This is a genomic window from uncultured Mailhella sp., assembly GCF_944324995.1.
Taxonomy (GTDB): domain Bacteria; phylum Desulfobacterota; class Desulfovibrionia; order Desulfovibrionales; family Desulfovibrionaceae; genus Mailhella.
In genome coordinates this window covers 1-57671 of record NZ_CALUYL010000009.1, presented here as the reverse complement: position 1 = coordinate 57671, position 57671 = coordinate 1, and the positions used below count along the sequence as shown (strand labels likewise).

General features: G+C 56.3%; 48 protein-coding genes, 6 tRNA genes and 1 pseudogene. 36 read left to right on the top strand and 19 right to left on the bottom strand.

Going from position 1 to position 57671, the window contains the following annotated elements; all coding sequences use genetic code 11:
- Positions 1–18: 18 nt before the first annotated feature.
- From pstB to Q0K02_RS05535, 3 genes are read right to left on the bottom strand one after another with little or no spacing between them, the layout of a single operon-like run.
- Entirely contained in the window at positions 19–777 is a 759-nt protein-coding gene (pstB, locus tag Q0K02_RS05545) for a phosphate ABC transporter ATP-binding protein PstB (protein ID WP_294485826.1), read from the bottom strand.
- 37 nt (positions 778–814) lie between these two features.
- A complete protein-coding gene (locus Q0K02_RS05540) occupies positions 815–2590 on the bottom strand; it encodes an ATP-binding protein (protein WP_294485823.1) in 1776 nt (591 codons plus the stop codon).
- 2 nt (positions 2591–2592) lie between these two features.
- The gene (locus tag Q0K02_RS05535; protein WP_294485821.1) at positions 2593–3282 is read right to left on the bottom strand and encodes a response regulator transcription factor; all 690 of its coding nucleotides are present in this window, start codon (positions 3280–3282) and stop codon (positions 2593–2595) included.
- Between the two features lie 201 nt (positions 3283–3483).
- On the opposite strand from Q0K02_RS05535, the gene Q0K02_RS05530 reads away from it, so the two are divergent.
- From Q0K02_RS05530 to Q0K02_RS05510, 5 genes are all read left to right on the top strand, one after another.
- Positions 3484–4302: a phosphate ABC transporter substrate-binding protein gene (locus Q0K02_RS05530; protein ID WP_294485818.1), complete on the top strand. Its 819-nt coding sequence runs from the start codon at positions 3484–3486 to the stop codon at positions 4300–4302.
- Between the two features lie 177 nt (positions 4303–4479).
- The gene (gene pstC / locus Q0K02_RS05525) at positions 4480–5358 is read left to right on the top strand and encodes a phosphate ABC transporter permease subunit PstC (protein ID WP_294485813.1); all 879 of its coding nucleotides are present in this window, start codon (positions 4480–4482) and stop codon (positions 5356–5358) included.
- Positions 5359–5515: 157 nt separating this feature from the next.
- Entirely contained in the window at positions 5516–6388 is an 873-nt protein-coding gene (gene pstA, locus Q0K02_RS05520; RefSeq protein WP_294485811.1) for a phosphate ABC transporter permease PstA, read from the top strand.
- Between the two features lie 153 nt (positions 6389–6541).
- The gene (locus tag Q0K02_RS05515; RefSeq protein ID WP_294485809.1) at positions 6542–6961 is read left to right on the top strand and encodes a MarR family transcriptional regulator; all 420 of its coding nucleotides are present in this window, start codon (positions 6542–6544) and stop codon (positions 6959–6961) included.
- 200 nt (positions 6962–7161) lie between these two features.
- Complete coding sequence (locus Q0K02_RS05510; protein WP_294485805.1) at positions 7162–7539, top strand: cupin domain-containing protein; 378 nt, start codon at positions 7162–7164, stop codon at positions 7537–7539.
- 939 nt (positions 7540–8478) lie between these two features.
- Here the strand turns inward: Q0K02_RS05510 and Q0K02_RS05505 are convergent.
- From Q0K02_RS05505 to Q0K02_RS05485, 5 genes are all read right to left on the bottom strand, one after another.
- Positions 8479–8555: transfer RNA gene (locus tag Q0K02_RS05505), tRNA-Pro, on the bottom strand.
- A 270-nt stretch (positions 8556–8825) separates the two neighbouring features.
- Positions 8826–10034, bottom strand: coding sequence for a [FeFe] hydrogenase H-cluster maturation GTPase HydF (hydF, locus tag Q0K02_RS05500; RefSeq protein WP_294485799.1), 1209 nt, complete (start codon positions 10032–10034; stop codon positions 8826–8828).
- A gap of 39 nt (positions 10035–10073) precedes the next feature.
- Positions 10074–11267: a [FeFe] hydrogenase H-cluster radical SAM maturase HydE gene (gene hydE, locus Q0K02_RS05495; RefSeq protein ID WP_294485798.1), complete on the bottom strand. Its 1194-nt coding sequence runs from the start codon at positions 11265–11267 to the stop codon at positions 10074–10076.
- A gap of 6 nt (positions 11268–11273) precedes the next feature.
- Entirely contained in the window at positions 11274–11522 is a 249-nt protein-coding gene (locus tag Q0K02_RS05490; protein WP_294485795.1) for a TM1266 family iron-only hydrogenase system putative regulator, read from the bottom strand.
- A 507-nt stretch (positions 11523–12029) separates the two neighbouring features.
- Positions 12030–12551, bottom strand: coding sequence for a nitroreductase (locus tag Q0K02_RS05485; protein WP_294485791.1), 522 nt, complete (start codon positions 12549–12551; stop codon positions 12030–12032).
- A 227-nt stretch (positions 12552–12778) separates the two neighbouring features.
- On the opposite strand from Q0K02_RS05485, the gene Q0K02_RS05480 reads away from it, so the two are divergent.
- The 3 genes from Q0K02_RS05480 to Q0K02_RS05470 are packed head-to-tail and all read left to right on the top strand — an operon-like array spanning position 12779 to position 15702.
- On the top strand, positions 12779–13264 hold the full coding sequence (locus Q0K02_RS05480; RefSeq protein ID WP_294485788.1) for a CvpA family protein: 486 nt from the start codon (positions 12779–12781) through the stop codon (positions 13262–13264).
- A 39-nt stretch (positions 13265–13303) separates the two neighbouring features.
- Positions 13304–14155 (top strand): nucleoside triphosphate pyrophosphohydrolase, encoded by an 852-nt coding sequence (gene mazG / locus Q0K02_RS05475; RefSeq protein WP_294485785.1) that lies wholly within the window; start codon positions 13304–13306, stop codon positions 14153–14155.
- A 29-nt stretch (positions 14156–14184) separates the two neighbouring features.
- A complete protein-coding gene (locus tag Q0K02_RS05470; RefSeq protein WP_294485782.1) occupies positions 14185–15702 on the top strand; it encodes a dienelactone hydrolase family protein in 1518 nt (505 codons plus the stop codon).
- A 147-nt stretch (positions 15703–15849) separates the two neighbouring features.
- On the opposite strand, the pseudogene tnpA reads toward Q0K02_RS05470, so the two are convergent.
- Positions 15850–16275 (bottom strand): annotated as a pseudogene (tnpA, locus tag Q0K02_RS05465) (IS200/IS605 family transposase).
- A gap of 558 nt (positions 16276–16833) precedes the next feature.
- Here tnpA and Q0K02_RS05460 point away from each other — a divergent pair.
- From Q0K02_RS05460 to Q0K02_RS05410, 11 genes are all read left to right on the top strand, one after another.
- The gene (locus Q0K02_RS05460) at positions 16834–17685 is read left to right on the top strand and encodes a site-specific integrase (RefSeq protein WP_294485780.1); all 852 of its coding nucleotides are present in this window, start codon (positions 16834–16836) and stop codon (positions 17683–17685) included.
- A 19-nt stretch (positions 17686–17704) separates the two neighbouring features.
- Positions 17705–19123 (top strand): mannose-1-phosphate guanylyltransferase/mannose-6-phosphate isomerase, encoded by a 1419-nt coding sequence (locus Q0K02_RS05455; protein WP_294485777.1) that lies wholly within the window; start codon positions 17705–17707, stop codon positions 19121–19123.
- Positions 19120–20469, top strand: coding sequence for a phosphomannomutase (locus tag Q0K02_RS05450; protein ID WP_294485774.1), 1350 nt, complete (start codon positions 19120–19122; stop codon positions 20467–20469). The genes Q0K02_RS05455 and Q0K02_RS05450 overlap by 4 nt, the downstream gene beginning before the upstream one ends.
- A 27-nt stretch (positions 20470–20496) precedes the next feature.
- Entirely contained in the window at positions 20497–21528 is a 1032-nt protein-coding gene (gmd, locus tag Q0K02_RS05445) for a GDP-mannose 4,6-dehydratase (RefSeq protein WP_294485771.1), read from the top strand.
- A 331-nt stretch (positions 21529–21859) separates the two neighbouring features.
- Positions 21860–23002: an MBOAT family O-acyltransferase gene (locus Q0K02_RS05440; protein ID WP_294485769.1), complete on the top strand. Its 1143-nt coding sequence runs from the start codon at positions 21860–21862 to the stop codon at positions 23000–23002.
- Between the two features lie 2 nt (positions 23003–23004).
- On the top strand, positions 23005–24483 hold the full coding sequence (locus Q0K02_RS05435) for a hypothetical protein (protein WP_294485767.1): 1479 nt from the start codon (positions 23005–23007) through the stop codon (positions 24481–24483).
- A gap of 36 nt (positions 24484–24519) precedes the next feature.
- A complete protein-coding gene (locus Q0K02_RS05430; protein WP_294485766.1) occupies positions 24520–27102 on the top strand; it encodes a glycosyltransferase in 2583 nt (860 codons plus the stop codon).
- Positions 27092–28015, top strand: a complete 924-nt coding sequence (locus Q0K02_RS05425; protein WP_294485764.1) for an NAD-dependent epimerase/dehydratase family protein — start codon at positions 27092–27094, stop codon at positions 28013–28015. The genes Q0K02_RS05430 and Q0K02_RS05425 overlap by 11 nt, the downstream gene beginning before the upstream one ends.
- A gap of 45 nt (positions 28016–28060) precedes the next feature.
- A complete protein-coding gene (locus tag Q0K02_RS05420) occupies positions 28061–29173 on the top strand; it encodes a DUF1796 family putative cysteine peptidase (protein ID WP_294485762.1) in 1113 nt (370 codons plus the stop codon).
- Positions 29174–29302: 129 nt separating this feature from the next.
- A complete protein-coding gene (locus Q0K02_RS05415) occupies positions 29303–30787 on the top strand; it encodes a glycosyltransferase family 1 protein (RefSeq protein ID WP_294485760.1) in 1485 nt (494 codons plus the stop codon).
- 17 nt (positions 30788–30804) lie between these two features.
- The gene (locus Q0K02_RS05410) at positions 30805–32001 is read left to right on the top strand and encodes a hypothetical protein (RefSeq protein WP_294485758.1); all 1197 of its coding nucleotides are present in this window, start codon (positions 30805–30807) and stop codon (positions 31999–32001) included.
- Positions 32002–32486: 485 nt separating this feature from the next.
- Here the strand turns inward: Q0K02_RS05410 and Q0K02_RS05405 are convergent, their stop codons facing one another.
- Both Q0K02_RS05405 and Q0K02_RS05400 read right to left on the bottom strand, forming a co-directional pair.
- Positions 32487–33521 carry an ADP-ribosylglycohydrolase family protein gene (locus Q0K02_RS05405; protein ID WP_294485756.1) on the bottom strand — a complete coding sequence of 345 codons (1035 nt, stop codon included), beginning with the start codon at positions 33519–33521 and terminating at the stop codon, positions 32487–32489.
- A gap of 63 nt (positions 33522–33584) precedes the next feature.
- Positions 33585–34274 (bottom strand): hypothetical protein, encoded by a 690-nt coding sequence (locus Q0K02_RS05400; RefSeq protein WP_294485753.1) that lies wholly within the window; start codon positions 34272–34274, stop codon positions 33585–33587.
- A 153-nt stretch (positions 34275–34427) separates the two neighbouring features.
- Here Q0K02_RS05400 and Q0K02_RS05395 point away from each other — a divergent pair, with 153 nt between their 5' ends.
- Positions 34428–35693 (top strand): peptidase U32 family protein, encoded by a 1266-nt coding sequence (locus Q0K02_RS05395; RefSeq protein WP_294485751.1) that lies wholly within the window; start codon positions 34428–34430, stop codon positions 35691–35693.
- Here Q0K02_RS05395 and Q0K02_RS05390 read toward each other — a convergent pair.
- Positions 35690–36502, bottom strand: coding sequence for an ADP-ribosylglycohydrolase family protein (locus tag Q0K02_RS05390; protein ID WP_294485750.1), 813 nt, complete (start codon positions 36500–36502; stop codon positions 35690–35692). The two genes, Q0K02_RS05395 and Q0K02_RS05390, sit on opposite strands and share 4 nt — an antisense overlap.
- Before the next feature lie 178 nt (positions 36503–36680).
- Here Q0K02_RS05390 and Q0K02_RS05385 point away from each other — a divergent pair, with 178 nt between their 5' ends.
- Positions 36681–37145, top strand: a complete 465-nt coding sequence (locus Q0K02_RS05385; protein WP_294485748.1) for a pyridoxamine 5'-phosphate oxidase family protein — start codon at positions 36681–36683, stop codon at positions 37143–37145.
- A gap of 187 nt (positions 37146–37332) precedes the next feature.
- Here Q0K02_RS05385 and Q0K02_RS05380 read toward each other — a convergent pair whose 3' ends face one another.
- Complete coding sequence (locus Q0K02_RS05380) at positions 37333–37872, bottom strand: NAD(P)H-dependent oxidoreductase (protein WP_294485745.1); 540 nt, start codon at positions 37870–37872, stop codon at positions 37333–37335.
- A 223-nt stretch (positions 37873–38095) separates the two neighbouring features.
- Here Q0K02_RS05380 and Q0K02_RS05375 point away from each other — a divergent pair, with 223 nt between their 5' ends.
- The 4 genes from Q0K02_RS05375 to Q0K02_RS05360 all read left to right on the top strand — a co-directional run bounded on the left by Q0K02_RS05375 (position 38096) and on the right by Q0K02_RS05360 (position 42024).
- On the top strand, positions 38096–39052 hold the full coding sequence (locus Q0K02_RS05375; RefSeq protein WP_294485744.1) for an NAD(P)-binding protein: 957 nt from the start codon (positions 38096–38098) through the stop codon (positions 39050–39052).
- A gap of 151 nt (positions 39053–39203) precedes the next feature.
- Positions 39204–39279: transfer RNA gene (locus tag Q0K02_RS05370), tRNA-Ala, on the top strand.
- A gap of 812 nt (positions 39280–40091) precedes the next feature.
- Positions 40092–41189: an iron-containing alcohol dehydrogenase family protein gene (locus Q0K02_RS05365; RefSeq protein ID WP_294485742.1), complete on the top strand. Its 1098-nt coding sequence runs from the start codon at positions 40092–40094 to the stop codon at positions 41187–41189.
- A 139-nt stretch (positions 41190–41328) separates the two neighbouring features.
- Complete coding sequence (locus Q0K02_RS05360) at positions 41329–42024, top strand: FadR/GntR family transcriptional regulator (protein WP_294485740.1); 696 nt, start codon at positions 41329–41331, stop codon at positions 42022–42024.
- 77 nt (positions 42025–42101) lie between these two features.
- On the opposite strand, the gene Q0K02_RS05355 is transcribed toward Q0K02_RS05360, so the two are convergent.
- Positions 42102–43181 (bottom strand): alpha/beta hydrolase, encoded by a 1080-nt coding sequence (locus Q0K02_RS05355; RefSeq protein WP_294485738.1) that lies wholly within the window; start codon positions 43179–43181, stop codon positions 42102–42104.
- Positions 43182–43804: 623 nt separating this feature from the next.
- Between Q0K02_RS05355 and Q0K02_RS05350 the strand changes: the two genes are divergently transcribed.
- The 4 genes from Q0K02_RS05350 to Q0K02_RS05335 all read left to right on the top strand — a co-directional run bounded on the left by Q0K02_RS05350 (position 43805) and on the right by Q0K02_RS05335 (position 48857).
- A complete protein-coding gene (locus Q0K02_RS05350; protein WP_294485736.1) occupies positions 43805–44980 on the top strand; it encodes a M20/M25/M40 family metallo-hydrolase in 1176 nt (391 codons plus the stop codon).
- A gap of 30 nt (positions 44981–45010) precedes the next feature.
- Complete coding sequence (locus Q0K02_RS05345) at positions 45011–46375, top strand: Na+/H+ antiporter NhaC family protein (RefSeq protein WP_294485735.1); 1365 nt, start codon at positions 45011–45013, stop codon at positions 46373–46375.
- A gap of 193 nt (positions 46376–46568) precedes the next feature.
- Positions 46569–47912 carry an MATE family efflux transporter gene (locus tag Q0K02_RS05340; protein ID WP_294485733.1) on the top strand — a complete coding sequence of 448 codons (1344 nt, stop codon included), beginning with the start codon at positions 46569–46571 and terminating at the stop codon, positions 47910–47912.
- Between the two features lie 27 nt (positions 47913–47939).
- Positions 47940–48857: a DMT family transporter gene (locus Q0K02_RS05335; protein WP_294485731.1), complete on the top strand. Its 918-nt coding sequence runs from the start codon at positions 47940–47942 to the stop codon at positions 48855–48857.
- A 397-nt stretch (positions 48858–49254) separates the two neighbouring features.
- On the opposite strand, the gene pepT is transcribed toward Q0K02_RS05335, so the two are convergent.
- Both pepT and Q0K02_RS05325 read right to left on the bottom strand, forming a co-directional pair.
- Entirely contained in the window at positions 49255–50499 is a 1245-nt protein-coding gene (pepT, locus tag Q0K02_RS05330; protein ID WP_294485730.1) for a peptidase T, read from the bottom strand.
- Between the two features lie 28 nt (positions 50500–50527).
- Entirely contained in the window at positions 50528–52084 is a 1557-nt protein-coding gene (locus tag Q0K02_RS05325) for an AbgT family transporter (protein ID WP_294485728.1), read from the bottom strand.
- A gap of 182 nt (positions 52085–52266) precedes the next feature.
- Here Q0K02_RS05325 and Q0K02_RS05320 point away from each other — a divergent pair, with 182 nt between their 5' ends.
- Positions 52267–52866 carry a hypothetical protein gene (locus tag Q0K02_RS05320; RefSeq protein WP_294485726.1) on the top strand — a complete coding sequence of 200 codons (600 nt, stop codon included), beginning with the start codon at positions 52267–52269 and terminating at the stop codon, positions 52864–52866.
- Between the two features lie 44 nt (positions 52867–52910).
- Here the strand turns inward: Q0K02_RS05320 and Q0K02_RS05315 are convergent.
- The 3 genes from Q0K02_RS05315 to Q0K02_RS05305 all read right to left on the bottom strand — a co-directional run bounded on the left by Q0K02_RS05315 (position 52911) and on the right by Q0K02_RS05305 (position 53854).
- A tRNA-Pro gene (locus tag Q0K02_RS05315) sits at positions 52911–52987 on the bottom strand.
- A gap of 25 nt (positions 52988–53012) precedes the next feature.
- Positions 53013–53088, bottom strand: a tRNA-Thr gene (locus Q0K02_RS05310).
- A gap of 82 nt (positions 53089–53170) precedes the next feature.
- Positions 53171–53854, bottom strand: a complete 684-nt coding sequence (locus tag Q0K02_RS05305) for a histidinol phosphate phosphatase domain-containing protein (protein WP_294485724.1) — start codon at positions 53852–53854, stop codon at positions 53171–53173.
- Between the two features lie 139 nt (positions 53855–53993).
- On the opposite strand from Q0K02_RS05305, the gene rsfS reads away from it, so the two are divergent.
- From rsfS to Q0K02_RS05275, 6 genes are all read left to right on the top strand, one after another.
- Positions 53994–54386, top strand: coding sequence for a ribosome silencing factor (rsfS, locus tag Q0K02_RS05300; protein ID WP_294485721.1), 393 nt, complete (start codon positions 53994–53996; stop codon positions 54384–54386).
- Positions 54386–55909, top strand: coding sequence for a 2,3-bisphosphoglycerate-independent phosphoglycerate mutase (gene gpmI / locus Q0K02_RS05295; protein WP_294485719.1), 1524 nt, complete (start codon positions 54386–54388; stop codon positions 55907–55909). The genes rsfS and gpmI overlap by 1 nt, the downstream gene beginning before the upstream one ends.
- Positions 55910–55968: 59 nt before the next feature.
- Positions 55969–56196: a hypothetical protein gene (locus Q0K02_RS05290; RefSeq protein ID WP_294485718.1), complete on the top strand. Its 228-nt coding sequence runs from the start codon at positions 55969–55971 to the stop codon at positions 56194–56196.
- A 230-nt stretch (positions 56197–56426) separates the two neighbouring features.
- Positions 56427–57083: a DUF6198 family protein gene (locus Q0K02_RS05285; RefSeq protein ID WP_294485716.1), complete on the top strand. Its 657-nt coding sequence runs from the start codon at positions 56427–56429 to the stop codon at positions 57081–57083.
- Between the two features lie 52 nt (positions 57084–57135).
- A tRNA-Arg gene (locus Q0K02_RS05280) sits at positions 57136–57212 on the top strand.
- Between the two features lie 382 nt (positions 57213–57594).
- A tRNA-Thr gene (locus Q0K02_RS05275) sits at positions 57595–57670 on the top strand.
- Position 57671 lies beyond the last annotated feature (1 nt).

The window sequence follows — 57671 nt, the reverse complement described above, 5'->3', positions numbered from 1 at the left end:
ACGGCGGCACAACGCGGTCTAGCCGAAGCGGCCCGTGATGTAGTCTTCCGTCTGCTTCAGCTTGGGACGGGTGAAAATGACGTCGGTTTCATCGGTCTCGATGAGATCGCCCATGTAGAAGAAGGCCGTGTAGTCCGAAACGCGGGCCGCCTGCTGCATGTTGTGCGTCACGATAATGACCGTGAGCTGATCGCGAAGCTGACCTATGCCTTCCTCGATCTGCTGCGTGGCGATGGGGTCAAGAGCCGAGGTGGGCTCGTCCATGAGCAGGATTTCCGGCTCCACGGCCAGGGCGCGGGCAATGCAGAGGCGCTGCTGCTGACCGCCGGAAAGCGCCAGCGCGGAATCGGAAAGTCTGTCCTTCACTTCGTTCCACAGCGCGGCGCGCTTCAGACTTTCCTCCACCTTCGAGGCAATGACGGATTCCGACTTCTCGCCGTTGACGCGCAGTCCGTAGGCCACATTTTCAAAAATGCTCTTGGGGAACGAGGTGGGGCGCTGGAACACCATGCCCACCCGACGCCGCAGGGACACGACGTCGCAGTCCTTCACGTTGATGTCCTTGCCGTCCAGCAGGATGCCGCCTTCCGCGCGGCTGCCCGCCACGAGATCGTTCATGCGGTTCAGGCAGCGCAGATACGTGCTTTTGCCGCATCCGGAAGGACCGATGAGCGCCGTTACCCTTTTTTCGGGAAACTGGAGACTGATGTTCTTGAGTGCCTGCTTCGCTCCGTAAAAGAAGTTCAGCGACACGGTCTCCATCTTTATGTTCTGCATGGGAAATCTCCTTGAGAAGAGATGTGGCTAAAGGTTTTCAGGCAAGGGGAACGGTGAATTTCACGATACAGCCGGGGCCGTCTTCAATGGAAATGCATCCGCCGTGACGCTCCACGATGTGCTTGCAGATGGCAAGCCCCAGTCCGGTGGAAACCTGGCCGCCCCGATGCTTTTCCACGCGGTAGAAGCGCTCGAACACCCGCACGCGAAGTTCCGGAGGAATGCCGGGGCCGCTGTCCGCCACGCGGAACACCGCCATGCCGTTTTCCTTGTCGGGCTCCGCGGAAATGACGATCTGCGAGCCTTCCGGCGCGTAGCGGCAGGCGTTTTCCAGAAGATTGCGCACCACCCGCGTGAGATATTCGGCGTCGGCGCTGATGGAAAAGTCGCCGTCGTCGAGTTTTTCAACAAATTCGAGCTTCTTGCTTTCCGCCGAGCTTCGGCACAGATCCATGCCTCCGCGTATGACCATGGAGGCGGGCATGGGCTTGATGTCCATGGGAATCGCGCCGTTTTCTATGCTGGAGAGCTGCAGCAGGTCCTTGACCATGGTGGCCATGTACTGCGAGTTGCGGTCGATGACTTCCAGGAAGTGAAGCGCTCTTGGTTCCGAAACATAGCGTTTCAGACTTTCGGCGTATCCCATGATGGCCGTGAGCGGCGTGCGCAGCTCATGCGACACGTTGGCCACGAAGTCCCGTCTCATTTCCATGAGCACGGACATTTCCGTGATGTCGTGGAACACGGCCACGGCCATGAGCAGCTTGCTTTCGCCCACAATGGGGCAGATGAGCACCTGAAGCTTTCGGCCGGACATGTTGTCCATTTCAAACTGCACGGGCTTTTCCGGCACGGCGTGCTTGAGCGACTCTATGCCCTTCTGCAGATCGGGAGACGGAATGACTTCCACAGGCTGCAGGCCCTCGGCGTGGGCCGCGCGGGGGAAAAGCCTCACCAGCGTGGCGTTCACGCTGCGTATGCAGCCTTCGTGATCCACCACGAGCACGCCTTCCGCAATGCTGTTGAGCACGGCGTCGAGCTGCGCCTTCTGGGCAAGAATGTGATTGACCTGCACTTCCATGCGCTGGGCCATGGAATTCACCGCCGCGGCCAGCGGCGCGAATTCGTCGCCCGGCAGCGTGCGCAGGCTGATGCGTCCGCTGCGGCTTCCGGGCGTGGCCAGATTTTCCACGGAGGAAATCATGAGCTGCAGCGAACGGCGGAACCGCATGGACATGAACGCGGCAAAAGCCACGGCAAAGACCAGCGCGGCCACGGCTCCGGCCATGAGCGCCCGGCTTCTGTCGCCGGCATGCTCCTCCACCAGGGACAACGGCGCGGCAACACGGATGACGCTTATGGACGTTCCGGGAATGCTTACCCTTTTGGCCGCATACACAAAGGATGTGCCGAGGCTGGAACTGTGCCGCACGCTGGAACCTTCGCCGCTGCTGAACGCCTTGGCCACTTCTTCGTGATAACGGTGATTTTCCAGCCTGGAAACGTCTTCGGCAAAGGAATCGTAAAGCACGGTTCCTTCAGCGTCGATGAGGGTAACGCGGTGCTCGCCGCCGGAATAGAATCTCTTCAGGGTTTCCGGCAGCGCGCTCTTCTGATCGAACTCGCCCTTCTCCACCTCTTCCATAATATAGGTGCGAACAAACGAGACTTCGCGGAACGCTTCCTCGCCCGTAAGGTCTATGCTCTCCTGCTTGATGCTGTGAAGAAAATATCCGCACGGCACCAGCACGGAGAACAGAATGACGACGCAGAAGCAGAAAAAGATCTTGATGGAAAAGGTAGTGTTCTTCATGGCTATTCCTTGTAGCGATAGCCCATGCCGCGCACCGTTTCCAGATACTGGGCGGCGTCTCCCAGCTTCCGGCGCAGACGGGCTATATGCACATCGACCGTGCGTTCGTATCCTTCAAACTGATATCCCCACACGGAAGACAGCAGCTCCTCGCGGGTGCGGATGCGTCCCGCATTGAGGAAGAAGTCCTCAAAAATGCGATATTCCAGCGCGGTGAGTTCCAGGGTGCGTCCGTCTATGGAAACCCGCCGCCCCTGCTGATCGAGACTCACGCCGTGCCTTGTGATGACGCGCTTTCCCGTGTCCATGCTGCGGCGGCGCAGAATGGCCCGCACGCGCAGCATGAGCTCGCGGATGTTGAAGGGCTTGACCACATAATCGTCGGCTCCGTACTCGAAGCCTATGATGCGGTCCATTTCCTCGCCGCGCGCCGTCAGCATGAGAATGGGGCACGGCATGCTTTCCGCGGCGTGCTTGTTCAGCTCCCTGCACACGGAAAGACCGTCCCGCCCGGGCAGCATGAGATCAAGAATGATGAGGTCGGGCCTCAGCGTTTCCGCCATTTCCTGACCGCGAAGACCGTCTGCGGCCTGTTCCACATGATAGCCTTCCTCTTCCAGAGAAAAGGCCACCAGTTCACGGATGTCGTCGTCATCCTCTACCACCAGTATGACCGGCTGTTTGTTGTCCACAATGTTCCCCTTTCGGTTTGGAATGTATGTAGCCTTCCAGTATGAAGCCAATGTTACATTCTGATAAAAATATCGTGAATTGCCGCCATGTTGAACTGAAACAAAAAGTTAATATCCGGGATATACTGCCGCAACAATACCTTTCTAAGTTCCATCCTGTCCGGACGGAATGACCCGTCGGATGAAACAAGGAGTCTGATCATGAAGATCAAAAACGTCATTCTGAGCGCCCTGCTTACGCTCTGCGCGGTCGCCCCGGCCTCTGCCGCCGAATCCGTCACCATCAACGGTTCCACCACCGTGCTGCCCATCATCCAGAAGGCTTCCGAGCACTTCATGGCGAGCTATCCCGACATTTCCATCGTGCTTTCCGGCGGCGGTTCCGGCACCGGCATCAAGTCCCTGCTCGACGGCATCACCGACGTGGCCATGTCCTCCCGCGACGTGAAGTCCAGCGAAACCAAGCTCGCCGCCGGCAAGAAGATGGAACTCACCCGCACCACCATCGCCGTGGACGCGCTCGTGCCCATCGTCAACGTCAAGAACCCCGTGAAAGATCTTTCCATCGATCAGCTCCGCGACATCTTCTCCGGCAAGATCACCAACTGGAAGGAAGTGGGCGGCTCCGACAACACCATCGTTGTCGTCAACCGCGACAACTCCTCCGGCACCTACGAATGCTGGAAGGAACTGGTCATGAAGGACGCCAAAGTCATGCCCAAGGCCCTCACCCAGGCCAGCAACGGCGGCGTGGCGCAGAACGTTGCCACCAACCCCAACGCCATCGGTTATATCGGTATGGGATATCTGAATGACAACGTCAAGGGCCTCAGCATCGGCGGCGTCAAGGCCACTTCCGAAACCGCTCTCGCCAAGAAGTGGCCCCTCTCCCGCGAACTCTACCTCTTCACCAACGGCAAGCCTGCCGGCAACACCGCCAAGTTCATGGATTTCATGCTTGATCCCAAGCTCGGCCAGCAGGACGTTCTGAGCGCAGGCTACATCCCGCTCGCCAAGTAGGCGTTTTTCCTCGCGGACCTTCGGGACGGACGAAATCGTCCCGCCGCATGAAAACTCCTGCATCGAGATCAGGCTCCCCAGAAGCTCCGCCGAAGGCTGAAATTTCGGCGGAGGCTTCCTGGAGCCGACCCACCCCCGGGGGAACTTCCCCCCTTTTTTGCATCCCACGGACTCGGCATGAACACTCGCAAGGAACGATTCACAGAATGGCTTCTGGCCGGCATATCCACGCTTTCCATCCTCTCGATGGCGGGCATAGTGCTCTTTCTTATGCTGGACGGGCTTCCCTTTTTCAAGGACTACCCGCTCACCGACTTTCTTTTCGGCCTGAACTGGTATCCCACCGACGACCCCATGGAATTCGGCATCCTGCCGCTTATTGTGGGGTCGCTTACGGTCATGGCGCTCGCCACCGTCATTGCGGTGCCGCTCGGCGTGGCCACCGCCATCTATCTCTCTGAAGTGGCCAGACCCGGCATGCGGAGAATCGTCAAGCCCTTTGTCGAACTGCTCGCCGCCCTGCCCTCCGTGGTCATAGGATTTTTCGGCATGGTCGTGGTCGCGCCCTTTCTGCAGAACTATCTCGGGGCCTCCACGGGCCTCAATCTGCTGAACGCCGGTCTCATGCTCGCCTTCATGAGCGTGCCCATCATCTGTTCCGTCGCTGAAGACGCCATCTATTCCGTGCCCCGCGAACTGCGCGAAGCTTCCCTCTCCCTCGGCGCAACCAAGTGGGAAACCCTGACCCGCGTCGTTCTTCCCGCCGCAAGTTCCGGCATCGGCACGGCCGTCATGCTCGGCATGTCGCGCTCCATAGGCGAAACCATGGTCGTGCTCATGGTCGCAGGCGGCGCAGCCGTCATTCCCACTTCGCTCTTCGACTCGGTGCGCCCCATTCCCGCTTCCATCGCCGCGGAAATGGCCGAAGCCCCCTTCCACAGCGAACATTACTACGCGCTCTTCGCCACGGGCATCGTGCTCATCATCTTCACGCTCATCTTCAACGCCACGGCCTTCCGCATCGCGGAAAAGAAAAATTCCGGCATCGGCTGCTGAAGCGCCGCCGCCGACGCAGCGCCATTCGATTTTCAAACGCCGCATCGGCTCTCCTCAAACAAGGATTCCTTACGTGTACGGTCTCACCCATTCCGCCCAGAGCCCTACCAGGGCCATGCAACATTCGACCGAATCTGCAACGTCTTTGAGAGAACCTATGAATACCGCCAAGCGTAACCTGTTTCGTCTGCGCCTTCAGAAGGTGATGTTCGGGTTGCTGCACGCCTCCGCCGCCATCAACGTGCTGGCGCTCTCCGGCGTGTGCCTGTACCTCGCCGTCAACGGCTTCTCCTCGCTTTCCTGGGAGTTTCTCACCGAATACCCCAGAAAAATGATGACGGAAGGCGGCATCATGCCCTGCATCGTGGGCACGTTCCTGCTCGCGTTCGGCTCCATGATCATCGTCTTTCCCATCGGCGTGGCCACGGCCGTCTATCTGCATGAATACAGCCGGCACTCCCGCCTCACCTACTACATCCGCTTCGGCATCAACAACCTTGCCGGCGTGCCCTCCATCGTCTTCGGCCTGTTCGGCCTCTCCTTCTTCGTCACCTTCCTCGGGCTCGGCGTGAGCCTCATTTCCGGCATCCTCACCCTTTCCATTCTCACGCTGCCCATCATCATCAACACCGCCGAAGAATCGCTGCGCCGCGTGCCCGATTCCTGGCGCGAAGCCTCCTTCGCCATGGGAGCCACCAAGGTGCAGACCATCCTGCGGGTGGTCATTCCCGCCGCATTCCCCGGCATGCTCACCGGCTGCATCCTCGGCCTCGCCCGCGCCGCCGGCGAAACCGGCGCCATCATGTTCACGGCCGCCGTCTATTTCACCCCGCACATGCCCGACTCCCTGCTGAGCCCCGTCATGTCCCTGCCCTACCACATGTACATCCTCGCCACCTCGGGCACGGAAATAGAAAAAACCCTTCCCCTGCAGTACGGCACGGCGCTCATGCTCATCTTCCTTGTCGTGGGCATGAACCTTCTGGCCATCATTCTCCGCGACCGCCTGCAGAACAAAAACAAACAGTAACGCATCAGGCGTCTTTTCCGCGCCGCCACATCTCACAGGTCCGGTCCTGCCGCCTCCTCGCAGAAATCCGGCCGCCTCGGATCACGATCGGAACCAGGGTCGTGATCCATTTTTTTCTTGACATAAATTCGATATCAAACTAAAAACCTTCTCATGAAACATCAAGCCATTCTCAATTACGCCAGTCGGCTGCGCGAGGCCGGCAACGCCTTCATCCTCGGCGAACTGGAAAAAGCCGGGCTGAAGGACATCGCGCCGAGTCACGGCATCGTGCTGCACCTGCTTTTCGAGGCCGGAGAGCTCAACATGAGCGAACTTGCCGCACAGGCCCGCCGCACAAAGTCAACACTCACCACGCTTGTGACCAAGCTGGAACGCCACGGCTACGTGGAGCGCATTCCCGATCCCGCAGACTCCCGGGGCGTCAGGGTACGGCTCACCGACAAGGGAAAGGCGCTCAAACCGGCGTTTATCGCCATTTCCGACGGGTTGCAAAACATCATCCTGTCCAGGCTCACGGAGCAGGAAGCCGACGAGCTCGAACGCCTTCTGGCAAAATGTGTGGAGTCGTAACCGCTTTCCGCTGGGCGAATCGCCGTTTCCGGGGCGAAATGCGCTGGTTCAGCAAACGGCTCGCCCTGCGGAAAACGCATCCGGCGTCACAATCGTGAGCATTTCTCATGACGCCGACAGGTTGAGGCCTGCCGTTCCCCTTGCGGAACGGCAAAAATTTTTCATAAAAAGTTTGATATCTAATCAAAAAGGAGCATTCCATGTCCCAGTACAACCTCGACTGCATTGATCTTTCCGCCTCGCGCACCGAACTGCATGATCTTCTCAGCCTGACCGGCGCGGAAATTTCCTGCAACAATCTGCCCGCGGGCGTCTCCGTGCCCTTTGTACATGCGCACAAGCACAATGAAGAAGTCTATCTCGTTCTGGAAGGCGAAGGCAGGCTGTATGTTGACGGCAAGGAACTGCCGCTGAAGGAGGGAAGCTGTTTCCGTGTTGATCCCGGCGCGGAGCGCTGCATCAGCGCCTCTGCCGACAAGGGCATCCGTTTTCTCTGCATCCAGGTCAAGGCCGGAAGCCTCGACGCCTTTACCATGAACGATGCGGTTCTGTCGGACAAGAAGCCCAGCTGGCTGTAATGCCGCATCCATGCGCGCAGCAGGAAAGCGCTCATGCAAAAGCGCCCCATGCTGCGCGCCCGTCGCGGCATGAGAGCGGCATGACGGCGGATGCACGGCGTCGGTTCCGCGCCGAAGCGCCGACGTCACGCATCCGCCGATTGTCCTGCCGCCCATATTCCCGCGGATATCCGCATGCAAAAACAGCCCCCGTGACGTCTCGCGGAGGCTGTTTTTTTTTTGCGTCTTTCACGTTTGCCAAAGATGTCATGACAAGACGAAGTTCTGCAACGACATCATGACGCCACCAAACGCGGGCAGATTCAGCAATGATTCAAGGTCGCTGACGGCAAAAGCCTGATTCACCGGAGCGTCGCTTTGTCGAACATCCCCCCGCAGGAGCGTCGAAAAATCTCACGCCGGGGCCTCCATCCGGAAGAAGCGATTGACAACGCTTCCAGCTATGCTACCAATAAACTACAGGTCAAGAAAATTCATATATTTCAAAACAAAAGGCAACATTATGATGACCAGACGCTCTTTTCTCAGCACCTTTGCGGCTCTGGCGACCATCGGCATGGCGACCTCGTCGCTGACCGGATGCGTTGTTCCTCCGCCTCCGCCCGACCATCGCAAGCCGAAGAAGCGGCCCCGCCGTCCGCCCAAGGGGCATCGTCCTCCGCCCCCGCCTCCGCCTCACAGATACTGGTAATGCAAGGCCCCCGAAGATTATCGGGGGCTTTCCCCTCAGGCCGGGCCTGCACTTTTTCTGCTTTTTTGCTGAGGCGGACATCCTCAACGTCGAACGTCCTTCCGTTTTCAGCATCGGAGCATGCACTTGTGCTGCCGCTTTTCAGAAAAGTGCTCCGCCGTTCTGCCGCAACTCCTCTGGAAACGAAGCAGGATAAAAGTAAGGCCTCATAAGGTGTTACCCTTACGAGGCCTTACATTCTTTTCATCTGGTCGGGATGGCAGGATTTGAACCAGCGACCCCAGCGTCCCGAACGCTGTACTCTACCAAACTGAGCCACATCCCGACAACGAAGGGGAATATAGCCGGACCCGCTCCAAAAGGCAAGTGTTTTTCTTCCCCTTTTGATAAAAAAGATTTCTACGGCGATCTTTTCCCCACCGTATCTCATGAAAAACGCCCCGCTTCGGCAGCATTGCCGGAAGGACGTCCGAAAACGGCCCCTGCCCTCATGATTTGTGCATGCCAAAAGGACGCGCTTTTTCCTCTCAAACGAAGCAGCGCGTCCTCCCGTCATCGGCTCAACATGCTCGGTTCAACATGCGCCGAACCATGTTCAGGCGTGTACCACCTTGTCCAGAATGCCCGTGAGCTTGGCCAGCGCCACGCCGTAGTTGCACAGAGGAACGCCCTGCTCTCTGGCCTTCTGAACCCGCGACATCATATAAGTTCTGTTGAACATGCACGCGCCGCAGTGAATGATGAGATCGTACGGCGTGAGATCCGCCGGGAAGTCCGTTCCGCTCACCACCTTGATTTCCAGCGTTTCGCCGAAACGGGCCCTCAGCCTGCGCGGAATTTTCTCCCGGCCGATGTCTTCCGCAAGCGGCACGTGCGTACACGCTTCCGCAATGAGCACTTTGGAGTGCGGCGTCAGGCGGTCGATGGCTTCCGCGCCCTTGAGAAACTCATTGATGTCTCCCTTGTATCCCGCCATCAGAATGGAAAATGACGTCAGCAGGCTTTCCGCAGGCTTGAGCTTCCAGACTTCGCCGAACACCTGCGAATCCGTGATGATGAGATGCGGAGGCTGCGAAAGCGCGCTCAGCGTCTGCGCTATCTTGTCGGCCGTGCAGCTGGCAATAATGCATTTTTTGTCCAGCAGTTCCCGGGTGACCTGCACCTGCGGCAGGATGAGGCGTCCCTGCGGAGCCTGAATGTCCTGCGGCATGACCAGCATGACCACGTCGCCTTCTCCGCAAAGATCGCCGGTGAGCTTCATGGTTCCCCAGTCGGCCGGCACCAGACGCAGCATGGCCTCGCGCAGCACGGGCATGTTCGTGCCCTCCTTTGCGCTCACAACCACGGGCTTTTTGCCGAGCTCGTCGGCTATGCGGGAAGAAAGACGCTCAAGTTCGGCCTCGCTGTGCTCGTCCATCTTGTTGAGCACCACGATGAACGGCGTCTTGCGCGCCTTCAGCGACGCCGCCCACTTCTTTTCCACGGAAAGATCGTCTCCGTCTGTCACCACAAGCAGCGCCATGTCGGTTTTCTCCAGCGCCAGCCGGGTTTTTTCCACGCGAAGCTCGCCCATGGGGCCGACGTCGTCGAAACCTGCCGTGTCGATGAGCACGCACGGACCGAGTCCGTGAATTTCCATGGACTTGTACACCGGATCCGTCGTGGTTCCCGCCGTTTCGGAAACAATGGCCGTTTCGTGTCCGGTAATGGCGTTGATGAGGGAAGACTTGCCCGCGTTGCGCCTGCCGTAAATGCCTATGTGCAGTCGCCCCGAACGCGGCGTATCATTAATACTGTCGGACATACCGTCTCCTTTTCCAGCAAAACACGGTCCGCTTCACAGTCAGCAGGACCGAAAATCGCCCCTGTCCACGACGATGTCGTACCCGACGGCGCGTATGCGCTCCCGAAGTTCCCGGACATTGTCGGCGCATTCCGCGCCTTCCGAGAGCTTGTTGTTGTAAAGACGGTAGCGCGCCCGCGCCTCGCGGGGCGAAAGATTGGGCATGAGCACATTGGCTCCGGCCAGAATGCCGCGTTCGCGACCGTTGCCCGCCGCGGTTCCCAGCGCCGTGGTGGAAGGAAGCATGGCGCAGGGCAGCAGCAGCCGCACCAGCGCCACCATCACCAGCGTTCTTTCCACGCTGCCGGCGGGAAACGCGGCGAACGGCGTCTGCGCATGAGGAATGAACGGTCCGATGCCCACCATTTCCGGCTGAAAATCGCGCAGAAAGCACAGATCCTTCACCAGGCAGTCCGTGGTCTGCCAGGGCGAGCCCACCATGAACCCCGCGCCGGTCTGATACCCGCAGCTCTTGAGCGCCTTCAGGCAGTCCATGCGATGCTTCCATGACTGCGCCGCGGGGTGCAGCTTGGCGTAATGCACGGGATCGGCCGTTTCATGCCGCAAAAGAAAACGATCGGCTCCGGCATCCTTCAAAAGTCGATACGACTCCGTCGAACGCTCTCCCACCGACAGCGTGACCGCGCAGTCGGGCCAGCGCTTCTTGATGCTGCGCAGCATGTCGGCAAGCCGCTCGTCGGTGAACCAGGCGTCCTCGCCGCCCTGAAGAACAAAGGTGCGGAATCCCAGCCCGTAGCCGTGCTCGCAGCAGTCCAGAATCTGTTCGGGAGAAAGCCGGTAGCGTTCCGCCTGTGCGTTGCCTGCGCGTATGCCGCAGTATCGGCAATTCTGACGGCAGATGTTTGAAATTTCTATGAGCCCGCGGATATAAACGCGATTGCCGAAATGCGCCAGTGCCTTTTCACGCGCCGCGGCAAACAGCGCGTCCTTCACCGCGCCTGCCTCTTCCGCAGACAGCGCACTTTCCGGCGAGGGTTTGTCGGACGAGGCGGCCGCGGCCGGAAGTCCGGCTTCGGCAAGATATTCCGCCTCCAGCGCCGACGCGTTTTCGGGCACGGGACCGGCAAAACGCTCCGGGGCGCAGGCGTCGATAAAGGCTCCCAGACGTTCCGGGCCGGGGAAGCGCCCCTCGACCATCTCCTGAATCACGGAAAGGCAAGACGAAACATTCATCATGACTCAGCGCCTCGAAACGGCGGCCTTGACGGACACGCCGCGAATTTTGCCTATGCGCCCGGTCATGCCGGAAATGGCGTCCATGCTGCCGTCAACGACAAGAGCAATGACGGCCACGCCGCGGCTGCGGTAGGGAATGCCGAGACGCCCCACAATGATGTCGGCATACTGATGCAGTATGGCGTTGATCTGCGGCGTGCTTTCCTGATCGTCCACCACGATGCCCACCGTTCCTATCCGAGACTCGCTCATGCTTCCTCCACAGCAGCGGCCGACGACTTGTCGCGTTCCGCAGCACTCTTTCCCGGCGTACGCCCGGCGCTTTTCCCGCCGCGCCGTCAGGCGGAACTTTCTCCCGTCTCCGACGGAAGCGGAGAACGGCAGACAACAGTGCCCCGCGCGCCGCCGGCAACGAAACTTCCTGTATTTTCGGGCAATGAAGGTATAATCCCCCGAACAAAAAGGCAAGCCGGTCCTTTTTTGTCTTCTCAGACTTCCCCGGGCACAAAAACATCGGGGCAGGCTGCTTCGACCTGCAAAGGTCAAGGCAGTCTGCCCACGATGCAAAAACAGCAAAAAGCCACGAGGTGAAGCGTCGGAGACGACATGTTCACGTCCGCCGCAGCCCGATCAGGGCAAGCTCCGAACGATGACGCCGCTCTGCCGGAGCTTTTGCGGCAATCGCCCCGCCCAAAGCGCTTTCAGACGCGTTTCCGGCGGCCCCGGCTCTGCTGAACAGGTTTACGAACGCGCCAAATGCTACACGCGGATGATGTAGCCTTCCTTGCGGGGCTTGGCGGGCGCTTCGCCGTTTTCCGCGGCGTAGCCGAGAATGCAGTGTCCCACGCCGGCGTAGTCGCCTTCGATGCCCCAGCTCTTGAGCAGCGCCTTGCCTTCTTCCGATTCAAACTCTTCGCGGGCGCGATGAATCCAGCAGGACGCCACGCCCACGGCATGCGCGGCCAGCATCAGATTGCCCATGACGAGCGCGCCGTCCTCCCGATAGGTGGGACGGGATTTGTCCGCCAGCACGACGACCACGGTGGGCGCGCCGTAGAAGGGATCGCCGTTCGTGCCCATAATGGCGGCGTTCATCTTCGAGAGCTTCTCTATGGTGGCCTTGTCCTGCAAAACCACCATCACGGGAGACTGCCAGCCGTGACCGGTAGGCGCCCAGGTTCCGGCTTCGAGAATGGCGTTCAGCTCCTCTTCGGCAATCTGACGGGGCTGAAACTTACGGCAGCTGCGACGGGTTCTGATATCCTGCAAAGTCTCTTTCATGCTTGGTCTCCTCAAAAAGGTTTCGTCCGAAGAAGGATGCATCCTTCTTCGGACGGGCCTCATATTCCTCTCTTTTTTTCATTTAGGCAAGATTTCCTCTCCGGCTTTCGGCCGCCGGGGCGCGACGTTTTTCTTCCGGGCTGCGCGCGGCGTCCGCTTTTTCTTGACAGTGCCGCCGGTTCCTCTACAATACCCTGACACCTATTTCAGAGGAATGCCGAAGTCCTATGTTTCAAATCAATCTGCTTGACACCGCCCTTCTCATCATTCTGCTCTTTTTCAGCGTCAAGGGACTGATACGGGGCCTGGTGCAGGAAGTCGCGGGCCTGCTCGGCGTGGCGGCCGGCATTGTGCTCGCCCGCACCTTCAGCGCACAGTTTGCGCCCCTGCTCACGCAGTACGGCGTTTCGCCGGGCTTTGCGCCCATGCTCTCCATGGCGCTGCTTTTCGTGGCGGGCATTCTTGTGGTGGGGCTTCTTGCCCATGTGCTTCACAACATGCTGGAATCCGCCTTTGCCGGCGGCATAGACCGCATGCTCGGCCTGCTGGCCGGACTGGCCAAAGGCCTCCTTTTCGCCGGAGTCATCGGCTACATCGCCATCCGGCTGCTGCCGGACGTAGACGTGGTCAGGCAATCTCAGGTGCTTCCCCCGCTCATGCGCTTCATTCAGGCGCTCGCCGGCTCTCTCGACCTTCACATTCCTCAACTGTAATTCAGCGCGTTGCGCCGTCATATTCAAACGGAGTCCATCATGAACGAGCAGGAACAGCTTCTTCGCTTTCAGAACGTCGTCAATCAGCTCATCGATCCTGAAAAGGGTTGCCCCTGGGACAAGGAACAGACCCCCGTATCCATGTGCGAATATCTCATAGAAGAATGTCATGAACTCGTGGACGCCATCCGCTCCGGCAAGCCCGGTCACGCCTGCGACGAAATGGGCGATCTTCTCTTCGTGCTTCTGCTCATGGCCCGCCGCTTTGAACTTGCGGGGCAGTTCTCCCTCGGCGACGCCCTCAAAATGGGCGCGGACAAGATGACCCGCCGTCATCCCCACGTATTCGGCGAAAAGCACTGCGAGAGCATCGACGACCTCATGAAGAACTGGGCCGCCATCAAGAAGGCGGAAAAGGAAGCCGAAGGCGAAGCGTCCAAGGGCGTGCTCTCTTCCGTGCCTTCCGGCCTGCCGCCGCTGACCAAGGCCTACCGTCTGCACGCCAAGGCCGCGGGAGCCGGATTCACCTGGGACGACGACGAAGAAGTGGAACGTCAGGTGGAAGCCGAATGGCTTGAACTGCTCGACGCCCGCGCCTCGGGCAGCGACGCCGCCAAGGAACACGAACTCGGAGACATGATCTTCACGCTCGTGGAGCTCGGACGCCGCATGGGCGTCAAGGCCGGTTCCGCCGTGGACTTTGCAGCCAACCGCTTCCGCGCCCGTTTTGAAGCCATGGAAAAGCTCGCCCGCGAACGCGGACTCGATTTCAAGGCGCTCAGTCTGGACGAAAAGGACGAACTCTGGAACGAAGTGAAGGCCGCGGAACCCCGCAAGGAACAGGGCCCGGCCGTAGACTTCGCGGCTCCCAAAGAAAACCCCGAAGCCTAGCCAGAAAAGCTCCGCTGCGGAGCAACCTCATGACTCTGACCTCTTTTTGCCCGACCTTGCCTCGTCTGACGCGGCGACTCGTCATCCTCGTGCTGACGGTCTTAATGCTTGCGCCCTGCGCGGAGGCCAGGCAGAAAAGTCAGACCATCTACGCAGGCTACCGCACGCTTTCCTCCAGTCTGCCCGCGCAGCGGCTCATGATTCACATGGGCGTCTGGTATCCCACGCGGCGCAAGTCCGGCACCGTGAAGGTGGGCGACTGGAGCTTCAGCGCCGCGCGCAATGCGCCGATCATGGAAGGGCCGTGGCCCGTCATCATTCTGTCTCACGACGTCACGGGCTCGGCCTGGACGCATCACGACATTGCGGCTGAGCTCGCCTCCCGCGGATTCATCGTGGCGGCCCCCACGCACGATCACGACAACGGGGAGGACATGGCGCTGCTCTTCTCCGATCGGGAACTGCCCGTGCGCGCGCTGCAGCTCAGGGCCGCCCTCGACGTCGTGCTTGAGCATCCTCAGATAGGCGCGCAGGCCGACGCCTCCCGCATAGCGTTTCTCGGCTTCGGCATGCCAGCTTCCGCAGGCCTGCTGCTTGCCGGCGGCGAAATGACCCCGGACGCCTGGGCCGACTTCTGCGGAGAACGAGCGCCCGTCAAACCTGCTTCCGAGGAGGGCGACGAAGACATGACGATTCCCTCGCCGGAGCTCACCCTGCCGGACACCATCAAGCCCGACATCCGCCCCGACGATGAAATTCCTCCCATTTCCGTGCCGGAAGTCGTGCCACCAAAGCCTGTCGCCGAACACAGCCTTCCGGAAGAGCTTTCAGGAACAGTGCAGAATTTTCTGGTTACGCCTGCGCTGGCCGATGAAGGACCATCTCCCGACGTCAAGGAGCTTTTGCGCCCAACGGACAGCCCGTGGTGCCGTCCTTTTCTCTCCGGCCGCATGGACGAACTGGTGGCGAGCATGCGTCACCGCACGCTGGAGCGGGAAGAAAAAACCGTCATGATGCATGTGGCCGTCAAGGCCCGCGAACAGCTTTTCCGCCGCCTGGCCGACTCCGTGGCGCGCAGCCATCAGCGCCAGCTGCGGCTGGCCCGGGCCCGCGACATTCCCACGCCGCCCGTGGCGCTTCCCCTGCTGCCGCCTCTCTCCCACAACACGCCCGTGGCGGACGCACGCTTCCGGGCCATGGCCTTCATCTCGCCCGGCTTCTCCATGCTGTTCAGTCAGGACAGTCTTGCCGACGTCCGCATTCCCTGTCTGTTCGTGGGCGCGGAAAAGGAACGCTGGAACCGACCTTCAGAACAGGCCAGACGCTTTGTTGCCATGCTGGGGAAAAACACGGAGTACCAACTGCTGCTTCAGGCGGATGCGCCCTCGCTCCAGACGACATGTCCGGACGCCGATCCCGCCATGCCGCTGGCCTCCCTGTGCAACAGCGTGGACGCGGAGACACGAGAAGCCATACACGCCCGTCTGGTGTCCATGCTTCAGGACTTTTTCAACAGGGTCATGGGACGGGCCGACGCCTCGCGCTGACCGTCTCCCCGCAAGTTTTTCTCAAAAAATTCTTCTTACGAATGAGGCCCCACCGGCATAGCCGGTGGGGCCTCTTGTGCGCCTGTAAGGCTTTCTTACCAGCCGCGCCCTAACAGGCGCATCTACAGTCTGACATCTGCATTTCTGTTACCGGCGGCCCGTAAACGGGCTTCCGGCGTATGGGATGCTCAGCTGTTCTCCGAGTTTATCCTCAGCCAGTTGATGCCTGATGTACTCAGCTATTTTTGCCTTATTCTTACCCACCATGTCGACATAGTAACCACGGCACCAGAACTACCGATTACGATATTTGAACTTCAGCTCACCGAACTGCTCATATATCATCAAGCTGCTCTTTCCTTTCAAATATCCGACAAACGCCGATACACTCATTTTGAGCAGCATCTCTAGCAATATATGGATATATGTCGGGACAACATTCACCTTATACTATGCTCACATCATTACACTATCATAACTTCTGTAATATTTCTCATAAGGCTATTTTCTTCTTCCTATATAAAACATGCAATCTATATTTTATACAAATACTATACAATTTTTAACGTTCAATTTTGTATTTGACAACTTATTTATATTACAAAATTTTACACTTTTTATTTTATTATTATTAAAGTAGCAATACTATATATTAGTAAATAAAATAATGTTTTTATAATATATATATGCACAACTATATTTTTTAATACCATAATATATTTGTTTTTTAATAAGAAATAAATTATTAACATCATATTTTTAATATATTATAAACTATTTTCTTGAAGTAATACATCTATTTTTATATAGTTTACAATTTATATACATTGTTTTCAACAGGTTATGATCAAAAGTAAAGGAATTTTACGAGTGTGATCATCGCCATAGTAGAAATGAAAAGAAGAATGTTGTGCTTTATATTTGGTATTTCTTCACTGAAAAAAGATAATATAAAATGCTGATAACATGTCGAAAAAGTGTACTTTTTGGCTGGTAAGAGGCGGGGAAAATCGACGTTATTTTTTTGCTGGAATTTTCGGATGTTCCCTGCTATAGGTCTGGAAAGAAACTGACATTATTATGAGTGTCAAAAAAGTACACTTTTTGGACGCTCCGAGTAAGGATTCGCGTATGGCAGGGGCGAAAAAGACCATCACCACAAGCTATGCAAGTGATATCAACAGGCTGTGTCTGTTCGAGGAGTTTGTTCGGAGCAGTTATCTTCCCTACGTGCAGCAAAATAAGCGGAGCTGGAAGACCGACGAGCGCTATCTGAACCGGCATATCCTGCCATACCTTGGTAACTGCGCTCTGACAGAAATTTCCGAAAAAAAACTCGGGAAATGGCTCTCCAGTTTGGAAGCCAACGGCCTGGCTGCCAGTTCGCGTTATCGCCTGTTCTGGCTCGTCAAATATATTTTGAATTTTGCCGTGCGGGTGGGAGCGCTCAAGAGCGATGCTGCATTCCAGAATATGGTTGTGCGCAAAAACAAGCAGCAACGAGCTCCTGGAATTCTTACGCCTGCAGAAGCATTGAAGCTTGTTCATCTGCTTGAAGAATATGCCGATCGTCCCAGCGCGCAAGCCATTCATCTGCTTTTGCTTACCGGGGCCAGCAAGTCGGAAATCCTCTATGCCCGCTGGCAGGATGTGCATCTGCGACGCGCTGTTCTTGCCACAAAGATGACCTATACGGGGCAGAGCAGACTTATTCCCCTGAATACCGAAGCCATCAGACTTATTCGCAGACTTCCCCGGCGCAAAGAGGTGCCGTGGCTCTTTACATCGTCATCCGGGCAGCGTCTCACTTCTGTTTTTTATACTTGGAATCTTCTGCGTACCAGGCTGGGAAGGCCAGAACTGCGCATTCAGGATTTGCGGCACTGCTTTGCAAACTTTCTTATGGAGATGGGCATTCCGCAGCCGGAGCTGTGCAATTTCATGGGAAACTATCAGTCGAATATTGTAAAGTCATTCAACTAGTAACCATAGCAGAAGAGTTATGAAAATTCAACCAGTCATTCTTTGCGGCGGTTCAGGCACGCGTCTTTGGCCCGCCTCCCGCACCAAGTATCCCAAGCAGTTCATGCTGCTCGGCAACGGCAGCAACCTTTTTAAAGAAACGCTCAACCGTACCAATGCCCTCACGGATACGGAAGACCCCATTGTGGTCAGCAACGACGCCTATCGCTTCTACGCCAGCGCCGCTATGCATGAAGAAGACAAGACCGGTTCCATCATTCTTGAACCGGTCAGCCGCAACACGGCGCCGGCCATAGCGCTGGCCGCCTTCGCGGCGCTGGAAAAACACGACAACCTTCTTCTGGTACTGCCTTCCGATCACCGCTTCGCACATCCGGAAAAATTCTGTGCGGCCGTGGAACAGGCCCGTCGGGCGGCAGAATCCGGCATGCTCGTCACCTTCGGTATAGAACCTTCATGCCCGGAAACCGGTTACGGCTACATCAAGCGGGGATCCGAAATCTCCGCGGGCGTGTTCGAGGTGAATCGCTTTCTCGAAAAGCCCTCGGAAGACAAGGCAAAGGCCATGATTGCCGAAGGCGGACACTACTGGAACTCCGGCATCTTCTTCTTCAAGGCCTCGACCTATCTGGAAGAACTCAAGCGGTTCGCGCCTTCCATCTGGCAGACGGTACGGGAAGCCTGGGGCCAGCGCCGCACCGATCTTTCCTTCATCCGTCCCGGCACGGCGTTCTGCCAGTCTCCGTCGGACTCCATCGACTACGCCGTCATGGAACACACGACAAAGGCAGCCGTGGTTCCGGTGGACTGCGGCTGGAGCGATCTCGGCTCCTGGGAGGCCTTTTATGAGGTTTCGCCCAAGGACGCCTACGGCAACGCCTGCGAGGGCGACGTCATCGTGGAAAATTCCAGCAACTGCTATCTGCGCAGCTCCGGCCGCCTCATCGCCGCTCTGGACGTGCACGATCTTGCCGTGGTGGAAACCCGCGACGCCATTCTCATCACCGATCGCCGCAAGTCCCAGGACGTGAAGCAGGTGGTGGAAAAGCTCAAGCTTGAAAAGCGTCCGGAATCCGACATTCACCTCAAGGTGTATCGCCCGTGGGGCAGCTATGAAACGCTGGTCCTTTCCGACAGGTTCCAGGTCAAGCGCATAGTGGTGGACCCGGGAGAAGAAAATTCCCTTCAGCTCCACTACCACAGGGCCGAACACTGGATCGTGGTGAGCGGCACGGCCGAAGTCACCATTGGCGACAACACCCGCCTGCTCACGGAAAACGAATCCGTCTACATTCCTCTCGGCATGAAGCACCGCATCAAGAATCCGGGCACCATCCCGCTCGTTTTCATTGAAGTGCAGTCCGGTTCCTATCTCGGGGAAGACGACATCGTAAGACTTCAGGACGACTACGGTCGTGCGGGGGAGACAAAGGCATGAATCTTTCCGGCTTCAAGGCCTACGATGTCCGGGGCAAATATCCTTCCACGCTGAATGAACAGCTGGCACGGCAGATAGGCTACGCCTATGCGCAGCAGTTCCGCCCGAAAACCGTGGTCATAGGACACGACGCCCGTCTTTCCGGACCGGCCCTCTACCATGCGCTGGCCGACGGTCTGCGCGCGGCCGGCACGGACGTGACCGGCATAGGCATGTGCGGCACCGAAGAAATCTATTACGCCTCCTTTGCCCAAAACTTCGACGGCGGCATCATGGTCACAGGCAGCCACAACCCGGCCGACGAAAACGGCTTCAAGATGGTGCGCGGCGGCGCCGTTCCCGTGAGCGGAGATTCCGGCCTCTTCGCCATACGCGACCGCATCGCCGAAGGCCTGGATGTTCCCGCACGGTTGAAAGGAAGCTTCACCGAAGCAAGCTTCCGCGACGAATACGTGGAACATCTTTTGAGCTATGTGCATCCAGAGTCGTTCAGGCACTTCCGCATCGTGGCCGATCCCGGCAACGGCTGCGCCGGCCTCATCATAAAAAAGCTGGCCGACCGTCTGCCTCTGGACATCGAGCTCATCCACGGCGAACCGGACGGCACGTTTCCCAACGGCGTGCCCAATCCCCTGCTGCCGGAGAATCGCGCGCTTACCTCCCGGGCCGTGTGCGAATGCCAAGCCGACTTCGGTCTGGCCTGGGACGGAGATTTCGACCGCTGCTTCTTCTACGATGCCGAAGGCCGTTTCATCGAAGGCTACTACATCGTGGGCATGATTGCCGAAGCGCTTCTGAAGAGACACCCCGGCGCCAAGATCATTCATGATCCGCGCCTCACCTGGAACACGCAGGACGTGGTGCGCAGGGCCGGCGGCCAGCCCATAGAATCCAAAACCGGCCATGCCTTCATCAAGGAAAGGATGCGCGCCGAAGACGCCCTGTACGGCGGAGAAATGAGCGCGCATCACTACTTCCGCAACTTCGCCTACTGCGACTCAGGCATGATCTCCTGGCTGCTCGTGACCCAGCTTTTAAGCGACTCTGGAAAAACGCTGGCCGAATGCGTGGACGACCGCATCAAGGCCTTTCCTTGCAGCGGAGAAATCAACTCCCGGGTGGACGACATATCCGCCGTGCTGAGGAGCGTGGAAGCCGACTATGCCGCCCTTCCCGGAGCGGAAGTCACCCGCGTGGACGGTCTTTCCGTGGCCTTCCCCGACTGGCGCTTCAACCTGCGCGGCTCGAACACCGAACCGGTGTTGCGCCTCAACGTGGAAAGTCGCGGCAACAAGGCCCTCATGGAAGAAAAAACGGAAGAACTGCTGAAAAAAATTCGGATATAGCCCTCATCAAACACAAAGGAATCATTCATGAAAACTGCTCTCATTACCGGAGTTACAGGACAGGACGGCTCCTATCTTGCCGAATTCCTTCTGGAAAAAGGCTACGATGTCCACGGCATCGTCCGCCGTTCCGCCACGGAAAAGCGTGAACGCATCGACCATCTTGAAGGGAACCCTCACTTCCATCTGCATTACGGCGATCTTTCCGACTCCATGAGTCTCGTGCGTATCGTCGGTCTGGTGAAGCCCGATGAGCTCTACAATCTTGCTGCACAGAGCCATGTGCAGGTAAGCTTCGAGGTCCCGGAGTACACGGCCGACGTCGTGGCCACCGGCGTCCTGCGCGTGCTGGAAGCCGTGCGTCTGTGCGGTCTGGAAAAGACCTGCCGCGTCTATCAGGCCTCCACGTCCGAACTGTACGGCAAGGTGGAAGAATGTCCGCAGAGCGAAACCACGCCCTTCCACCCCTACTCCCCCTATGCCGTGGCCAAGCAGTACGGATTCTGGATCACCAAGGAATACCGCGAAGCCTACGGCATGTACGCCTGCTCCGGCATTCTGTTCAATCATGAATCCGAGCGGCGCGGCGAAACCTTCGTTACCCGCAAGATTACGCTGGCCGCCGCGCGCATTGCTCAGGGCAAACAGGACAAGCTGTATCTCGGCAATCTTTCCGCCCTGCGCGACTGGGGCTACGCCAAGGACTATGTGGAATGCATGTGGCTCATCCTTCAGCAGGAAGAGCCGGAAGACTTCGTCATCGCCACCGGCGATCAGCATTCCGTGCGTGAATTCTGCACCCTGGCCTTCCACGAAGCCGGCATAGAACTGGAATTCCGCGGCGAAGGCGAGGCGGAACAGGGCATAGACAAGAAGACCGGCCGCGTGCTCGTGGAAGTTTCGCCCAAGTTCTACCGTCCGACGGACGTCGTGAACCTTTGGGGCAATCCCACCAAGGCCAAGACCAAGCTGGGCTGGAACCCCACCAAGACCTCCTTTGAGGAGCTGGTCAAGCTCATGGTCCGCCATGACATGGAACTGGTTAAAAACGAAAAGTAGCTGCCGTGCGGCGGAAACTCCGGCTTCCGCCGCATGATATAATTTATCATAAAAGGTTACCTATTTTATGGTTTTTTCATCCCCATTCTTTCTTTCAGTCTTTCTTCCTCTCTTACTTATCGTCTATTTTTTGTCTAAAATAGAATATAGAAATATAATATTACTATTTGCAAGTCTTATATTCTATTCATGGGGTGAACCAAAAGCCTGCCTGGTAATGTTGATGCTCATATTAATCAATTACTATGCAGCAATTTTTATAAACAGAACATCTTATGTTTCCAGAAAAAAAATCATTCTGTTTTTAGCGATTTTCATAAATATCGGAGTCTTGTTTATATACAAATATCTTGACTTCGCTCTTTCAAATATAAACATTCTGTGTAATCTGCTGTCGATTCCAGAAATACCTCTCCCAGGCATAGCTCTTCCCATAGGCATATCCTTTTATTGCTTTCAGGCTATGTCATATACGATAGATGTTTATCGCAAGGAAGTAGACGTACAAAAAAGTTTATTCAATCTTGCTCTTTATATTTCGCTTTTTCCTCAGCTGGTGGCTGGCCCCATTGTGCGCTACAGCACCATCTGCTCAGAACTGAATGATCGCAGTCTGAATGTAAACAATGTCTACGAAGGACTGGTCCGCTTTAGCATCGGCCTGGCAAAAAAAGTCTTCATCGCAGACAACATGGGCTTTATAGCCGACCATATATTCATCACTGAAGTCGGCACCATACCGCAGTTCTGGGCCTGGATGGGCTGCATAGCGTATTCACTGCAGATTTATTACGATTTTTCTGCATACTCCGATATGGCCATAGGCCTCGGACGCATATTCAATTTTCACTTTCTGGAAAACTTCAATTTTCCATACTGCTCTCTCTCCATCAAGGAATTCTGGAGACGGTGGCATATTTCTCTTTCTTCATGGCTGCGGGACTATCTTTATATTCCGCTCGGCGGCAACCGCATTTCGGCAGGCCGCACGCTGATCAATCAGTTCATAGTGTTCCTTGTCTGCGGCCTATGGCATGGTGCAGCCTGGAATTTCATCCTCTGGGGCGTCTGGCACGGATTCGGTCTTATTTCAGAACGTTTCACGGGCAAATTTATCAGTCGCCTGCCAAAGCTTTTCGCCAATGCCTATGTGCTGCTTTTCGTCATGATAGGCTGGGTGCTTTTCCGCGCCCCTGATCTCTCCTACGCGTTAGAATATTTAAAAATCATGTTTTTCGGAAACAGTTCATACAACATGTATTCCTTCATTCCGGCATGGGAATACTGCATAACGATAAGCAACGTTCTTTTCATGTGCCTGGGCATAGTATTTTCGTATCCCATAAAAATATTCTCCTTCTCCTATCTGCAAAATAAACTTCTTGGAATATTCATTTTAATGTTACTCTTTATAGGAAGTTATGTATTCTCAATGACGAGCAGTTTCAGTCCTTTCATTTATTTCAGGTTTTAGCCATGAATAAAATTAAAATATGTTTCATTGCATTCGTACTTGGCATTCTCCTCATTCCATGGTTCAACCTCAAGCAGGCTCCTCTGGTCGGCGTTGAAGCCAATGTAGCGAGGCCTGAATTTTCATGGAAGACCTTCAGCAACGGCACTTTTCAAAAACAAATGGAAAAGTGGTGGACAAGAGAATTTGGCTCAAGAAACACGATGCTTGTTGCCAAGAACACCATCTACGACTATTTGAATGCTGGAAAATTTCATTCAGGATACTTCGGAAGCATTCTTCAAGGCAAAGACAATGTTCTTTATCTTAAAGAATATATAACAAGCAAATATTCCCATTATAATGATGACAATATTAAAAATATTGCTGCATCAACTACATCCGTGCTTGCAGAATTACAAGCTTGTCTTGCCCACATGGGAAAAGAATTCCTGTTTGTCATGGCGCCAAGCAAAGCAGACATTCGGCCAGATACCATACCTCCCTTGTGGGAATTCAGGGCAGAACATGAAAAAATGCCTCCCAGTCTTTATCCAATATGGGAGCATGAATTGCAGGCAAGAAACATTCCCTATGTCAACGGATGCCGTGTGCTGGATAAGGATGAGTACCGTATGGAGGCATTCCCGGATACTGGAATACACTGGTCCATGTATGGAGCGGGCCTGGTGCTTGCACAAGGCATTGAAGCGTTGCAGAAGCATGGGGCAGACGTCCCTTCCATTGCCCTTACAGGGAAAAAGCAAACCAGCAATGCCTATGCTTCGGAGCGAGACATTGCTGATCTCCTGAATATCTGGCCTTCTTACAAAAAAGGTCGGCAGGAATGGACGCTTGCAGAATATGGCGTCATCCCTTCTTCTGAAAGCATACCTGCCATTTCCGTAGGCGACAGTTTTTCCCGACAGCTCTTCTTCAATGTCATTCAGTCCGGGTTCTCCACCGCAGACACTTCACAAAACTTTGAAAACCACTTGCCGAGCAAGGAAGAATGGTTTGAACTTCTTGAAAAGTCAAATCTTCTCATTCTTACCTACACATATCCACAGCTGCATTTTTTAAGAATACACGATGAAGCTTCAAAATTGCTGTCCTATACCAAGGACATCGTATTGAAAAACTGGCATCCTTATGAATCATGGGGAGATGCTCAGTGGTCTAAAAGCAAGTCGGAATTGGAATTTTTCAACTGGATGAATTCTGATTATATATTTTCTTTTGACCTCAAATGGAATTACCATTCCAAAAGACTCATTATATCGGTAAACGATCATGTACTGAATGACATAGATCTGTATTCAATACAGTATCCATCAAAGATATCTGTTAAAATTCCTAACGACATTTTAAATGACGGCATAAACAAGATAGTGTTCACGGTTGATGGCGCATCAAATCCTGCCGTTAATGAAGAGGTCTATGGAAACAACAGGACGCTTGGGGTGTACTGTTCAGGATTTTCCATTAAAAATAGTCAATAGACTTGCTAATGATATAAAAATACTCAGGAGTTTGATATGGCCATCTGGATGGATATGACAAACAGTCTGGTGAGCTGGAATCGAGGCATGATAGGCATCATCCGTGCAGAGCTTCTGCTGGCAAAATATATGCATGAACTGGACTCGAAACTGCGCTTTTCCGTGTGCACGGACAATGGCTTTCGCGAAGTTGCCGCAGAAGAACTGTCCTGGCTGTTCGAGGCCTCCAATGAAGGCAAGGCCTATGGAGATTACCAGGCCCGAAAAAAACGCATGGGCATTTCCGGCGCAGGTACAGAACCCGCACTTCCCTCTTGCCTGGAAAAGCTGGTGGAAAAGCTGGAACTGAGGCGTCATTCCCGCCGCTGGGCAAGATCCATTCACAAGCGTCTTGTCCGCTTCCATCTTGTGTCTGACGATACGACGCCTAAAAAGCTTCCTCATCCCTACGCACCGGGGGACGTCATTTTTTCCTGCGGCTGGTTCGGAAGCCGCAAGGAAGAATTTTTCAGCATCGTGAAAGACCAGGTTCCCGACATTAAAATAGGATATCTTGTCTATGATCTTGTCATGGTAAGAGAAGATATCCGTCATCTTTACTACCCTGCTGACGTTCCCTTTGAATATTATCTCAAATGGATCACCGACAACTGCGATTTTGTCATATATGGAGGCTCCACCGCTCAGAAAGATGCCGAAGCGTTCTTCAATCTTCGTGAATGGTTCACTCCCAAGGGAGGCTGGGTCAGATTCGGCAGCGAACTAAAAATATCCGCAACACATATTTCCATTGATCAGGTACTTTCAAAACGAAATATCCATAAACCTTACATCATTACGGTAGGCAGCATAGAAGCAAGAAAGAATTATCGCGTACTGTATCAGGCCTACTGTATTCTTGCTCTGGAAAAATATGAGCATATCCCCGATCTTGTCATCATCGGTCAGGAATTTTCCGACAGGGAGCTGATAGCACAGTTCAAAGAAAATCCGCTGACGAAAGACAAAGTCCACATTTTCAGTCCGTCTGACGAGGAACTGGAGGTGCTGTATCAGAACAGCGCCTTCACGGTGCTCCCTTCGCTTTATGAAGGCTGGAGTGTCGTGCTTCCGGAAATGCTGGCTCATGAAAAATTGTGCCTGTGCTCCGATGTGGCCCCCTTGCGTGAAGTCGGGCGCGATTATGCCGTATACCTTGATCCAAGGCATCCCAGGGCATGGGCGGATGCCATCAAACACTACTCTGAAAACCGCCAGGAAGTCGTCTCGTGGGAAACGAGGCTTCATAACGAATGGAAGCCCGTTACATGGAGGGAAAGCGCTCATGAAGTTTACGAAAAGCTCTGCACACTTCCCTTTTCGCATGACGACCTGAAGAGCAGCGCTGAAGATCATGACCGCAGGCCTTCCATATACTATGACATGACGCTGTTCTTCTATAAAGGAAGCCTTACCGGTATTCCCCGTGCCCAGCTTCTTTTGGGACGATACATAGCGAAGCTCAATAAAAACGTAAAATTTTTCAGTCTTCATGAAGGTACCTATCTTGAAGTTCCGAGGAAGTACCTCACCAAGACCCTGGCCGATGGTCCCATCGACATTGCAGTGAGGGAGGACAACCAGACCATACCGCTCAAGAATCTTCCCCGTCATAAAAACTTCCCGTTCCGCAAGGGAGATGTCGTCTTTTCTGCCGGTGTAGGCTATCCCACTAAAGCTTATGAAAATATCATATCCACGCATGAGCGCGTGGGATTCACCTTCATGCAGCTTATTTACGACTTCACCCCCATACTCATTCCCCATACGCACTCTCAGGAAAATTTAGACGTATATCCACAATTTCTTGCCAGAACCTACCAGCTTTCCGACTATATCATGTATGGCGGTGCGACCGCACAGCATGACGGCATGGAATATCAGCGTTCCGTCCTGAAGCAGGAACCCACGCCATCGTTTGTCATCAAGTTCGGCAGCGACATACAGTCGCATTCCACCACCCGCAAGGAAGAAGACGAAATTCTTAAAAACATCGGCATCAAGGGTGACTTCCTGCTGACCGTAGGCACCATTGAAGCCCGTAAAAATCATGAGCTGCTCTACGAAGCCTATCTTGAACTAATGCGCGGCACCGACGATGTCGATGCACTCCCGCAGCTTGTCATTTGCGGTCGCCCGGGCTGGAAGACGGAGGATTTTCGTCAGCGTCTGAGCGTGGACAGACGCATTTTCGGCAGGATCATCATGTTCTCTCCCTCGGATGAGGAGCTGGACGTTCTCTACAAGCGCTGCAAGTTCACCCTGCTGGCCAGCCAGTATGAAGGCTGGAGCCTCACTCTGCCCGAAAGCTTCAACTACGGCAAATTCTGCCTGGCGGCCGATGTCGCTCCCCTGCGCGAAGTCGGACAGGACATCATCGAGTATGCCAACCCGTATGATCCTGAGGAATGGGCCAGGAAGATACGTTATTACATGCTTCATCCCGAAGCTCTGGCTGAACGCGAGAAAAAAATCCCCAAGGAATGGGTCAATACCACATGGAAAGAAAGCGCGGCCTATCTCAACCATACGCTTGTCGACATATTGAACGCCAAAGGCGGTGCCGACCATGACGCATAAAATTCTTGTCACGGGTGCGGGCGGCTTCATCGGACGGCATGTGACCGAAATTCTCGGCAAGCTGGGATACTACGTCATGGCCATGACGCGCAAACAACATGCGGAATGGACCTCTCTGAAAAACGTGAACACGTGCAGCGTCAGTCTGCTCGACAAGGAAGGCCTGGAAAGCCTCATAATGAGCTTCAAGCCGGACATTGTCATTCATCTTGCCGCGATAGCTTCTCCTACCCATAACGATATCATGGAAATTTTCCAGACAAACGTGAAGGGGTCAGAAAATCTTCTGGAAGGCCTTCGCAAGCACTGCCCGGCAGGAACCCGCGTAGTTCTCACCAGCACGGCGGGAGTATACGGCAATGTGCCCCTCAAGAACATTCCTGAAACCACGCCGTACTCACCCATGAATTATTATGGACTGAGCAAGGTGACCATGGAGCTGCTGGCCAAGCGCTATGTCGAGTTTGACATACGGATACTCCGCCCTTTCAATATCATTGGCGTGGGACAGAAAGAAAATTTTCTTATCCCCAAACTGGTTCGCGCCTTTGCGTCGCGTCAGCCGATACTGAAAGTCGGAAATCTTGAGACCGTCCGAGACTACACGGACGTTCTTTTCGGCAGCCAGGTGTTTGTGCAGATGGCCTTGAGAGACGACTGCTCCGACAAGATCCTCAATCTCTGTTCTGGGCACGGAACGGCGGGAGTGCAGATCGTTGAATACCTCCGTCAGATAACGGGCTACTCCCCTGAAATAGTGGTGGACAAATCCTTCATCCGACGTGGAGAAATCATGCGCCTGGTCGGAGACAGCAGCCGTCTGAAGACCTTCATGACCAACGGAACAAATCCTCTGGAAGTAAAAGAGATTCTCGCGCAAATGGTGACGGATTTTGAACGGCAGACGGCATAATGCCGGACCTGTGAAACCTGTCGTAAGCTCAGTAGGGGGAACCTTATGGCTATTATTGTAGAAAATGAAAGATTTTTTACAGATGCACCGTATGACTTCATCTTTTCCTTGGGAGAAACCTGCTCAACCTCCAGTACACTGAGAAGATGCGGACTCCAGACGTATTCCATGCCTTTTGACTGGTCTGGTGCTTATGATCACAGCATTGCCGGAATATGCGGTTTACTGGGAAAGCTCCGTATGATAAAAAATAAGTTTGAAGGAGCATTTGAACTTGAAGATTTATACGAAGAAAGTTTACCGATCAAAAGTCCGCATAGATTTATAAAAAATAAAAAAACAGGCCTTCAATATTGGCATGATTTTCCATGGACTCATTCCATAGAAAAAGAATTTCCTGCATATAAAGAAAAATACATGAGAAGAATAAAAAGATTTTATCAAAAGATGGAATCTTCAAAGCGTATATGTATTGTATTTCTTGCAGTATGGTATGGAAGACTGCCACCTCATGTTCTTAAACTTGGATATGATGAAATACATAATATGTATCCTGACAAAGAAATAGATTTTTTTATACTTCAAAAAATTGATGAAATGCCTGTTTACCATACAAAATATATAAAATTTTCAGATCATATATTATTTGGATTTTTTAAAAATGCAGAAAATATAGATAATAATAATACTCCTGAAAGTTTATCTTTCATGGGAAAACAGATTTCCTGTTTTCTTCGCCGTCAATACATAGATTTTATCAATGAAGACGACGTTTTTTATAGTGGTTTTTTCCATGAAGAAAAAGGAATATGGTCAGATGATTACTCAGCCATGATGGTTATTCATAAAAAAGACTGGCTGAAGGGGGCTCTGACTTGCAATTTTGACATTGTTCCTTTCGTGAATGAAATTCATCAGGAGCTGAAGACAGATGTATACTGTAATAGTATACCTGTTGCAAACTGGTATTTCAAAAACGGAGAAACGATTGATACAAAAATCGTTCTTGATGAAAAATTTTCACAAAATAACGATCTTTTCTTCACGTTTTATTTCAATGCACCGGCCTCTCCGCGAGAATGTGGCACGGGTAATGAGCACAGAAAGCTCGGAATCCTGCTGAAAAGCATTTCCCTGACAGAAAACAGCTTCCAGTAGAAAAACGCCTTTCTGACATATTCAGGATCATGTACTGTTGCCGGAAGTTCCCATGCCCGAGGCATGGACCGCAAGCAGAAGTCTGCCGAATTGGCGGCATGTTGCCAACCTTCAGCACACAGCAGCACTATGGACAAGAACCTCTTTTTCCGCAATTTCGCCTACCATCATCTGCAAAGGCTTCCTTTTGGCGGCATCGTCCGCGGCGACGCATGGCGTGAAGCCGCTGAAGAAGCCGAACAGGCATTCATACGCCGTCTTTTCATCTGCGGAATACCGATTCTAACGGTACGCGAGCTGAACGACCTTGTCAGCATCGAACTCGGGAAAGGCCTGCCTCTGCTTGCCGTAAAACGAAGCAGCAGCAAGGTGTGCGGCTACATAGGCTTTCTGGAGATATTCAAGCTGCGCTACAAGGGCGTGTTCCCCATGCCTCACGGAGGCATGAACATCACCCCCGTATTGCGCAAAACACAAAAAATCTTTTTTGATGTCGGCAGAGTTCGGGAAGACCTCACGAAAAGCGGAATCACGCGGACGACGTTTTCTTTGTTCTCGGCTCTGAAGCAAATGATGCCCCAGGGCTGGGAAATCTGTCCTGTTTATTCCAAGCAGAGCTCTTTCGGTTACTACTATGCGAACGGCTTTTCCGACAGAAGCGATTCCATAAAGCAAAATCTGATCGGCGACAGCCCTATTGAAATTGCTTCCGGCGATATCTTTCTTTCCGTCATCACAGACTTCGAAGCCACGGTAGTGCAGAAAAATGCTCTGATGGCCATGAAGCATGCGGGAGTAAGACTTTTTACCATTATTTACGATCTCATTCCTCTGACCCATGGCCGGTACTGCCCGCAGAATATTGTCGACGCCTATCAAAAATGGATTCATGTCATCTCGGAATTTGACGGAGTGATTGCCGATTCCAGAAGCGTCGCGGAGGAGTACCGTCTGTGGAGGCAGAAGCACTTGCCCCAAAACGACGACTTTTCCATTTCCTGGTTCCATCTCGGTTCGGAGGTGGAAAAAGTGGCGGGCAGCACGGGCATCCCCGAAGATGCCGGACAGGTGTTTTCCGCCATGGCGTCAAGGCCGTCCCTTCTTGAAGTAAGCACCGTGGAACCCCGCAAGGGATACGGACAGGCTCTTGCCGCCTTTGAAAGGCTGTGGGCAAAGGGCGTGGACGTCAACTTTGTCATTGTGGGACGAAAAGGCTGGAAAATCGACGAGCTGGCCAAAAAAATCGACGAGCATCCCGAAAACGGCAAAAGACTGTTCTGGCTCAAGGGCATCAGCGACGAGTATCTGAACAAGGTGTATGAGGCAGCCTCCTGCGTTCTCTTCCCCTCCGAAGCGGAAGGGTTCGGTCTGGCGGTGGTGGAAGGTGCAAGGCACGGAAAGCCCCTTATACTCCGTGATCTACCGGTGTTCCGGGAAATTGCCGGAGAAAACGCCACGTATTTTCAGGGGATTGAACCTCAGGAGCTAGCCAACTGTATCGAGCAGTGGCTGAAAAATAAAGAAAATGGTTGTGTAATTCCCTCGACAGGCATCAATCCACTTACTTGGGAAGACAGTGCAAATATGCTGCTTTCTCGCTTGCCGTTAGGCTAAAAGAACGGAAATATTCCATGGCTACAGTGATCCCTTTTTTTGATAAAGCAAACCATCAAGTAGAGAAACTGCGGGCGAACTTTCCTTCACAGCCCCGCCGTGCAGCAATGAAACTGGCTCTTTGGTCAGCAGGAAAAGCTCTTTCTGGAAAAATAATAGGAGAGTTTTCCTCTGTGCGCACACGGCACGATGACAATGTTTTGCACCTTGCCTTTCTTTTGCGTGGGGGCATAGGCGACATCATTCTCAATCTCGCATGGGTAGATGCTCTGGTCTCCCTTGCTGGCTGTCCCTGTTATGTGGATATATACACCAACACGCCGGAAGCCTGCATGAAGGCACTGTTCTGCCCTTACCCCTATGTAACTCATCTGCATTCCTTGAAAACACATATACCTTTTTCCTCTTTCGATGCAGTATTCGACATCATGCAGCTTCCTCAGGTAAAAGCCTGCTGTAAAGAGCGGCTGACAAGCCTCTCCCTTGCGTTGGGGAATTACGTACAGCGTTTGCTCAACTTCCAGACCTCTCATGCATCGTTTTATCTTGACGAAAATCAGGCTATGGGCATTCATTATGCCGATGTTATGGGCACGTTTCGCCGCGGTCAGGCCGATTTCGACGGTTCCCTCGGTCTGAAAGACAGCACTTTCACCCTGCGTTCCCGCCTCGAATTTGAGGACGTGGCTAGGCGTTTTTCTCTTCGTCCGGGCTACATCACCCTACAACGTGAAGCCGGAGCCTGCGCGCATTCGCTGAAGCTCTGGAGCGCGGCCAAGTATACGTCGCTGCTGGAGAGGCTGTGCCGCGAATATCCGTCCGCGCAGTTCGTCGTGCTGGGCATGGAAAAAAACTTTGACGCGCCGAACTCAAAACAGGTGATCGATCTGCGCGGCCGCACCAATTTTGACGAATTTATGACTCTGGTGCGTCATGCCCGGCTGCACATCGGCTGCGAAGGCGTGGTTCCTCACCTCAGACACTACCTGCGAGGCGGTCCTTCCCTTGTTCTGTATGGCCCTTCCTGCGCACGAATGCTTTCCTACCCGGAAAACATTGCGCTCTCTGGTTCCGAATGCCCCAACGGCTGTGAAGGTATAATACCATCTTGGCAAAAGATATGTTTAAAAGGATACATGTGCTGTAATTCTTTGGAGGAAATAACTGTAGACCAAGTTATACAGCAGATTAAAAATATTTTAAATAAAATATAATTATCAATAATATATTGTAATTTATAACTTGTATATATTCGTAATATATTTATTTACTAGTATATTAATAAATATTTATTTAACTTATTATGTATATATCATAATATTATCATATTATATAAACTTTACAATTTTATATATAATAATTGTCAATATTATGGCAATATCACAATAATATACACATAATTTATATCATACATAAGTATATAATTTAATTTTATTTATGATTAAAAATATGTTGTATTATTTTACTATCTTTTTTACAGCCATGTATATAAATTACTTTTAATTCATAATTAGAAAGACAATATGGTCTTACACGGTCATTTCGTATGTATCAGATGTTGTTTTATAGCCATAAAAATACCTTTTCGATATGGACGGAAACCTGAACAACTCCGTCTTATCGAAAAGGTATTTTTAGGTATAACCTTCAAAAGGCGGAACCGCAGGTCCCGCCTTTTTTCACGCTTTCATGCAGCGCGTCATCCCAGAAGTTTTTCCGCCAGAGGCATGAAGTCCAGCGGCCAGAACATTTCCGGTCTGGGCTGAGGAACGTCGGCGCGATCAGCCGTCGGACGACAGGCCAGCACGGCGTCCGCCCACTGCTGCGGGAAGGAATCAATGTCCAGAGCCGCGCCGAGCAGCGCTCCGGCCACCGCGCCGTTGGCTGCGGCGTCTCCGCCCTTCATCACGGTGTCACGCACGCCCTGCCCGGCGTCGGGAGCGTGGAGAAGCTGCCAGAAGCCGTTCTGCAGCGTGGTCAGCACGTGACTCATGTCGTTCTGATACTCGACAGGGCGCTCAAACGCCGCGCGTTCCAGGCAATCCAGTACGCGGGAAAGCTCGGCCTGCGGCATGTCGTCGTTCCAGCGGGAAAGCGCCGCCGTCGCCGTCAACGCCGCGCGATGCATGTCTTTCGGAGAGCCGCTCCGCACGCCGTAGGCCAGCGCCGTCACGTATGCGACGTTCGCCGCCCGGCACAAAGGATGAGGACAGGTCAGCGCCGCTTCCTCCATGGCCCAGCGGGCAAGCGTTCTCATGCCGTCGTTCCCGGTCAGCCCGGCCATGTCGGGTTCTCCGCCGTCGTCGCAGGGAAGAGACGTTTCAGGAATGAACCTCGCGCCGAACACGCCCAGAGGACTGACGCGCATGAGCGCGCAGTTGGCCTCGCTTCGGGCATCCGGCTTGCCGTGAAGCGCGCGGAACACCGAATGCGCAAAATCCACGGGATGACTGCCGAGCCAGAATTTATAGGCCGCAAAAATCCGCCCGGCGTTGAACGTACCCTCCGCGGCAAGCGTGCGGGCCAGCGCCAGCGCCATCTCCGAGTCGTCCGTAGGCTGTCCGGGCAGCGTGCGGTACAGGGCGCTGCCTTCCAGATCGTCCATCCCGGCGGGATACATGGCCCTGACCTTTTCCTCGTCCTTGAATTCCACCTGACTGCCCAGAGAATCTCCGGCAATCTGCCCGAGCAGACATCCCCACGCGCGGCGCACAACGTCAGCGCTTCTTTCCATAGCTTTTCCTCGCACTCTGCGGACGGCCGCCGCTTCAACCTGGCAACCGCGCTCCGCCTCTCGTTATTCGGCCTGATTGTCGACGGCTTCTTCCTGCTGATCCTCGTCCATCTCTTCGAGCTGCTGATCGTTCAGCTGCTGATCGTCTCCGCCGTCGTTCTGCTGATTTTCCATCTGTCCCGCCTGATCGCTGAGCGCGGGATATTCCGGGCTCTCCAGATACAGCGTGCAGTAGGTCGCCTGAACGCCTTTTTCCGTCTCGGAACCGGCCAGAAACACATACACCGCTCCGGGTCTGTCTCCCTTCTTTTCTTCGTCGGCAAAATTCCATTCCAGCACTTCCAGACCGCCTTCATCCGCAAGATATCCGCGCAGATCGTCTCCGGCATCCTCCACGTCATCCAGACTGAGCGAAGGCTCGCCGTAGCGGCGTTCCAGTTCCTGCTTCAGATTCTCAAGCACATTCAGCGTGGAAGCGCCGTCCACACTGGCGTCGTCGGGCGACGAAGCCATGATGCGGATGATCCTGCCCTGATACGTGTCCACGGCATAGGTGTCGAACCTGGAATCCGGGGACGGAGGCGTGATCTCGTACATCCTGAGCTGCCAGCGCTCGGAAACGGGCTGACTGCCGTGCGCATACTGCGCCACGTCGGCGCCGAGCTCTATGCCGAAGGCTCCCGCAGCCAGCGCCCGGGCCGCGCCGGAAAAAACAAACAGCGCCAAAAACAGAACCGTTCGAATATCTTTCATGAAAATCTCCTGTGCCGACCATGCGACACCGGCCATAAGTAAGCACAGGCACAACTTTTGTCCAGCGCGCGGCGCTTGTCTTTCCCCGCAAGGGAGGCTAACTATCGGCAAGCGGCTCTTCCGCGTTTGTTCACTTCTTACCTTGTTACCGCCATGACTCATTCCCTCCCGGAACTTCTCGCCCCGGCCGGAGGACGCGAACAGCTTGAAGCCGCCGTTCTCTACGGCGCCGACGCCGTCTATCTCGGCGGCAGCGCCCTTTCCCTGCGGGCAAAATGCCGCGGCTTCGACGGCCCGGAACTTGCCGACGCCATCGCCTTCGCCCATCGCGCCGGTGTGCGCGTCTATTACTGCCTGAACGCCCTGCCCTTCGACGAGCATCTGCCCGCCGTGGAAGAACAACTCGAACGGCTGCCGGATCTCGGCGCGGACGGCCTCATTGCCGCCGATCCCGGCGTCATCCGTCTCGCCGGACGCCTCTGCCCCTCCGTCGAACTGCACCTCTCCACCCAGGCGCATTCCGTCAACGCCGCCGCCGTGGAATTCTGGAAGGAAGTCGGTGTCCGACGCATCAATCTCGCCCGCGAACTCGGCAAGGACGCCATGACGTCCCTCATACGCCGCTTCCCCGACATGGACTTTGAAGTGTTCGTCCACGGAGCCATGTGCCTTTCGCTTTCCGGGCACTGCCTCATTTCGGCATGGGTCAATAATCGTCCTGCCAATCTCGGCCTCTGCACCCAGCCCTGCCGCTTCGACTACCGCGGCATACGGCTCACCGTGGAAGAAGCCGTGCGCCGCGACGGGCCGTTTCTCGACGTCACGCAGGAGGATAACTTCAGCGCCGTCTGGGCGCCCATGGATCTTTGCCTCATTCGCTGGATGCGCGACATCGTCCGCATGGGGCCCTCCGCGCTCAAGCTGGAAGGCAGAACCAAAAGCGGCGGATACGTGGCGCAGGTGACCGACGCGTATCGCACGGCCCTGAATCTCGCCTCATCCGAACAGAAAGCAATCTCTGACGACGATTTTGTGACGGAACTCTTTCACACGGCCTCGCGCCCGCTCTGCTCGGGCTTCTTTCTCCCGGAACGCCGGGTGGAACAGCCGCCCCGCAATTTCACGGCGCATCCCGTCGTCGCCCGCGTTCTGGAGCTCGCCGGAAACGACGGATGGCGCATTCAGGTGCGCTCCCCCTGGAACGCCGACAGCGACGCCGAACTGCTGCTGCCCGGCATGAAGCGTCCCGTGCTTCGGGCAGGCTCCTACGCGCTGGAAAATCATCGCGGCGAAAAAACGGACAGGCTCAATCCCGGCATGGAAGGCGTCGTGCATCTCGACGCTCCCGATCTTCGCCCGGGCATGTACCTGCGGCTCCGCCCCGAGAGCGCTCCCCGCATGCCGGAAGCCGAAGCCTAAACGCTCGGCGCTGCCGGAAACGACACGGGAAAACGCCGCTCGAAGCGCTCCAGCACGTCCACAAGAGGCGCGTCCAGATACGAGAGCGCCTGCGCCCGAAGGTCGGCAGGCACGCCGAACCTCGCTTCCGCCATGCTGCCCGCCATGGCGGCGATGGTATCGCTGTCTCCGCCGAGGGAAACGGCGTTGCGCACCGCGTCCTCCACGCTGTCCGCTTCCAGAAACGCCTCAATGGCCTGCGGCACGGATCCCTGACAGCTGACGTCGAATCCATAGTCATCCCGAATCTCGTCCAGAGTGAAATCGAGCCTGTACCAGGATTCCTCCACTATTTTGCGAATGGCCCCGGAACTTTCACCCTTTCCGGCATACCAGATGACCGCCGTCACGGCCTCGGCTCCGCGCAGGCCCTCCGGATGATCGTGCGTCACGCGGGTAACCCGATCGGCCATGTCCAGCGCGTCCTCCAGCGAAACGGCCGCCCACGCGCACGGGCTCACCCGCATGCCCGAGCCGTTGCCGAAGCTCCCGTAGGGCTGCGGATGCTCGCTCATGAGCCAGCGGGAAAAGCGGCCGCCGTAACAGCCGCGCGCCCAGCGTCTGCCGAAGGCCTGCATGGACTCCACGGCATGACGCGAAAGACTTTCCCTGTCTCCGTCACTTTTCAGCAAGGCGTCGGCCACGGCCAGCGTCATCACGCTGTCGTCCGTCACGCGGCATTCCGGCGTCAGAAGCTGAAAATTCTTGCTCTTGCAGTTGCGCCATTCAAAACGGGATCCCGCAATATCGCCGATAATCGCTCCGATCATGCTCTCATGCTCCTTGTTTCCGGCAAAAACGCCCCTCTCAGACAAAAACGAAGACGCCGCCGACAAGTCCGCGGCCGCGCCGACTCTCCGACCTTCGCAGTATCCGTCAGACGCAAACGATTGACAAGGCGCACGCCTTCTTTCAGACTCCATCCACAACCTATTTCAGGAGAACGCCATGCGACGCCACGATAGAGAATGCTGCGAACAGAGCTTTTTCACCGATCTGCTTGATCGGGCCGACGTCATGACTCTGGCCTTTCACGCCGGAGAATTTCCGTACGTCATTCCGGTCAACTTTGTGTACAGGAACAGCGCCGTCTATGTTCACTGCGCCACGGAAGGCCGCAAGCTGGACTGCCTCATGAAGAACCCCGGCACGGGCTTTTCCGTGCATGAAGTTCTCGGCATCGACAGGGAACAGGCAACGACCCGGTATCTGAGCCTTTACGGCGAAGGCCGCGCCTCCCTTGTTGTAGACGACGAGGAAAAACAGGCCGCTCTGGCTGCGCTGGCAAAAAAATACCGGAGCCGCTGCACGCTGCCCGTTCCCGCGGACATGCTGTCGCGCACCGCCGTGATCAAAATCAGCATCGTTTCCATGAACGGCAAGAAAAATCTTCCCACGAAACGCGACGACTGAGCGCATCTGGCAAGAATTTTTGCCAAACGAACGTCGATGCTTCGCGCGTCCGACTGGCAGGAATCGTCATGAACACAACGTGTTGCCACAGGCAGGCGTTTCCGGCAGACCGCGGCGTCCTACGCGGTTCAAGACAAAGAAACGCCGCCTGTATCTTTCTTGCACCGCAGCGGCCGTGCCGCGCGTTTTACGCCTGGCCGCACAGCGCCCGCATGAGCTCGGTCACCTTGGCGCGCAGCGCCCGACCGGCTTCCGTGTCGGCCACGGAGCCGTCCTGCGCAAAGGCGTCGGAATAGGCGTTGGAAAAAATTTCCGGCTTGTTCAGCACGCGCAGATCAAGATACACGCACGTCTGACGCAGATGATACTGCGCCCGGGACGTGCCCATGCCGCCGCCGGCCCCCATCAGGGCCACCTTTTTTCCGGCCATGATGTTTCCCTTCTCCCGGGAAGCCCAGTCCAGCGCGTTCTTCAGCGCCGGGGCCACGGAATAGTTGTACTCCGGCACGGCCAGCACAAAGCCGTCCGCATTCTTCACCTGATCGATGAACGTATTGACCGCCGCCGTCTTTTCCCTGTCTTCCGCATAGAAGGGCAGCTCCGAAATATCGGCGATCTCCAGCGTTGCGCCTTCCGGCATGACCTGCGCCGCGCAGCGCAGCAGCCCCATGTTGCGGGAAGACGCCCGGAGGCTTCCACAGATACCGAGAAATCTTTTTTCAGACATATATTCCTCCTGAAAGGTTCTGCTTCCATATAGCTCCGAAAAAAACGGAAAAGCAATGATCTCTGCCGAGCGCCGACCTGCTCCGGCATCCCTGCCCGGCGCAGCGGCGTCTTGACGGAAACAGGATTATGGCTCTATGTGCAAACCATGCTGCGCCATGCGCGCCCGGCCACAAGACGCGCGTCCGAGGCCGCGCCACCTGAACTCAGAGGAATTCGCCTTCATGAACGCTCCCGAACCGCACGACTCTTTTTTCTCCGACGCCTGTGAACAACAACGCCCGGAACCGATGCCGCCCTGCCTGCGCGGCTCCCTTCTCGGCATCAACTACGGCATGCCTGCCCGTCTCATGGCGGTCGGGCAAGAACGGGAAGCCGCTCTGGCCCTGCGGAGAGAAACGCCGTTCGGAGGCATCCTCGCCGCGCTCGGCGATCCCGGAGCCCAGGCGGGCTGTCCCAAGGGAAACGACCATCCGTTCATCGCCCGCATGCTGAAGCATCTCTTGGATCAATACGGCGATCTGCTGTTCCGGCCCCTCGCCCTGCCCTTGTCCGGAAAGCGCGCCGTCGTCATCGGCTCCGGCCCCGCCGGTCTTCAGGCCGCCTGGACGCTGCGCGAACAGGGATGCGCCGTCGTGGTGCTCGAAGCCGCGTCTTCGGCCGGCGTTACGCTGCTCCGCGCGCCCGTGCAGGAATCAAGCTCGGCTCCGGCCGCGCCTTCTCCCGCGGTTCCCGCAGACATCGTGGAGCGCACCCTGACCATGCTCTCCCGCTCGGGCATCGAATTTCGCTGCGCCTCCCCTGTGGGACAGGCCGAACTCAACAGGCTCCGCAACAGCTTCGACCTTGTTTTCTGCGCCTGCGGCAAGGGAGCCGTGCTGCCTGCTGACGCCGAAGGCCGCGTTGAAGGAAATCTTTTTGCCGCAGGAACCTGCGTGAAAAACCAGAAAGGCATGGGCGCGCTGCAATCCATGGCGGCAGCCAGAAAGGCCGCTCTGGCCGCAGGGGCCGTGCTCAAAGAAAGTGCAGCGCCTTCCGATCGGCCCCAGGGAACGACGGAGCCCTTCGTCGAGGAATCCATGGAAAACGCCTCCGCACAGGGGCTCCGGTCCGGGGAAGAGGCAGAGTCTGCTCTCCGGCGCGAGGCGCAGCAATGCCTCTCCTGCCTTCAAACCGCATGACGCCCCGCCCCGTGGCGTCCGTCGGTTTCCCCGCAAAGAACGTTCGGTTTGTACGCCGCGCCTTTGTCTTTTTACGCAAAGTTTCAATTAATGCTTGACAATCCCGGCCGGCTTTTCTAGAGTCTGTCCCGTTGGCGCGAGGCCAGCATGTGGGGATGTAGCTCAGCTGGGAGAGCATTGCCTTCGCAAGGCAGGGGTCGAGAGTTCAAATCTCTTCATCTCCACCACCATGACGATCAGCGGTCGGACATTGTCCGGCCGCTTTTTTTTCGCCTTTTTGTGCAGCCCTCGCCCTCCCTGCCCTTTGGGGAATCATTGCCCCGCGGCGTGTCGATGAACTCCGTCCGGTCGTCGTCAGAGCTTCATCAGAAAAAAACATGCCTCCTTTCTGAACGCGCCAAAATGCCAGCGAAGCGCCGGAACGCATGCCCGGCAGCCCCTGCGCTTCGCCTCTTCGTCCGCCCTTCTCTTGCCGACGCCTGCCCCGCACGCGCTCAGGCATGGCCGGAGCCATCCGATCCCGCAGCGGCATCCCTCCGCCCATGCCGAAAGTCCGGGCAATACGCCTTTCCCGCCCCTGCCCTCTCCGGCGCGCGTCTTTCCACCGTCATGCACCGACCAACGGCCATTTTTCCCGCATCTCCCCGACTTATCCCCCGTCATTCTGCGGCATCCGCACTGCATCGAGGCTTCCAGAGACTCCCCCTTCGGTACATTTCCGATTCATCGCACCCTCTCTGAAAACAAACTTCCCCTTCACCGAACAGACGTCTCAAAAAAATTTTTCGCCGGACATCCCGACAAAAACAAGCTCGCAGACCGCTGACGTCTTTCCTCAAAAAGCCCTGTCGCACAAGCGATGTCAGACGTTTCAGAAAAACGTCCGACATCAAAAGCAACACGGAACATGAAAGAATATCCCCGGGTTAAAAAATGAAAACAGACAACAAATGTTGACATCAGACATCAGAGCGGTTACATCAGAACCGTTCCGGGAACGCCGTTCCCCGGAACGAAAATGAAAACACAGGAGAAGGTCATGTCTCATTACAATATGTTTCTTCCGAACTACTCCATCGGTTCCGACTGCTACAACGAAATAGCTCACGTCACCCGCCATTACGGCAACACCGCCGTGGTCATCGGCGGCAAAACGGCCATGTCCAAGGCCCATGACGCCCTGCTGAAGGCCGTGGAAGGAACCCATGTGACCATTACCGACTTTGTCTGGTTCGGCGGCGACTCCACCTACGAGAACGGCAAAATGCTCATGGAAACCGAATCCGTCAAAAACGCCGACATGATCTTTGCCGTCGGCGGCGGCCGCGCCTGCGATACCGGCAAGTACGTGGCCAACGAACTCGACAAGCCGCTCTTCTGCTTCCCCACCGTGGCAAGCAACTGCGCCTCCGTCACGTCCATCTGCGTGATCTACAATCCCGACGGCAGTTTCCGCGAATACTACTATCCCAAGATGGCGAATCACACCTTCATCAATTCCGACATCATCGCCGATTCGCCTTATCAGCTTCTCTGGGCCGGCATCGGCGACGCGCTTTCCAAGGAATGCGAAGCCGTGTTCTCCAGCAAGGGCGTGGAACTGAGCCATACGCCGCTCATGGGCGTGCAGCTCTCCCATGTCTGCACGAGCCCGCTGCTCCGCTTCGGAGCCAAGGCCCTCGAAGCCTGCCGCAACAAGAAGCCTTCCCACGAACTGGAACAGGTAACGCTGGACATCATCATTTCCACGGGTATAGTTTCCAACATGACCACGCATACGCCCGAGTACTATTACAACTCTTCTCTGGCGCATTGCGTCTATTACGGCGCCACCGTAACGAAGAACGGACACAAGCACCTGCACGGCGAAATCGTCGCGCTCGGCGTTCTGTGCCTGCTCACCTTTGACAAGAAGTATGAAGAGCGCGACGCCATCATGGCCTTCAACGCCAGCATGGGCTTCCCGGTGTGCTTCGACGACGTGGAAATCGACGAAAGCGAATTTGAAGCCATGGGCGAAAAGGTGGTGACTTCCACCGAATGGGCCTATCGTCCGAAGGGCGTGACGCTGGAAGCCTTCATCGAAAGCATGAGGGAACAGAACCGCTGCGGTCGGGAGTACAAGAAGAATCACTGATACCCCGGCAGCCGATCTGCCTGTCCCTCATAAACACGCGCCCTGCGGCGCAGGCGAAAAACGACCGGAGACGGCATGATGCCGTCCGTCCGGCCGTTTTCGCAAAGACCGAGCGGAAACGCTCTTGCCGGAGCTTATCTTGAAAAAAACAGAACGACTGTCCGACAGAGTGGCCGAAAGCATTCTGTCCATGATTACCGTGGACAGAACCCTCAAGCCGGGCGACAAGCTGCCCAATGAACTGGAACTCGCCAGCCAACTCGGCGTGAGCCGCATCACTCTGCGGGAGGGCATACGCATGCTCGCCGCCCGCAACGTTCTGGAAATACGACGAGGCCGAGGCACCTACGTGCGCGAAGACTTCAAGGAACGCTCGTTCCGCGAACTGCACGACGTTCCGGCCGCCGAAGGCAGCGCCGAATCCGTGTACGAAATGCGCATGATCTTTGAACCCGAGGTCGCCTACTACGCCACGCTCCGCGCCACGGAAAGCGAAATGATGCACATCTGCGAGCTCGCCAAGCGCATCGCCTCCGGCGATCCGGAGGATCCGCGCCTTCTGGAAGACGAAAAAACCTTCCATCGCGCCATCGCCCGGGCCACGCACAACGAATTCATGAACCGGCTCATGCCCGTGCTTCAGGAAGCCTTCGAGCAGGCCATGGATCTTGCTCCTCGCCATCCCGAAGCCCTGCACCGCAGCCGCTACGATCATCAGCTCATTCTCGACTTCATGGTCAGCAGGAACGCCGAAGGCGCGCGCAGCGCCATGAAGATACACATTCTGCACATCATGGACGCCCTGAACCTGACGCCGACGCGACTCGGCGAATAATAAAAAATCCCCGCTTCGACGCATGTGACGAAGCGGGGATTTTTTATGCGCGCTGCCTTCCGGCAAAGCATTTGTCCTTACAGATTGGCCTTGAAGAACGCTTCTATCTTGTCGAAGGGAATGACGTCCGTTCTGTCGTACAGATCAACGTGGCTCGCGCCGGGAATGATCATCAGTTCCTTGTTGTCGCCCTTGAGCTTCTTGAAGGCGTCTTCACTGAAATAGCGCGAATGCGCCTTTTCGCCGTGAATGAGCAGCACGGCGCTGCGGATTTCGCCCGCATAGCTCAGCAGAGGCATGTTCATGAACGACAGGGAAGAAGTCGCGTTCCATGCGCCGTTGGAGTTGACGGAACGGGGATGGAATCCGCGCGGCGTCTTGTAGTAGTTGAAGTAATCCTTCACGAACTGCGGCTCGTCGCCCTTGAGGGCGTCGGGCAGTCTGTTCTGCGAAGGCGCTATCCTGCCGGAACGGGCGTCCTGCGTGCGCTGTTCGTTGAGCTGACGGCGCAGTTCATAGCGGGCGTCGGCGTCCATGGAATCAAAGTAGCCGTTGGCCGTGACGCGGCTCATGTCGTACATGGTGGAAGCCACGGTGGCCTTGATGCGCGTATCCATGGCCGCGGCGTTGAGGCCCATGCCGCCGAAGCCGCAGATGCCGATGATGCCGATGCGTTCCGCGTCCACGTCGTCCAGGGTGGTCAGAAAATCCACCGCCGCGCTGAAATCTTCGGTATTGATGTCGGGAGACGCCACGTTGCGCGGTTCGCCGCCGCTCTCTCCGGTGTAGGAAGGATCAAAGGCCAGCGTCAGAAAGCCTCTTTCGGCCATGGTCTGCGCGTACAGGCCGGACGCCTGTTCCTTCACGGCGCCGAACGGTCCGCTCACCGCGATGGCCGCGAGCTTGCCGCTTGTCTGCTTCGGAATGTAGAGATCGCCGACCAGCGTGATTCCGTAGCGATTGACGAAGGTCACCTTCTTGTGATCGACCTTGCTGCTTCTGGGAAACGTCTTGTCCCACTTCTGTTCCAGCGTCATTGTCTTACCCTCCCTGGCAGTGCTGCCGGCAAACGCCTGTTCCTGAGTCATCATCGAAGATCCGGCCAGTGCCGTGATGCCGACAATCGCGCTCATGGCCATGCTGCTTACTTTTTTCATACGGCATTCTCCCCGGGCGCAGGCCCGACTTCATGAGGATGTTCAATTCTGTTGTCTCTCTGATAAAGGAAACGCCCATTCATAGCAAATACTTATATCAAATACCATATTATGCCTGAAAAGCATGGTGATTATGCTGCTCGATGCTCCGATGCACGGTCGTCCCTGCCTTTTCGGGCCGCGGGCTCCGGCAGAGCTCTCCCACCAGATGCGGGAAGATGCGACCGTCCCAATCGTCATCCCGCCCCGCCGAATGACGCATGCCCGGTCAGGTCCCGCAAAGAGCGCAGGCAGGCCATCGCATCCCGATCGGCGACCGTCGGCATTTTCCCAAAGCCTGCCGTTGCGTTTTTCCTTTCATGTCCGGCTCGCGATGCGGACGAACACAGTACATAATTGCATCAGTTCATGCGACGCCACGCGTCTGTACAGTGATGCGCACAAAATGTGACTGCAACGCAGCGTTTTTTCGGGCAGTCTTACTTTGTCATTTATATCACAAAACCTTTCCTGTTCGACGCCGTTTGTAAAAGTATTCTCATGTTGCCTTGTCTCTTGAACATTTTCATGTATGCGGATAGTCTGGGCCATCTTTTTTCAGGAAAACACAAGAGCGGCCGACTATGAACAACAAGACTTTGTGGCGCGAGGCCATGGCATACCTCGACGGCAGGCAGGCGGAAATGCTCCAGCTTCTGAAAAGGCTGGTGGAAATGGAAACTCCCTCCGCCGACAAGGACGCCGTCAGCCGCCTGGCACGCCATCTCGACACCTACTGCGACGCCATGGACATGGCGTGCCGCAAAACGCACTACGACGGAGCCGGCGACGCCCTGACGGCCTGCACGCGGCAGGGAACGCAGCGTCCCATTGCGCTGATTGCCCATATGGACACGGTGCATCCCGCGGGAAGCTGGCCCGAGCTGTTCCGGCAGGACGGCGACAAGCTGTACGGCCCGGGCGTTTTCGACTGCAAGGGCGGCATCGTCATTGCGCTCTTTGCCGTCAAGGCCCTCAGAGCCTGCCGCTACCATGACCGCCAGATCAAGCTGATCCTTTCCAGCGACGAGGAAAGCGGACACATGCTGTCCGGCGGCCTCGGCGGACAGCTTTTCGAGCAGGAATGCGCAGACTGCGCGTTTGCCTTCAACTGCGAGAGCGGCTCCACAAGCAATGAAGTCGTCACGCAGCGCAAGGGCGGAGCCGTGATCCGCATCGACGTGAAAGGCATAGCCGCCCACGCGGGACGCAATCCCGAAATGGGCGCGAGCGCCATACGTACGGCGGCGCGTCTGGTGGAAAATCTGGAATCACTGACCACCCCGGACGGCAATCTGTTCAACTGCGGCAAAATTACGGGCGGCACGGGCTCCAACATCATTCCCGACAGCTGCTCCATCTCTCTCGGCCTGCGCTACCGCTCCAACGCCGACTACGACGACGCCCTGAAAAACATTGAGCGCCTGTGCGCAAAAACACCCCTGCCCGGCACCTCGGCCTCCTTCACGGTGCTCGCCCGCTACCCCGCCATGGAAAAAACGCCGGGAACCGACGCGCTGGCTGCCGTCTATGATGCAGCCTCGCGCGAACTGGGCTACGGACCGGTTTTCTTCGTCTCCACGGGCGGCTGTTCCGACAGCGCCTTCGTCACGCAGACGGGCGTTCCCACGCTATGCGCTCTGGGCATAGGCGGAGCCAATGCCCATACGAAGGAGGAATACGCCCTGCTCTCCTCCCTGGTGCCCCAGTGCAAAAAGCTCGTTGCCGCCATTCTCTCCCTGCCGGACGACAACGCGTAACCTTTTCCGCCGACAACCGACGATCCCGCCATGAACACTTCCGCAAAAAAATTTCAGTTTCCCAACTCGCTGGTCATCGTTTTCGCCATGATGATCCTCGCCGCCGCGCTGACACACGTCATTCCCGCGGGGCAATACGATCTCATTGCAGGCACAAAGCTCCTTGATCCGGCCACCTATCACGCCATTCCCCAGCAAGGCGTTTCTCCCTGGGGCCTGGTGGACGCCGTATTCGCCGGCATGGTCAAGGCCGGTCCCATCATCGTGTTCACCTTTCTCGTGGGCGGCTACTTTCAGGTGCTCATCGCCAGCAACTCCGTGGACGCCTTCATAAGCTGGCTGGTCGGAAGGCTGGGAACCCGCTCCTTTCTCATTCTGCCCGCCGTCATCGTCATCATGAGCATTCTCGGAGCCTCCGGCGTCATGGCGAATCCCGTCGTGGCCACCATTCCCATCGGCGTCATTCTTGCCCGCAGGCTCGGCGCCGACAGCATCACGGGCGTGGCCATCATGTTTCTTGCGGCCTACGGCGGCTACGCCACCAGCCCCGTGTGCGCCATGACCGTGCAGATCGCCCAGCAGATCGCCGGGTTGCCCATGCTCTCGGGCTTCGGATTCCGCAGCGTCGTGTGGCTGGTCTTTCTGCTGCCCACCATGCTGTTCATCGTGCGCTACGCCCGCAGAATCAGCCGCGCGCCGCACGAAGAGCCGACTTCCGCCGCCCCCGACGCTCCCCGAAACGACACTCCGGCGTTCAACGGCCGTCACGCGCTCGCCCTGCTCGGCCTCGTGGCGGGACTCGGCATCTATGTATGGGGTTCCCTCTCCTGGCACTGGGGCATGAACTACATGGCGGGCATCATGATGCTCGTGGCCATGTTCTGCGCCCTCGTCACCGGCATGGGCATGAATGGCTTCGTCGCCGGATTCCTTCAGGGAGCCCGTCAGATGACCTTTTCCGCCATGCTCATCGGCCTTGCCACCGGCATTTCCGTCGTGCTGAGCGAAGGGCACATTCTCCACTCCATCATCTACGGCATGGCCGTCGCGCTGAACAGCCTGCACAGCGTGCTCGTGGCGCCGGTCATGTTCATCTTCAACCTTCTCTTCAACTTTTTCGTTCCCTCGGGATCGGGTCAGGCCGCCGTGGTCATGCCCATCATGGCTCCGCTTTCCGACGTCGTGGACATTTCCCGTCAGACAGCCGTGCTGGCCTTCCAGCTCGGCGACGGGCTCTCAAACGTCATCTTTCCCACCAACGGCACCATGATGGCCAGCATCGCCATGGCGGGCCTCGATTACCGCAGATGGGCGGGATGGGTTCTTCCGCTCTTTCTTCTGTGGACGCTCATGGCCATTATCGTCATGATTGTCGCCGTGGCGACGGGACTCTGAACAGACTTCGGCAATCCTGCCGATCTTCGTCCGACGTTTTGTCGCCCCATTGCTCTTTACAAGCTCCGCCTTCCGGAGCAGATTGACCGCGGACTGCGCCCGACCTCCAAAGCTTGAGGCTCCCGCCCCTGTTCCGGCAAGGCGCATTCCGCCCGCGGGCACCCCGCCCCTTTCACCGCATCCCCTACGTTCCATGTTCCGGCTTCAGAAACAACATATCGACATCCGCCTGCTCCTGAGACTGACCCTGCCCATCTTTCTGGAACTCGTGCTGCAGCTTCTCGTGGGCAACGTGGACAAAATCATGGTCGGCAACGACTACAGTGCCACGGCCATCAATCAGGCCAACACCATTCTCGACATGCTGGCCGTCAGTCTGTCCGTGCTCTCGGCGGCGTCCCTCATCCTCATCAGTCAGTACAAGGGCGCGCACAACAAGGAAAAGGAACAGCAGGTCTATGTGCTTTCCTTCTACTTCAATCTGACCGTCAGCCTCTCCATCGGCGTGCTGCTCGCCGTGCTCGCACGGCCCGTGCTTTCCGCCATCCACGTTCAGCCGGAAATCATGGACGAAGCGGTCATCTATCTGCGCATCACGGGAAGCGGCCTCTTCCTTCAGGCCGTCATGCTGTCGCTGAGCGCCTATCTGCGCAGCAACACCTACATGAAGCAGTGCCTCTTCGTGGCCTTTCTCTTCAACATCATCAACATCAGCGGCAACGCCCTCTTCCTCTGGGGATTCGGCATGCAGGGCGCCGTGGCCGTCGCCATTCCTTCCGTGATCTCCCGCCTCATGGGCGCCCTCATTCTTTTTTATGAGGTCAGAAAATATCTGCGCCTCAACCTCTCCATAACGCAGCTCTTCCGCTGCCGCCGCTCGGAACTGTTCAAAATACTCAAAATCGGCCTTCCCTCCTGCGGGGAATCCATTTCCTATTCCTTCAGTCAGATCGTCATTCTGGCCATCATCAACACGTTCAGCACCATGGAAGCCGTGGTGAAAACCTACGCCACCATGCTCGCCATGTGCTCGTACCTGTTCACTTCGGCCATTTCCCAGGCCATGCAGATTCTGCTCGGCCGGGCGCTCGGCGCTAAACGCCATCAGGAAGCCGAAGAACTCGTGGTCTGGGTCACCGTGGTATCCTGCGCGGCGTCCATCGCCATTTCCGCGGTCATCGCCCTGTTTGCGAACACCATTTTCGACCTTCTGACCGACAATGCCGACGTCATCCACCTCTGCCGCATCGTCATGCTCATCGACATTGCGCTGGAAATAGGCCGCGCCATCAACATCGTCATGGTACGCGCCCTGCAGACCTGCGGCGACGTACTTTTTCCCACCACGCTGGCCATCATTTTCTGCTGGGCCGTGGCCGTTTGCGGTTCATGGCTTCTCGGCAGTGTTCTGGGGCTCGGCATCATCGGCGTATGGGTGGCCATGAGCGCCGACGAACTGTGCAGAGCCGGTATATTCATCGTCCGTTTCCGCCGCGGAAACTGGAAAAACCTTTCCCTTGTCGACGAGAAGAGCTGACCGGCTTTTCCCGCCCCGGAGTGTCCCATGAAAACATTGCATGAAAGACTCGTCTATCTCTACCTCTTCCTCACCTTCTTTCTGTGGGGCAGTCTCTACGTCGTGAGCAAATACGTGCTCGACAAGGTGCCGCCCTTCACGGTTTCCCTCGTGCGGTACGCCATTTCCTTCCTGCTGCTCCTCGTGCTCATACGCATAAAGAAATTCCGGCCCGTTGAGCGTCAGGACTACAAATACATCTTCATGATCGGCTTCTTCGGCTACTTCGTGGCTCTGGTGCTCCAGCTCCTGGGCACCAAGTTTTCCAACGCCTCCTTCGCTGCGCTCGTCAATTCCCTGAATCCCATCGTCATCATGATCATGGCGGCCATCTTCCTGCATGAGCGCCTCACCATCCAGAAGGTCATCGGCCTTGCTCTCGGCATCGTCGGCGTTTACTTCATCATCGGCGGCGTTCACGGCAGCGACATGATGACGGGCATCATCCTTTCCCTCATTTCCGTGCTTCTGTGGTCGTACGTGTCCATCATCATCCGCAAGATCGGACACAAGTACCATCCGCTCATCATCACCGCCTGGAGCATGGGCGTCGCCCTCGTGTTCACGCTGCCCGCCTCCGCCGTGGAACTCATGCACACGCCCGCCGTCTGGGACGCCGGAGTCGTGGCTTCGCTGCTGTACATGGCCGTGATGTGCACCTGCGTCGCCCATCTGCTCTGGAACGAGAGTCTGTCCCTCATAGAAGCCGGAACATGCTCCGCCTTCTATCCGGTTCAGCCGCTCACGGCCACCATTCTCGGCATTCTCTTCCTGGGCGAAGCCGTGTCCCTCTCCTTCTGGATCGGCACCGCCCTCATCCTCATGGGCGTCATGCTCTGCCTCATCCACTTCAGCAAGGCTCCCGCCGCCTGTCAGACCGGCTGCTGCTCTTCCCGCGAGCGCTAAAGGAAACATCGCTTTCACGAATATCGATCCGGTGACGGAACATCTCCGCCGCCGGATCTTGTTTAACCGCCGGAGATTTTCCGCCCCGCCCGCATCGAACATCATCCCTGCAACTCTGCACGGACGCATGCCCCCCTGCCTGCGGCAGTCATCCGAAACACCTGCTCGCCATCGTTGACGCAGATCGACGCGCTTTTCCACCGTGCCACGCGTTCCCGCTCTTTGCCGTTCCCATCTCCGCTTTCCCGGCAGACGGCCGCCCGGCGCGCCGGATGACACGTCTTTGTCGAACCGCGGACCTTTCCCATTCGCCTCGCCGATCGGATGTTTTCGGGCATGAAAAAAGCGCCCCGGCCGACAAGGACGCGAGGCGCTTTTCATCTTGCTGTCAAAAAAATCAGCAGGCGGATTTCTTCGCTGCAAGCTCCAGAATCTTGAGCGTCATCTCAAGAGACTTGCACAGAGACGGAACGGGCAGAAATTCCGCATTGGAATGGAAGTTCAGCCCGCCGGTGAAATAGTTGGGGGTCACAAGGCCCTTGGCGGACAGGGCGGAACCGTCGGTTCCGCCGCGCATGGCGATGGTCTTCGGCTCCACGCCGATTTCGTGCGCGGCTTCGTACATGAGGTCGATGGGCGCTCTGTCTTCGCCGAGCGATTCCACAATGTTGCCGTACACGTCCGTAAACGTCACCTTGATCTTGGCTCTCTTGTGACGGATGCGCGTGAAGTCCACCACGTCCTGCACGTACTTCTTGCGGGCTTCGTAGCACTTCTTGTCGAAGTCGCGAATGTTCATGTGCAGGGTGCAGCGGCTGCTGTTGGATTCCATGCCGGTAAACCACCAGTAGCCTTCCTTGCCGTCGGTGTGCTCGGGCGTCTGCTTGCGGTCGAAGCAGTTGATGATATCGGTGGCCACGAGCAGCGGATTGACAAGCACGCCCTTGGCGGACATGGGATGAGCCGTCACGCCTTCAATTTCAAAGAGCACGCTGCCGGCATTGAACGTTTCATACACGAGTTCGCCCACGGCGCAGCAGTCGATGGTGTAGGCGAAATCGACCTTGAACTTGTTCAGATCCATCAGCTTGGAGCCGCAAAGGCCGATCTCTTCATCGGGCACGAAGGCCACGCGAATTTCTCCGTGCGGTCTGTCGCCGGAAGAGAGCACGTGCAGCATGGTCATTACGTTGGCGATGGCGGCCTTGTTGTCCGCGCCGAGCACGCTGGTGCCGTCGGTGAAGATGATGTCCTGACCCGCGTAGTCCGCGAGCTCGGGATGTTCGGCAAGACGCAGCCAGATATCCTTTTCGGCGTTCAGGCAGACGTCTCCGCCCTCATAGTGCAGCATCTGGGGATGCACTTCGGGCGAAAGCGAGACGGGCACGGTATCGAGATGAGCGACAAAACCCACGGCCGGAGCGCCGGACACGTTGCCCGGCAGTTTGGCGGTCAGGATGGAATGTTCATCGATCTCGATGTCTTCAAGCCCCATGGCCTGAAGTTCGCCTGCCAGAAGACGGGCCAGTTCGCGCTGTCCTTCCGTGCTCGGAACCACGCCCGCGGCGGGATTGCTTTCGGAAGGAACGGCGACATAACGCAAAAAGCGTTCCGTCAGTTCGTCGGCGTATTCATGTTTCATGACTTTTGCCTTCTTGATGCAAGAGAGTTTACTTGACGGGAGGATACACATAGCCGCTGTCAAAGCCCAGCGGAATGCCTATCATCCAGTACATGTACAGCACGAAAGTGAGCACCACGAGCAGCGCCACCGTATAGGGGAGCATCATGGAGCAGAGCGTGCCCACGCCCGTGGCCTTGGCGTACTTCTGGCAGTACATGATGAGCAGCGGATAGAACGGGAACAGCGGCGTGGACACGTTCACGGCGGAGTCGCTCACGCGGAACGCGGCCTGAGTGAGCTCGGGAGAAATGCCCAGCATCATGAGCATGGGCACGAAAATGGTGGACAGAATGGCCCACTTCGACGTGGCCGACGTGATGAGGATGTTCAGCATGCCGGTCAGCAGAATGATGCCGAACAGCGTCATGCCCGAAGGCAGGCCCATGTTCTTCAGGAACTCCGCGCCGGCGATGGCGAGCAGCGTGCCGATGTTGGACTTGCCGAACACGTACAGGAACTGCGCGGCAAAAAACGCGAACACGATGAAGGAAAGGAGCATGGTCAGCACGTGTTCCATGGACTTGATGACGTCCGTGCTGTTCTTGAACGAGCCGGAAGCATAGCCGTACACCAGACCGGGCACGGCGAAGAACAGGAACAGCAGGGGAACAATGGCCTGCATGGCGGGAGCCTTGGGACTGGTCAGGCTGCCGTCGGGAGCGCGGAACAGGGAATGTTCCGGCCAGCACATGGCGAAGAACAGCAGAATGAAGGCCAGCCAGGTGAGGCAGGCGCGACGGAAGGCGCGCTGTTCTTCGGGGCTGATGGGATTCAGCTGCAGATCGGGATCGTTTTCCAGACCGCTGTCGAGAGGCATGGTCATGCGCAGACGGGGCTCGACGATCTTGTCCGTGACATACCAGCACGCGGCGATGACGAAGAACGTGCCGCCCAGAGCAAAGAAGTAGTTGCACAGCACGTTGACGGAATACGTCGGATCAAGAGTCTGCGCGGCCGCCTGCGTGAAGCTCTGCATGACGGGGTCGATGATGGAAGGCGTATAGCTTGCGGTGAAGCCGCCGGCCAGACCGGCGAAGGAGCAGGCGATACCCGCCAGAGGATGACGTCCGCAGGAGTAGAAAATAAGCGCGGAAACCGGCATGAGCACCACATAGGCGGAGTCGGACACGATGTGGCAGAGAATGGAGACGACGATGACGGCGGGAGTGAGGATCTTTCGCGGAATGATGCTCAGCAGCTTTTTAAGCAGCACGTGAATGAATCCGCTGCCTTCGGCAATGCCTATGCCCATGGTGGCCACGATGGTCATGCCGAGCGGCGGGAAGTTCATGAAGTTCTTGACCGAGGAAACCACAAGATCCAGCAGATTCTTCGGGCTGAGCATGTTGAGGACGCGAATGGTTTCTCCCGTGCTCGGATGCTTGTAGTCAAACGAGACGAACGACAGGAGGAAGGACAAAATAATGGCTATCACCAGTGCATAGATGAAAAGCATGGTGATGTGAGGCAGTTTGTTGCCTGCGGCTTCCACGGCGTTGAGGAAGCGGTTCATAGCCCCGACGGGCTGTTGGGGTTTCGACATATGCACTCCTTGGACGATAAAATTCCGGCATACGGTTCTACGCATGCCGGGTATTACAGCGTCAGCAAGGTATTTTGCCCATTTTCACGCCGCTAGGCAAGTAAATCTCCCGTCAAAATTAATAAAATTTGTCCGGACGTTGTGACGCGTGGTCCGGCAGCGTCAACGCGGCTGCGGCACGCATGCTGCAAAGCACTTTGTGTAATCTTTCACCACGCCCGCAACAGAACTTTTTTATCAACACTTTGTGCTTACTGTTTATTTTTATGAATAATGCCGATCAGGCACAGTATTCTTCAGCGGTCATGCTTATAAAAAGCATGCAGGAAAATAAAGATACAGTCAAAGATGAAACACTAGAAAGCAATCGTATCGATCCATGCCGTAGCGTGCTCGCCCACAGATCGGATGCATCGAAGCCCTCAGGAATCGTGTTTCGCCTGCGGGGGACGGTATGTCCGGCGACGCCAACATCTGATTGCCGAAAGCCGCGTCTCTCGATGCGCCGACCTTTTGGTGCGGCAGCCCTTCGTGCGGCTGAATCGTTTCGAGCATCGTGGAAAAGCCCCCAAAACATTTTTCCAGGGCGCATCTTCCCCTCTTTTTTGCAGACAGGACTGACTTTTCCGCAGACACCAGGGCTGACGAACAAGGGCACGCAGAAAAAGACAGGCAAGGAACGACGCGTCCGCGGGAGGGAGAAACGAGAGGACTCTGAGCCCCCCTGCTGCACGAGAAAAGACGGCGCGGCGGAAAGGGATGTCTGCGCAGGAAGAATTTAACAGAGAAGGGAGCTGTGACTCACCATCACAGCTCCCTGAAATTCTGGTCGGGATGACTAGATTTGAACTAGCGACCCCTTGAACCCCATTCAAGTGCGCTCCCAGACTGCGCTACATCCCGACTCTGGCACCGAAAATGAGAAGAATGGAGCTCATGATCAGAATTGAACTGATGACCTCATCCTTACCAAGGATGCGCTCTACCAACTGAGCTACATGAGCATTTCGTCTCTCGGCGAGGTGTGTAATTAGCAGGATGCGGCATGTCCGTCAAGCGTTTCCTGCCGTTTTTTTAATTTTTTCTTCACCGGCGTCTGAGCGTCATAAATTTCTGCGCCAGGGTATGCTCACTCTTTTCCAACAATTTCAATAAATTGCTTTTTCCTTCCTGCTGACCGAACACATCCGCTCCCTTGATGATCTGCATCCAGAACGACCTTGGCGTCATTTCCGCCGCGCAGACGGCTCCGCTCCCCCGCACCAGAGGACAGCCGAAACGCAGCGCCATGCCTGCGGTATGCGCGTTGGTCAACGCGTGCTTCGGCGATGAGGTGAACTCCAGGGCGACGCCCCGCTCCGAGGCAAACGCCGCCGTTTCGGCGTCAATGAGCCCGGGATGCGTCAGAATATCCACCCCCGCCTCCACGGCCGCCATGTTGGAGCCCTCCTCCACCTGATCGCCGAGCGTCTCGCCGTAGGCAAGCACGATTTCCGCACCGGCCTTTCTCGCCTCCGCCGTCACGGTCGGAAGAAGCGCCGGGGGCACGTGACGAAGTTCCACGCCCGTCCGGGCCTCCACATTGGCGTAAAGACTGAGCCGACGCACCTGTGCCGCCAGCGTCTCCAGCTCGGAAAAATTGTCACCGCCGCTCGGCATGACCAGTCCCACGAAGCGCAGACCCGCCAGCGCGGCGTACCGCAGGGCCGATGCGGCGTCCAGTCCCGCCCCGGGAACGCCCCGGGCAATCACGATATGAAAATCAACCATAACTCGCTCCTTCTGCCGTGTGCATACCGGGCCCGGCCCCAAAAGGGAAGAGCCCCCGGGCACATTTGCGCTCCAACTGCGATTGATGTATGCTTACGCCCCATTCCTATAGATTATACCGAGCACATTGAGGGCTACCATGACCAAAGAAAAAAAATATTCCACGCTTCCCGCCTCCGAAAAGGCCCCCGTCATTCAGCAGTGGCTGGCCGAACACAAGGCACGCGATCTGGCCGTATTCCGGCTTCCCGAAGGCAACCCGCTGGCCGACATCGTCATCATAGCCTCGGCCTCCTCCGCGCGTCACGCGCGCAGCCTCGCCGACGGTCTTTCGGAAATGTGCAAGAAGGAAAAATTCGAGATCCTGCGCACCGAAGGCTATCAGGAAGGACAGTGGGTTCTCGTGGACCTCAACGACATCATCGTCCACATTTTTCAGGAGCCGGTCAGGGAACTGTACCATCTTGAGGCCCTCTGGTCCGGCGCCGAAGCGCTGCCCGCCACAGCAGCGGAAGGAAAGGAGAACAATTGATGCCCGTAGTGAAACCTACCCTTTTTCTCATCCTCGACGGCTACGGTCTGGCTCCCGCCGGACCGGGAAACGCCGCCAGCCTTGCTCATACCCCCACGCTTGACCGCCTGCTCGCCATGCCCGGCCTGGGCCGTCTGGACGCTTCCGGCCGTCAGGTGGGGCTTCCCTCCGGATTCATCGGCAACTCGGAAGTGGGTCATCTGAACATCGGCGCCGGCCGCATCGTGTATCAGGACATGACCCGCATCGACATGGCCGTGGAAAGCGGAGAACTGTTCCGCAATCCCGTGCTGCTCGACATGTGCGAACGCGTCCGCGCCCGCGGAGGCCGCATTCATTTCTGCGGTCTGCTCTCCGACGGCGGCGTCCACAGTCACATCAATCATCTGTTCGCGCTTCTGGAACTTGCGCAGCGCGAAGGCGTGCCCGCGCTTGTCCACGCCTTTCTCGACGGCCGCGACACCCCGCCCTGCTCCGGCATCGACTATGTGACCCGTCTGCAGCCCGAGCTTGAAAAAACGGGCGCGCGCCTGGCCGACATGGTGGGCCGCTTCTACGCGATGGATCGCGACAAGCACTGGGAACGCGTGGAACAGGCATGGAACATGATGGTTCACGGTCAGGGTCAGCGCGTCGAGAACGCGCAGGAAGCCCTGCGCGCCGCCTACGCCGAAGGCGAAACCGACGAATTCATCAAGCCCCGCATTCTGCTTGATCCCGCCGAATCCGTCATCCGCGACGGCGACGGCGTCTTCTGCTTCAACTTCCGCGCTGACCGCGGCCGCGAACTGGTGCGCGCTCTCACGGATCCCGACTTCACCGGCTTCGACCGCGGCGTCATGCCCGACATGGCGGCCGTCGCCTCCATGACCTCCTACGAGGCCACGCTCACCGCGCCCGTGGCGTTTTCCAAGCACAACCTCGACAAGACCATGGGCGAAATCGTCGCCGACATGGGCCTGCATCAGCTGCGCATCGCGGAAACGGAAAAATACGCCCATGTCACCTACTTTTTCAGCGGCGGACGCGAAGCCCCCTTTGAAAACGAAGACCGCATTCTTGTCGAATCTCCCCGCGACGTGGCCACCTACGACCTCAAGCCCCAGATGAGCGCCGAAGAAGTCACCGACAAGCTCATTGCGGCCTGGAACAGCGGCAAGTACGACTTTGTGGTATGCAACCTCGCCAATCCCGACATGGTGGGCCATACCGGCGTGCTTGAAGCCGCCATCAAAGCCTGCGAAACCGTGGACGCCTGCGTGACCCGCATCGAAAAGGCCGTCATGGACCGCGGCGGCATTCTGTGCATCACGGCCGATCACGGCAACGTGGAAAAAATGATCGATGAGGAAGGACGTCCGCAGACGGCCCACACCCTGAATCAGACGCCGCTTCTCATTCTGGAGGACGGCAAGACGCATCCCGTCAAAAACGGCAAGCTCGGCGACATCATGCCCACGCTGCTCACGCTCTGGGGCGTGCCCGTCCCGGCGGAAATGACCGGCGACAATCTGCTTGTCTGACATACCGGGCCGGACGCCTTGTCCGGCCCGCTTTTCTGGAATCGTTCACGGAGAAAGGTATGACCTACAGCGAACCGGTAAAGCCCGAAAGCATGGCGCTGCTCTTTGTCTATGTCTGCCCGCACTGCCAGAATGAAGTGGTGCTGGTGTCCCCCGTACAACCCATGACCGTGACCTGCGGTTCATGCCGCAACAGCTTTCCCATCGTGCCGGTGGACGAACGAACCGTGCAGTACGTACACACCATGCTCGGCGACGGAAAAGCCGCGGTCAACCCGAACTTCTGACGAAAACAAAATTTCTCCAGAGGCGCAAACGATCGACGATCACGCAGGTTCCGCACGCCGCGCATTCTGCAAGGCGCTTTCCCCTCGATTCTTAGCGCATGAACATTCCGTGCCGGACAAGCCTGCCTTTCGGCAGGCTTCCTTTTTGAACCGGCTTGCGTTTGTAATCAGTATTGAATAAAATAATATCATATTAATTTATTTCAACAATTCTCTCAGCGGCATTACGGATGAATACTTCACACACAAAGGAGCGCTGCAAGCGCTGGATAATCTTTCTGCTAAGTCTTTTTTTCATGGGCAACGGCATAGCCATGGTCACCAACGCGCAGCTGGGCACGACTCCCATTTCCAGCGTTCCCTACGTCGTAGGCGAAATTTTCGGCTTCTCCATAGGCACGGGCACGTTCTGCGTCAACACGCTCATGCTGCTGGCCCAGATTCCCCTGCTCGGCCGGACCTTCCGACCTCGACAGTTTCTTCAGCTGCCCAGCGTATTCATTTTCAGCATGTTCATCGACCTCGGCATGTGGCTGACCCACACGCTCATTCCTGAAACCTGGCCGCTGCGCATCGTCATGACCCTTATCGGCTGCACCGTCATGGCTTTCGGCATCACGCTGGAAATCACCAGCAACACCATGGTCATTCCCGGCGAAGGCTTCGTGCTGGCGCTTGCCTATCGGCTCAAGCTGCCGTTCAGCAATCTCAAGGTCATCAACGACGTGTCGCTGGTGGTGCTCGCCGCCCTGCTCGGCTGGACCTGCCTGGGACGAATCGCCGGTCTGCGGGAAGGCACGGTCATCACGGCGTTTCTGACAGGATTCATCATCCGCTTCTTCAGCCTCTGCTTCCGTCAGCGCATCGAGCTGTGGTTCAAGAAGTAAATCAAAAATTTTGCTTGACCGCGGGGCAATCCTTACCTACAACACAAGGAGCGCGCTTATAGCTCAGCTGGATAGAGCAACTGCCTTCTAAGCAGTGGGTCGCAGGTTCGAATCCTGCTAGGCGCACCAGATATTTCAAGCACTTATGAGAGAAGTCTTATAAGTGCTTTTTTGTATATCACACCATGTATCACAAAATAAGAACATGGTTCGCTGCGTCACTTTCGAAAATTTCTGTTTCAAGGTGCTGTTCCATGGACCGCACCGGATTCATGATACGACACCAGGCCGTCAATTCTTCTGAATCGTATTCATGCCTTTCCCCTCCTGCCTTGTCGAAGAAAGACTCCCGACGGCGAAGATGCCCCATAACCGGAGCCGGGCAAGGAGCTTCATCAAACGATGCCGAGCATCCAGCCAGACTCCCATAAAAAACGGGAAAAATTTTTTCCTGAAAACTTGACAGGCCGGTTACATCCTGCTAATTACACACTTCGCCGAGAGACGAAAGGCTCATGTAGCTCAGTTGGTAGAGCGCATCCTTGGTAAGGATGAGGTCATCAGTTCAATTCTGATCATGAGCTCCAT

Bases quoted from the DNA above. Each gene is read 5' to 3' on its own strand.
- pstB (WP_294485826.1), bottom strand. From the start codon at position 777: ATGCAGAACATAAAGATGGAGACCGTGTCGCTGAACTTCTTTTACGGA.
- Q0K02_RS05540 (WP_294485823.1), bottom strand. From the start codon at position 2,590: ATGAAGAACACTACCTTTTCCATCAAGATCTTTTTCTGCTTCTGCGTC.
- Q0K02_RS05530 (WP_294485818.1), top strand. From the start codon at position 3,484: ATGAAGATCAAAAACGTCATTCTGAGCGCCCTGCTTACGCTCTGCGCG.
- pstC (WP_294485813.1), top strand. From the start codon at position 4,480: ATGAACACTCGCAAGGAACGATTCACAGAATGGCTTCTGGCCGGCATA.
- pstA (WP_294485811.1), top strand. From the start codon at position 5,516: ATGAATACCGCCAAGCGTAACCTGTTTCGTCTGCGCCTTCAGAAGGTG.
- Q0K02_RS05515 (WP_294485809.1), top strand. From the start codon at position 6,542: ATGAAACATCAAGCCATTCTCAATTACGCCAGTCGGCTGCGCGAGGCC.
- Q0K02_RS05510 (WP_294485805.1), top strand. From the start codon at position 7,162: ATGTCCCAGTACAACCTCGACTGCATTGATCTTTCCGCCTCGCGCACC.
- hydF (WP_294485799.1), bottom strand. From the start codon at position 10,034: ATGTCCGACAGTATTAATGATACGCCGCGTTCGGGGCGACTGCACATA.
- hydE (WP_294485798.1), bottom strand. From the start codon at position 11,267: ATGAATGTTTCGTCTTGCCTTTCCGTGATTCAGGAGATGGTCGAGGGG.
- Q0K02_RS05490 (WP_294485795.1), bottom strand. From the start codon at position 11,522: ATGAGCGAGTCTCGGATAGGAACGGTGGGCATCGTGGTGGACGATCAG.
- Q0K02_RS05485 (WP_294485791.1), bottom strand. From the start codon at position 12,551: ATGAAAGAGACTTTGCAGGATATCAGAACCCGTCGCAGCTGCCGTAAG.
- Q0K02_RS05480 (WP_294485788.1), top strand. From the start codon at position 12,779: ATGTTTCAAATCAATCTGCTTGACACCGCCCTTCTCATCATTCTGCTC.
- mazG (WP_294485785.1), top strand. From the start codon at position 13,304: ATGAACGAGCAGGAACAGCTTCTTCGCTTTCAGAACGTCGTCAATCAG.
- Q0K02_RS05470 (WP_294485782.1), top strand. From the start codon at position 14,185: ATGACTCTGACCTCTTTTTGCCCGACCTTGCCTCGTCTGACGCGGCGA.
- Q0K02_RS05460 (WP_294485780.1), top strand. From the start codon at position 16,834: ATGGCAGGGGCGAAAAAGACCATCACCACAAGCTATGCAAGTGATATC.
- Q0K02_RS05455 (WP_294485777.1), top strand. From the start codon at position 17,705: ATGAAAATTCAACCAGTCATTCTTTGCGGCGGTTCAGGCACGCGTCTT.
- Q0K02_RS05450 (WP_294485774.1), top strand. From the start codon at position 19,120: ATGAATCTTTCCGGCTTCAAGGCCTACGATGTCCGGGGCAAATATCCT.
- gmd (WP_294485771.1), top strand. From the start codon at position 20,497: ATGAAAACTGCTCTCATTACCGGAGTTACAGGACAGGACGGCTCCTAT.
- Q0K02_RS05435 (WP_294485767.1), top strand. From the start codon at position 23,005: ATGAATAAAATTAAAATATGTTTCATTGCATTCGTACTTGGCATTCTC.
- Q0K02_RS05430 (WP_294485766.1), top strand. From the start codon at position 24,520: ATGGCCATCTGGATGGATATGACAAACAGTCTGGTGAGCTGGAATCGA.
- Q0K02_RS05425 (WP_294485764.1), top strand. From the start codon at position 27,092: ATGACGCATAAAATTCTTGTCACGGGTGCGGGCGGCTTCATCGGACGG.
- Q0K02_RS05420 (WP_294485762.1), top strand. From the start codon at position 28,061: ATGGCTATTATTGTAGAAAATGAAAGATTTTTTACAGATGCACCGTAT.
- Q0K02_RS05415 (WP_294485760.1), top strand. From the start codon at position 29,303: ATGGACAAGAACCTCTTTTTCCGCAATTTCGCCTACCATCATCTGCAA.
- Q0K02_RS05410 (WP_294485758.1), top strand. From the start codon at position 30,805: ATGGCTACAGTGATCCCTTTTTTTGATAAAGCAAACCATCAAGTAGAG.
- Q0K02_RS05405 (WP_294485756.1), bottom strand. From the start codon at position 33,521: ATGGAAAGAAGCGCTGACGTTGTGCGCCGCGCGTGGGGATGTCTGCTC.
- Q0K02_RS05400 (WP_294485753.1), bottom strand. From the start codon at position 34,274: ATGAAAGATATTCGAACGGTTCTGTTTTTGGCGCTGTTTGTTTTTTCC.
- Q0K02_RS05395 (WP_294485751.1), top strand. From the start codon at position 34,428: ATGACTCATTCCCTCCCGGAACTTCTCGCCCCGGCCGGAGGACGCGAA.
- Q0K02_RS05390 (WP_294485750.1), bottom strand. From the start codon at position 36,502: ATGATCGGAGCGATTATCGGCGATATTGCGGGATCCCGTTTTGAATGG.
- Q0K02_RS05385 (WP_294485748.1), top strand. From the start codon at position 36,681: ATGCGACGCCACGATAGAGAATGCTGCGAACAGAGCTTTTTCACCGAT.
- Q0K02_RS05380 (WP_294485745.1), bottom strand. From the start codon at position 37,872: ATGTCTGAAAAAAGATTTCTCGGTATCTGTGGAAGCCTCCGGGCGTCT.
- Q0K02_RS05375 (WP_294485744.1), top strand. From the start codon at position 38,096: ATGAACGCTCCCGAACCGCACGACTCTTTTTTCTCCGACGCCTGTGAA.
- Q0K02_RS05365 (WP_294485742.1), top strand. From the start codon at position 40,092: ATGTCTCATTACAATATGTTTCTTCCGAACTACTCCATCGGTTCCGAC.
- Q0K02_RS05355 (WP_294485738.1), bottom strand. From the start codon at position 43,181: ATGAAAAAAGTAAGCAGCATGGCCATGAGCGCGATTGTCGGCATCACG.
- Q0K02_RS05350 (WP_294485736.1), top strand. From the start codon at position 43,805: ATGAACAACAAGACTTTGTGGCGCGAGGCCATGGCATACCTCGACGGC.
- Q0K02_RS05345 (WP_294485735.1), top strand. From the start codon at position 45,011: ATGAACACTTCCGCAAAAAAATTTCAGTTTCCCAACTCGCTGGTCATC.
- Q0K02_RS05340 (WP_294485733.1), top strand. From the start codon at position 46,569: ATGTTCCGGCTTCAGAAACAACATATCGACATCCGCCTGCTCCTGAGA.
- Q0K02_RS05335 (WP_294485731.1), top strand. From the start codon at position 47,940: ATGAAAACATTGCATGAAAGACTCGTCTATCTCTACCTCTTCCTCACC.
- pepT (WP_294485730.1), bottom strand. From the start codon at position 50,499: ATGAAACATGAATACGCCGACGAACTGACGGAACGCTTTTTGCGTTAT.
- Q0K02_RS05325 (WP_294485728.1), bottom strand. From the start codon at position 52,084: ATGTCGAAACCCCAACAGCCCGTCGGGGCTATGAACCGCTTCCTCAAC.
- Q0K02_RS05320 (WP_294485726.1), top strand. From the start codon at position 52,267: ATGCTGCAAAGCACTTTGTGTAATCTTTCACCACGCCCGCAACAGAAC.
- Q0K02_RS05305 (WP_294485724.1), bottom strand. From the start codon at position 53,854: ATGGTTGATTTTCATATCGTGATTGCCCGGGGCGTTCCCGGGGCGGGA.
- rsfS (WP_294485721.1), top strand. From the start codon at position 53,994: ATGACCAAAGAAAAAAAATATTCCACGCTTCCCGCCTCCGAAAAGGCC.
- gpmI (WP_294485719.1), top strand. From the start codon at position 54,386: ATGCCCGTAGTGAAACCTACCCTTTTTCTCATCCTCGACGGCTACGGT.
- Q0K02_RS05290 (WP_294485718.1), top strand. From the start codon at position 55,969: ATGACCTACAGCGAACCGGTAAAGCCCGAAAGCATGGCGCTGCTCTTT.
- Q0K02_RS05285 (WP_294485716.1), top strand. From the start codon at position 56,427: ATGAATACTTCACACACAAAGGAGCGCTGCAAGCGCTGGATAATCTTT.